The sequence below is a fragment of the Agromyces ramosus genome (genome assembly GCF_030817175.1).
Taxonomy (GTDB): Bacteria; Actinomycetota; Actinomycetes; order Actinomycetales; family Microbacteriaceae; genus Agromyces; species Agromyces ramosus_A.
Map to the genome: position 1 here is coordinate 397241 of NZ_JAUSYY010000001.1, position 56854 is coordinate 454094.

Below are 56854 nucleotides of genomic sequence, written 5' to 3' on the forward strand. Positions count from 1 at the left end.
CAGGCCGCGGGGCACGACGGGTAGGAGCCCGTCAACTCGCCGTCGCCGAGATCTTCGACGATCGTGCGTGCCTCGTCGAGAGTCTTCACGGCGAACACGGAGACGCCGTCGGGCACATGGCCGGTCACCTCGTCGCAATTCACCTCGGGTGCGAGGAACCACTCGGCACCGGCATCCCTCGCCCCCCAGAGCTTCTGACGGATGCCGCCGATCGCGCCGACCGCGCCGACCGAGTCGATCGTGCCGGTGCCCGCGATGATCTCACCGCCGGTCATCGCGCCGGGAGTGAGCTTGTCGACGATGCCGAGTGCGAACATCATGCCCGCACTCGGTCCGCCGACGTTGTCGAGCTGGAGCTCGACCTCGAAGGGGAACTCATAGTGCATGCGGACCCCCACGCCGAGCACGGCGGTGCCGTTGCGTTCGACCGGCGTCACCTCGACGGTCTGCTCGACGCCGTCGCGTTCGATGACGATCGACGCCGGGGCATCCGACCCGTGCTCGCGGACCGCGTGCTGGAGCTCGCCGATCGAGTTCACGTCGGTGCCGTCGAGCGAGAGGATCACGTCGTCCTCTTCGATGACGCCGTCGGCCGGCGAGTCGTCGAGGAGTCCGACGACGGTGACCTCGCGGGTGAAGTCGATGTCGAGCTCGACGAGCGCGGCGGCGATCGCATCCTGCTGGGAGTCGACCATCGCGGCCTGGTTCTGCGCGTCGCGGTCTTCATCGCTGAGGCCGGGCGGGAAGATCGCCTCGACCGGCACCACGGAACGGGTGGGGTCGGCCCACGCGAGGAGCACCTCGAACCAATTCGGCGTCTGCCCCGGACGGCCGACCACCGAGACGGTGAGGAGGTTCAGCTCGCCGTCGGTGGGATAGGTGGTCTCATCGGGGATCTCGATGAGGGGCACTTCCTCGTCATCGCCGTTCTTCGCGACGCCGAGCGTGTCGTAGACGGGGCCCGGCTGCTCGATGACATACGGCGACGGCAGCAGCGCGAACACGACCGCGATCGCCACCGCGAGCGTGATGGCCCCCCAGCCGATGCGCTCGCCGCGTGAACGCCGATCGTGCCTGGCTGGGATCGCCGACGGCTCGTCGGTGAAGAGGGCCATCGTGTTCCTTCCGGGGCGACGGGACGTCGCCGCATGCGAGCGCCGGGTGCCGGCACTGTTCGCGAAGGGCGGACAGCCGGAACGCCCAGCCTAGGCCATTTCCCAGACTCGCGGCCGTGCCCCGGCGTTACGGTTGAGGGGACGCGACTTGGAGGTGGCGACAGTGGCCGATCGGGACGATGAGCCTGGCGACCGGAACCCCGAAGACGAGTTCCGCGAGATGCTCCGTGAGCTCCTCTCGGGCGCTGGAGGCATCGATCCGTCGAGCCTCGCAGGGGCGGCCGGCCTTCCCAACGACCCGGCGAGCCTCGCCGCCCTGTTCGGGCAGTTGCAGCAGGCGATGAACCGCGGCGGCGACGGCATCGACTGGGACGTCGCCCTCCGCCAGGGCGAGGAGCGCGCGGCATCCGGCCAGCAGCAGATCACCGACGAGCAGCGCGCACGCCTCGACCAGGCGTTCCAGGTCGCGGCGCTCTGGCTCGATGAGGCCGTCGACTTCTCCGCACTGCCCACGACCCCCGAGCTCCTCACGCGGCGAGCGTGGGTGGCGGCGACCATGCCGATCTGGTCGCAGTTGGCCGAACCCGTCGCCCTCTCGATCTCCGACGCCCTCACGCGGGTCATGAGCGAGCAGGCTCCAGAAGAGATGCGCGCCATGATCGAGGGCGCGAGCCGAATGATGCGCGGCATCGGCGGCGCCCTGTTCGCCATGCAGCTCGGGCAGGTCGTCGGCCAGCTCGCGACCGAGGTCGTCTCGGGCGGAGACATCGGCATTCCACTGCTCGAAGACGGCCGCGCCGCGATCCTGCCGCAGAACGCGGCGGTGTTCGGCGAGGGACTCGACATCCCGACCGATCAGGTCGAGCTCTACCTCGCGGTGCGGGAGCTCGCGCACGCCCGGCTCTTCCGCCACGCGCGCTGGCTGCGACTCCACCTCATCACGGCGATCACGGCCTTCGCCCGTGGCATCGACATCGACCTCGAGCGCCTCGAGCAGCTGGCCGAGGGATTCGATCCAGCGAACACCGAAGAGCTGCGCAACGCCGTCGTCAACGGCGCGCTCATCCGGCCCAAGAGCGGGGCCCAGGAGGCAGCGCTCGCCCGCCTCGAGACGATGCTCGCGCTCGTCGAGGGCTGGGTCGACGCCGCCACCGCCGACGCCACCGGCCGACTGCCGAAGTCCGACGCGATCGCCGAGTCCATCCGCCGCCGCCGCGCGTCGGGCGGCCCCGCCGAGTCGGCGTTCGCGACGCTCGTCGGTCTCGAGCTCCGGCCGCGCCGGCTGCGCGAGGCGACCGCCATGTGGCGGGCCGTCACCGAGGCGGTCGGCGTCGAGGCTCGCGACGCGCTCTGGTCGCACCCCGACCTCCTGCCGACGAGCGAGGACCTCGACGACCCGAGCCGCCTCATCGCGCGCCTCACGGGCGCCGACACCTCGGAGTCCGAAGCCGACGACGAGTTCGACCAGGCGCTCGAGCAGCTCCTTCGAGGCGAGACGCCGGCGGCGCCCGGCGAAGACGGCGAGGAGCCGAAGGGCTGATCCGGTCCGAACGCCAGGCTGATCGGCTGGACTCTGCGGCCTGATCCGGCGGCCTGTGGACGGATGCACCGGCGAGCTGCGCGATTCGGGCATGCTCTCGGCATGGCACCGCGCATCGACCCGAACCTTCCCCTCGTCTGGCGCACTCCGAACGAGCTGCAGCTCGGCGCCGCCGTCCCCCGCGTCGTGCTGACCGACCCCGGCGAGCTCGAGACCGGCCTCATCGCCGCGCTGCGGCACGGGGCGTCCCTCTCGACGCTGCAGACCATCGGCGGGGGCCTCGGCGGCTCCCCTGAGGCGGTGACCCGGTTGCTCGACACCCTCGCCCCCGCGTTCGAGGCATCAGCAGGGCGAGCGGATGCCGCGACATCCGTTCAGCACGGCCGACGACCGCTCGTGGCGCTCGACGCCGACGACTCGACGTCCGAACGCATCGCCGCCAACCTCGCGGCCCTCGGCTACGCGATCGCGAGCGCGCGCGACGCGTTCATCGACGGGGTGCCCGCACCCGGGGTGGGACTTGTCGTGATCGCGGCGGCATGGGTCATCGCGCCCGCTCGGCACCTGCCGTGGCTCCGCCACGACGTGCCGCACCTCGCGATCGTCTTCGACGACACCGGAGCCCGCGTCGGCCCGCTCGTGGAGCCGGGCGTCGGCCCGTGTCTGCGGTGTCTCGACCTCAGCCGTCGCGACCACGATGCCGCGTGGCCGGTGATCGCCGCGCAGCTGGCGTCACGACCCGCCGCGAGTCGCACGGCACGGGCGGTGCTCGACGCTGCAGGCGTCGCGGCATCCGTCGTCGACGACCGGTTGGCGCACGACGTGACCGCCCTCGCGAGTGCGTCGATCACCCTCGCCGGGCAGGGCGCGCCGCCGCAGCGCCGCGCGCATCGGCCGCATCCCGAGTGCGGGTGCCGAGCTCCAGGAGGAAGCGCGACGGCTCCCGCTCGCCTCGATGCCCACCGCGACGTGCCCAGCTCAGTTCGAGTCGCCGCCGTGCCCGCGTGATGCCGACGTAGAGCAGCCGCCGCTCCTCGTCGATGGCGTCGAAGCCCTTCGCATAGGCGATCGGCAGCATGCCCTCGTTGAGTCCGACGATGAACACCTCGTCCCACTCGAGGCCCTTCGCCGAGTGCAGCGTCGCGAGGGTGACGGCCGACACGGTCGGCTCGTGCTGCGCCTCGGCGCGGGCCCGCAGGTCGTCGGCGAACATGCGGAACGTCGTTCCGGGCGGCGCGTCGTCGACGAGCCGGGCGATCGCGTTCAGCGACTCCCAACGTGCGCGCACCGCGCCCGGTCCCTCTGGCGCCTGGGCCGTCATGCCGAGCCCGCGCAGCACATCGCTCACCGACTTGAAGAGGGGCTCCCCCGCGATGGTGAGCGCGGCCGCCCGCAAGGCGTGCACCGCCTCGCGCACCTCGGGCTGGTCGAAGAATCGAGCCGCGCCGCGCACCCGGGACGCCACGCCGACCTCCTCGAGCGCCCGCTCGAGGATCGCCGACTGCGAGTTCACGCGCATGAGCACCGCGATCGACTCGGGCGGGGCGCCGGTGTCGATGCGAGCCCTGATGCGGGTCGCGACGCCCCGCGCCTCGGAGAGCTCGTCGGCGTATTCGGTGATCGAGGGTTCGGCCGAGGGAGGGTGCTGCCGCTGCTGCTTCGACGGGGCATCCGAATCGATGACGGACTCGAGCCGCAGCGCGCCCGCCCGCCCGCGCATCAGCCGGTTCGCGAGCCCGACGATCGCGGCCGACGAGCGGTAGTTCCGCTCGAGTCGCACCACCGTCGCATCTTCGAAGCGCCGCTCGAAGTCGAGCAGGTACGTCGGGGTCGCCCCCGCGAACGAGTAGATCGTCTGGCTCGCGTCGCCGACGACGCAGAGGTCGCGGCGTCCGCCGAGCCACAGGTCGAGCAGCTGCTGCTGGGCGGGCGACACGTCCTGGTACTCGTCGACGATGAAGTGGCGATAGCTCTCGCGCACCTGCATGGCGACGGATGCCTCGGATTCGATCATGCCGGCCGTCGCGAGCAGCACGTCTTCGAAGTCGAGCATGCGGCGCTCGTCTTTCAGGGCCTCGTAGGCCTCGACCAGCGTCGTGAACTGCTCGACGGTGAGATCGCCGGGTGCGCCGCGAGTGGCGAGCCGGGTGGTCGCGGCCTCGGGGCCGAGCGCGCTCACCTTGCGCCACTCGATCTCTGCGGCGACGTCGCGAAGCGTCGGCGCGTCGACCCGGATTCGCGCGCGTTCGGCGGCCTGGCCGAGGAGCCGGCCCTTGTAGTCGAGGATGCGGGGGGCTGGACCGCCGACGACGATCGGCCAGAAGTGGTTCAGCTGGGCGAGCGCCGCGGCGTGGAACGTGCGCGCGGGCACCGCGCCCGCGCCGAGTGCGCGCAGCCGCCCCCGCAGCTCGGCCGCTGCACGCGCGGTGAACGTCAACGCCATGACGCGCGCCGGGTCGTAGGCACCGGACGTGACCCCGTAGGCGATGCGATGGGTGATCGCGCGGGTCTTGCCGGTGCCCGCGCCCGCGAGCACGCAGACCGGGCCGTTCAGCGCCTCGGCGGCGACCCGCTGCTCGTCGTCGAGGACGTCGAGGAGGGGGTCTGAGGTCTCGGTCACGACGTGGTCCACGGCAGGACCTGATGCTCCGGAGCGCCGATGGGCCCGCCGAACCAGCGCTCGAGGAGCCACCGTGCGATCGAGGTCTCACCCGGGAGGGTGATGTCGGCGAGCGCGCCGACGAGCTCGTCGCGGGTGAACCAGCGCAGCTCGAGGATCTCCTCGCCGTCGGGCGTCGCGGTCGCGGCTTCGATGCCCGACTCGAGCCTCGCGGTGAACCCGAGCATGAGGCTCGCGGGGAACGGCCATGGCTGCGAGCCGACGTACTCGACGTGGTCGACCGGCAGGCCGGTCTCCTCGCCGAGCTCCCTGACGACGGCGGCCTCGAGCGACTCCCCCGGCTCCACGAAGCCCGCGAGCAGTGAGAAGCGATGCTGCTCCCAGAGGGCGTTCGAGCCGAGCAGCACGCGGTCGCGGTCGTCGGTGACGAGCACGATCACCGCGGGATCGGTGCGCGGGAAGAGCAGGTTGCCCTCGCGGGTGCACCGCCGCGCCCAGCCGGCCTGGGTCGGCTCGGTCGTCGCGCCGCACCGCGGACAGTGCCCGTGGCCCTCGTGCCAGTTCGCGATCGCGAGGGCCGCGGTGAAGAGCGCCGCGTCGCGGCCGTCGAGCGCGGCGGCCGCGTGCCGGAGGCCCTCCCAGCGCGCCGCCTCGGGTTCGATGCCGTGTGCCGCCGCCTCGTCGAACAACCACAACTCGTAGCGCGCCTCGGTGTCGCGACCCAGGTAGCAGCGAAGCAGCGGAGCGGGCAGTTCACTCGGATGCCGCAGCTCGAGTCGCGGCGCAGAGCCGTCGACCCGCTCTTCGAGCAGCGCCGTGCCGCGGTGGAGTGCGACGACTCGTGCGGCCGGATCGGCGTCGAACGCCGCCTCGAATCCTGCGTCGCTGCGCGCTTTTGCGTCACGGTCGATGGCCGGTCGGGTGAGCGGCGGGAACGTCGGTTCGGACACGTGCCACCTCTCGCAGATCGGGCGGAGTCGGCGGGAAGGCGTGGCGGTCGCCCACCGCTCGGCGATGCCTGCTTAAGCTGTGTGCCATGGCCAGACCCCCTCTCACTTTAGCCGCGTTGGCCACCGCGGCGGTGCCCGGACTCGAGGTGCAGGCCGCACGGCTGCACACGCGCCGAAGCCATGGTGCGTACGACGCCGTCCTGCTCCGCACCGCCGAGGCACGCCACCTGCTGATCCGCGCTCCGCGGTCGCAGGCCTCCGAGTCGGAGCAGTCCGCCGACCTCATCGCGCTCCGGGCGCTCACGCCCGGCATCCGCTCGCGCCTGCCGTTCGAGGTTCCCGTCTTCGTCGGACAGGCGCCGATCGACGGTACTCGCGCCGTCGTGACCGAGTTCGTGCCGGGCTCGGTGCGCTCCGCTGATGAGCTCACCGAGCCCGAGCGACTCGCCGAATCGGTCGGGCTCGCGATCGCCGCGATCCACGCGCTGCCGAGCGGATTCATCGCCGAAGCCGGCCTCCCGAAGCAGACCGCCGAGGAGGCCCGCGACGCCGTGGTCGCGCTCATCGGACGCGCCGCCGACACCGGCCGGCTCCCCGCGGCGCTGCTCAGGCGTTGGGAGGAGGCCACCGACGACTCCGCGCTCTGGCGCTTCAAGCCCACGGTCGTGAACGGCTCGCTCACGGCCGACTCGATCCTCGTCGACGGTGAGCGGGTCACTGGCGTGATCGGCTGGTCGGCGTTGTCGCAGAGCGACCCGGCGCGCGACCTGCACTGGCTGCTCACCTCGCGCGGCGCATCGGCCGAGCGCGCACTGGAGGCGTACGTCACCGCTCGCGAGGGCGGTGCCGACGCGCACCTGCCGCAGCGCGCGTTGCTCTACGGGGAACTCGAGCTCGCCCGATGGCTGCTCCACGGCGTCGAGGCTCGCGACGACGCGATCATGGCCGACGCGGTCGCGTTGCTCGACGGACTCGTGTCGAGCGTGCACGACCGATCGAGCGAGCCGCTGTCTCCCGAGACCGGGCCGATCCTCACGGTCGACGACGTCGAGCGTCTCCTCGACGGAACCCCGCGCCGCCACGTTCCTCGCGAGGCCGGGGGCAGCATGCTCACCGACACCTACGACTTCTCCGATCTCGAGCGACACGCTGCCGGTGAACGCGATTCGACCCCGCAGGATGCCACGGCACCGATCCCGCTCGACCTCAGCGACTGGGGTGACGCGACGCCGCCGAGCAGTGACGCTCAGACCGGGGCCGACGCGGGCGACACCGACGACGCGACCGACGCCCAGGCCCGCCGCAACGCCGCCTCGTCGTAGAGTTCGTCGGGCCGCACGACCAGGTCGTCTTCGACGAAGTAGAACACGGCGTCGATCGTCTCGGGTTCGACGCCCGCCCAGCTGGCATAGGCGAGGCGGTAGAGCGCGAGCTGGGTCTGCTTCAGCTCGAGGTCGCGTGCACTCGCCGGTGCCTTGCCGGTCTTCCAGTCGACGACCTGGTACCGGATGCCGCGTGCGGCGAGCGCAGTGCCCTCGGGCACCTCGTAGACCGCGTCGAGCTTGCAGACGAAGACGTTCGGCCCGATCGGAAGGTGGAGCTCGAGCTCGACGGCGATGGGCCGGCGACCGCCCCACTCGGATGCTGCGAACGTCGCCTGCAGGGCACGGAGACGCTCGGGCGCGGCATCGGCCACGAACTGGCCCGCGCCGGCGTCTGGGTCGAGGGCGCCGCTGCCGCCGAGTTCGAGCTCGTCGATCGCCGACGCCTCGATCGCACCCGTCGAGCGGTGCTCGACCCACTCGTGGAACAGGGTACCGATGCGCGTCGCCCGGAACGGGCGGAGCGGCATCGGGCGTCGCAGCGCCGCCGCCACCGCGGCCGGATCGTCGACGTAGTCCTTGAACCGCGATGCCGGAACGCGCGCCGGGATCTCTGCCGAGGCCGGGCCTTCGAACCGGCGACGGCGCTCTTCGAGCAGCAGCTTCAGCTGCTCCGCCAGTTGCGGGCCGATGCCGGCACCACTCGGACGACGTGCCGCCTCGCGCACCGCGCACGCTGCCGCCTCGACCGCGTCGCGGCGCGCTCCGAGCGGGTCGAGCGGCCAGCGGACCGGAGCGATCGCTCCATCGCGGGGGTTCTCGTCGGCGACGGGCGCCGACGGGAGCCAGGAGAGGTCGAGCACGCCGGCTTGCGCGAGCTCGCGGAGGAACGGGCTCGGTGGGCGCGGCGCCTTCTGTGTCGACCACCACGAGCCCGAGAGGAACAGCTCGGAGCGGGTTCGGGTCAGCGCGACGTACGCGAGGCGTCGCTCCTCGTCGGCGTGACGGGCACGGTTCTCGTCGGCGAACGCCGCGACCGCTTGGTCGAACTCGGCTTGGCTCTGGACGCCGCGCCACTGGAGTTCGGGCAGCTCATCGCGGTCGCCCTTGAACTCGTTCGGCAACTCGCCGAACGCCAGCCATCCCTTCGTCGATCGGGGCTTCGACGGGAGCTCATCGGCGACGAGGCGCGGGATCGCGACGATGTCCCATTCGAGGCCCTTCGAGCCGTGGATGGACAGCACCTGCACGGCACCCGGTTCGGGTTCGTCGTGCCGGGGAGTGAGGCGATCGCGCTGCTCGGCCTCGGTCAGCCACGAGAGGAAGGCGCCGAGCGTCGGATGCTCGGAGACATCGGCGAAGCCGGCCAGCAGCTCATCGAAGGCTTCGAGGCTCGGGCCACCGAGCGGCTGCGTGGCATTCGAGGCGACCTCGATGTCGAGGAGCAGCTCCTGCTGGACGAGGCTCACGAAGTCGACGAGCCCGAGGCCGGCACGCCTGCGGAGGGATTGCAACTGTGCGCCGGCACGTCGCATGCGGGCGAGCCCGATCTCGGTGAAGGCCTTGAGTGCCGAGTGGGTGTCGGGTGCGGTGAGCACGAAGTCGAGCGCGTCGACGATCGACGGCGACTCGTCGGGTGAGATCGACGCGCGGAGTCCCTTGCGGATGTCGTCGGCGAGTCGCTGGGCCGCGAGGTCCCGGTCGGCGAGCCACTTCGCGAGCCCGTGCAGGGCCGCGAGGTCGGCCGCGCCGATGCGCCACCGCGCGCCGCCGAGCACGCGGATGAGCTCGGACCCGGCCGTCGGGTCGTGCAGCACCCGGAGCACGCAGACGAGGTCGGCGATGACCGGCTGGTCGAGGAGCCCGGCCATGCCGAGCACGTGCACCGGCACACCTCGCGCTCGGAGCGCCGCGGTGAAGATCCCGACATCGGTGAACGTGCGGCAGAGCAATGCCCCGCTCGGCACCGAGCCCTCGGCGCCGAGCGCAAGCCGGCTGGCGAACCAGTCGGCGACCTGCTGCGCCTCCTCTTCGATGGTCTCCGACCACGAGCAGTCGATGCGGCCGTCGCCGGCGAAGGGCGACGCGGTGAGCTCGGCCTTCGGGATGCCGGCGTCGAGCGGGCGGATGAGCACGTTCGCCGCGTCGAGCACGATGCGCGGATTGCGCCAGCTCGTCGACAGGTCGTAGACGGCAGCGTCGCCCCCGGAGGCGAAGTCGCGACCGAACCGGGCGAGGTTCGCGGCACTCGCCCCGCGCCATCCGTAGATCGACTGGTCGGGGTCGCCGACCGCCATGACCGATTGCCCGCCGAAGAGCGTCGCGAGGAGTCGCGTCTGCACGACGCTCGTGTCTTGATACTCGTCGAGCAGCACCGTGCGATACCGCTCGCGGTGGGCCTCGACGACAGCGGGATGCCCCTCGCAGATCGCCAGGGCGAGCGCCACCTGGTCGGAGAACTCGACGAAGCCCCGTGCCTGCTTGGCCGCCGCGTAGGCGTCGGCCAGGTCGAGGAGCGGCGGCAGCGCGTCGACCACGCCGAGCGCGTCGACGAACGACGCGAAGTCGGTGCGCTTGCGCGGGGCCTCGATGGGCAGCCCCTGCATGGCGAGGAAGTCGCGGGCCATGGCGTGCACGTCGCGGCTGTCGACCACGTTCTCGGCGAGCGCACGGCTGAGCGAGAGCACCGCGCCTGTGACCCGGTCGAGTGACGCATCGAGCTCGATGAGGCGTGGGTCGTCGGATGCGGCCACCACCGAGCGGGCGAGCTGCCACGCGGATGCCTCACCGAGCACCGCGGCGTCGGGTTCGCGCCCGATCAGCATGGCGTGCTCGCGGTAGATCGAGCTGGCGAAGGCGTTGTAGGTGCCCACGGAGGCGGATTCGAGCGGGTCGAGCGAGACGTCGGCGATGCCCTCGGCGACGAGCTGGGCGATGCGTTCGCGCACGCGCTCGGCGAGTTCGCCGGCGGCCTTGCGGGTGAAGGTGAGGCCGAGCACCTCGGGGACCGCGACGTGGCCGTTCGCGAGCATCCACACGACCCGGTTCGCCATGGTCTCGGTCTTGCCGCTGCCCGCGCCGGCGACCACGATGCTCTGGCCCCGGGGGTCGGCTTCGATGACGGCACGTTGCTCGGGGGTCGGTGCATGCAGTCCGAGGAGTGCGGCGATCGCTTCGGCGCGCAGGCCGGTACCAGTGGTGCCCTCGGCGTTCGCCGGAGTGGTCGCGTTCATGCCGACACCGCCGGGACGAGGTGCACCCGGTAGGTCCAGCCGCCGAACCGCGAGCGTGGGCCGGCATCGGCCGGGGCGTCGAACTCGGCGGCCGCCATCGTGCGCGCGACCGCCGTGAGGCGCGCACGGAAGGCGGTCTCGGCTTCGTCGTCGAAGGGCTGTTGAGCGCGTTCGGTGAAGGCGACTCCGCGGCTGGGCTTTGCGAGGTACACGAGCTTGGCACCGCCGTGCACGCCGGCATTCGGGACCTCGCCGGCGCGGGTCGCGAGTTGGTAGGCGGCGAGCTGTGGATGCGCAGCGGTCTCGGCGGCGGTCGGCGGCGTGCGCCCCGTCTTGAGGTCGACGATGACGGTGGTGCCGTCGGCCGACGCCTCGACGCGGTCGATGGTTCCGGAAATGCGCACGCGGTCGACGACGAGCGTGAATCGTCCCTCGGCGCCGAGGAGCACCTTGCCGTCATCGGCGAAGTGCTCGAGGTACTCGGCGGCGCCCTCGGCCATGCGGCGTGCGCCCCGGCGCTCGCGCTCGGCCACCCAGCCGGCTTCGAACCTGAGGTCCTTCCAGCGCTCTTCGACTGCGGCCCAGAGCGTCTCGAGGCTCGTGTCGCCGTCGGGACGCGCCGCCGCCTCTTCGACGACGGCATGGACAATGGTGCCGATCGACGCGGCGAGTCCCGAAGGAGGAGCGGCGACGTGGTCGACGAACCAGCCGAGCGGCGACTCCTCGGCGCGATCGATCTGTGACGGCGAGACCGGCACGAGCGCCTCGGGGTCGCCGTCGAGGTCGACCAGCGGCGCGACGGTCGACGGCTCGGCGAGGCCGTACCAGTCGTCGGGGTGCGCTCCGGGAACGCCGGCCTCGGCCAGCAACGCGAGCGCGCCCGCGGCCTCGCCGTCGCCGGCGACCACCGCCTCGTGGCGGAGCGCGCCGACGAGGCCGCGCAGGTGCAGCGGCCTGCGCCTCGTGGCCCGGATTCGGCGCGGTGCGTAGGCCATGAGCATCGACGGCTGCTCGTCGTCGTTGGCGGTGCAGCTCAGCACGAGCTGGCGCCGCGCGCGGGAGGCGGCGAGTGCGAACAGGCGCAGTTCGTCGCCGCGCACGGAGGCGCGTGCCTCGGCGACGGACTCGGGGCCCGGCAGGGGCGCGCCGGACCACGCTGCAGTGGCCACGCGCGGCAGGAGCGCCGAATGCAGGAGCGTGCCGCGCGGACGCAGGTTCGGCCATACGCCGTCTTGGAGCCCGGCGATGACGACGACGTCGAACTCCCGGCCGATCAGTGCCGGCGGCGTGGTCACGAGCACGGTCTCGGCACTGCGTTGCGGGGCCAGGGAGTCTTCTGGCAGCTCGCTCGCGAGCACTTCGTCGATGAACCGGGTGGCAGGCGCGCCGGGCTCGCGCTCGACGAAGCGCTGTGCGGCGGCGAAGAGGGCGACGGCGGCATCGAGAGCACGGTTCGCCTCTTCGGCGAGCACGCCGGTGCCCGTCGCCTGCGAGCCCCATTCGCCGGCGAGGCCGCTGCCGTCCCAGAGCGCCCACAGCACCTCTTCGACCGTGCCGCCCTCGAGCGCGACACTGCGCGCGGCGGCGAGGAGCTTCGCGAGCCTCGCGGCCCGGCGGGCGGGTGCGGCATCGATCGTCTCGAAGCCGCCCGGTGCGCCGAGCGCGTCGACCAGGAGTTCGTCGCCGGTGCGCGTGCCGCCCGATGCGAGCTCGTCGTGGCGCAGCGCGAGACGCAATCGCCGCAGCCCCACGCCGTCGAGTCGGCCGAGCGGCCCGGTGAGCACCGAGACGGCGGACTCCGCGGTGAGGGGCTCACGATCGAGCGCGAGCGAGGCGGCGTTCAGCAGCGCGGCGGCGGCCGGCGCATCACGCAGCGCGGTGCGGGCGGTGCTGCCGGCCGTCGGCACGTCGGCGAGGGCGAGCCCGCGCTCGAACGCCGGGACATCGCCGCCGGAACGCAGCACGACCGCCATCGACGACCACGGAACGCCGTCGAGGAGGTGCCGCTCGCGCAGCACTGCGGCGACCGACTGGCACTCGGCCGCGTGCGACGGCGCCTCGACGCCGAGTACCGGCGCGAGCGGATCGGCATCGTCGTCGGGGCCATCGGCGCCAGCCAGCTGCGCCGACCGATGCGCGCCGCCGAGCGCCGTGCCGATGTGCGCGGTCGCCGATTGCACGATCGTGCGGAGCGCGGCGCGCCCGCGGTGCACCGCGGGGAGGTCGACCCGGCGCACGGCCGCCCCGTCGAGCACGGCGCCGAGCGAGCCGAGCAGTTCGGGCCGGCCGCCGCGGAACCCGTTGCTCGCCACGTCTGGATCGCCGAATGCGACCACGGTGACGCCGCGGGCCGCGAAGGCGCCGAGGAGCGCGGCGGTCGTCTCGGTCGCCTCTTGGGCGTCGTCGACGACGATGAGCCGCAGGCCCGCGAGCGTGCCGAGCGCGGCGGCTGCCTCGGGCTCGATGATGCTGCGCCGCACGATCGCGGCGGCGTAGGCGGCGAGTTCGGCCGAGTCGAACTGGGTGGGTCGCAACTGCGCCTTCACCTCGTCGTACTCCGCGAGGAAGTCGGCTGCGGCGAGCCACTCGGCCCGGCCGGCACGCGCACCCAGCCGCGCTAACCCAGAGGCGCCGACGCCGTGCTCGACGGCCCGCATGAGCAGGTCGCGGAGCTCGGAGCGGAAGCCCCGCAGCATGCGGACCTCGGGCGTGAGGGGGTCGGGCCAGTCGGGCCCGAATCCGTCGCGGATGCCGCCCTCGAGGAGCTCGCCGACGATCTGGTCGTGCTCGGCTCCGGTGAGCAGGGTGACCGGCACCCCGGTGTAGGCACGCACGAGCTGGAATGCGATCGAGTTGGCCGTGCGGGCGAGCGGCCCCCGGGTCGTCACCGCGAGCCGCACCGCGAGCGCGTCGCGCAGCGACGTCGCCGCGGCACGGGTCGCCGACACCACGAGCACCTCGTCGGTGGTGTAGTCGAGCCGCTCGACCCGGTCGGCGAGGAGCTCGACGGCCAGCGTCGTCTTGCCGCTGCCGGGAGCCCCGAAGACCGCTGCGTGCTCGCCCTCGGCGAGGGTCAGCAGCTGCTCGACGGAGGGTGCGGTGGCCTGCATGCCCGCAACGTTATGGGGTTCCGCCGACAGTGAACGCGAACGGGCCGGCTCGGCGCGTGTCATAGTGTGGGAGCACGAGCAGAAAGGCGCACCGTGGACGTTCGAATCGGTATCCAGAACTCCCCCCGTGAACTCTCCTTCGAGACTTCGCAATCGGCGGCGGAGGTCGAGCAGGCCGTCGCGGCCGCGCTCGCCGGCCAGTCGGCGCTCCTCAAGCTCGCCGATGCGAAGGGCACCGTCTACGTGGTCCCCGCGTCGGCGCTCGCGTACGTCGAGATCGGCTCCGAGGAGTCGCGCCGCATCGGCTTCGTCGGCTGACCATGGAGCTGCTGTTCGTCACGCTCGGCGGAGCGATCCTCGGTCTCGCGGCTCGCTATGCGCTGCCCCGCCGTCAGACCCACGGGGTCGCGCTCATCCCCGCGATCGGCGCCGCCGCCGCCGGCGTCGTCTGGGTCGGGCTCACCTGGCTCGGCTGGCCATGGGACGGCGCTTGGATCTGGGTCGTGTCCCTCGTGGCGGCAGGGCTCGTCGCCGCGGCATCCGCGTACCTCATCGGGCCCCGCCGCGAACGGGCCGACGCCGCGCTCTTCGAACGCCTCGCACGCCCTGGAGTCGGCCGGGCATAGCTCGCCGCGGCTCCAGCGCTGCCCCGCGGTCGGCGCCAGTCGCCGCCGCTGCGGTCAGGCCGTCAGGCGGTCAGGCCGAGCGCGTCCATTCGGCGCGTATGCGAAGCGATGAGCTCGGTGAAGACGGGTTCGACCGCGCCGCTCAGGCGGTCGGCGGCATCCGATGCCTTGAGTGCCGAGCGGGCGATCAGCAGCGTGTCGCCGACGAGGCTGCGGCCCCAGAGGGCGAGGCGGTCGGAGAGCCCGGGATGCTCCGCGATCGCCGAGAGCAGCTCCGAGTAGAGCACTGCCGCTGCGCCCTCCTCGGCGAGGATCACGCGCACGCGCGCGCCGAGGTCGGCCGGCAACCCGGCGGCGAGCCGCGAGAAGTAGTCGTCGAGCATTCCCGAGGTGACGTGGATGCCGAGCAGCTGCTCGTACCAGTCGGCGCCGGCGGTGGCCTGGCGGAACCGGTCGGTCGCGGGGGCGAACGGCGCCATGACGCCGTCGGGTTCGACGCCCAGGCGCCGGAGCTCGGCGATGAGCGCGTGGTGCTTGCGCAGCGCAACCCCCGCGGCTGAGCTCAGTCCCTCTTTCGAGGGCAGCGTCGGCGCGGTGGCGACGGCCCGGGCGAGTCCCTCGAAGAACTCGAGCTGGATGTACGCCGCCTGGCCGAGGAACGGCACCGGGTCGGGCACGAGTTCGGTGAAGTCGATCTTCGTGAGGTCGGTCGGCGCCACTCGCGGACGCAGCCGCGAGGACTCCGGGCGCGTCATCCCCCGCTTCGGCCAGTTCACCACGCGACACAGCCTATCCGAGGCTCACAGGGAGACTCGGATAGGGTAGGGGGTGCACGCGGGCAATGGAACCGCGGCCGTGCGCCTGGGGATCGAAGCGGGGCGCACCTACGTTCGCAAGACCGACAGGCAGATTTTTGACTACTTTCAGTGACCTCGGGGTCGCGTCCGACATCGTCGACGCCCTCGCCGGGAAGGGCATCGTCGATGCCTTCCCCATCCAGGAACAGACCATTCCCCTCGCCCTCGCGGGCCAGGACATCATCGGCCAGGCCAAGACCGGCACCGGCAAGACCTTCGGCTTCGGCCTGCCGATCATCCAGCGCATCGGCGGCGACCCCGAGGGCGGCGTCAAGGTGCTCGTCGTCGTGCCGACGCGCGAGCTGTGCGTGCAGGTGACCGAAGACCTCGAGATCGCCACCTCGAACCGCCCCACCAAGATCGTCTCGATCTACGGCGGCAAGGCCTATGAGGGTCAGATCGAACAGCTCAAGGCGGGCGCGCAGATCGTCGTCGGCACCCCTGGGCGCCTCCTCGACCTCGCCTCGCAGCGCCTGCTCTCGCTGAAGAACGTGAGCGAGCTGGTGCTCGACGAGGCCGACAAGATGCTCGACCTCGGCTTCCTCGCCGACATCGAGAAGCTCATCGCGCAGACACCGCCGAGCCGCCACACGATGCTCTTCTCGGCCACGATGCCCGGCCCGATCGTCGCGCTCGCGCGCCGGTTCATGTCCAAGCCCATCCACATCCGCGCGAACGACCCCGACGAGGGCCTCACGCAGGCGAACATCAAGCACCTCGTGTACCGGGCGCACTCGCTCGACAAAGACGAGGTCATCTCGCGCATCCTCCAGGCCGAGGGCCGCGGCAAGACCGTGATCTTCACGCGCACGAAGCGCGCGGCGGCGAAGCTCGTCGAAGAGCTCAACGACCGCGGTTTCAATGCCGCCGCCGTGCACGGCGACCTCAACCAAGACCAGCGCGAGCGTGCCATGGCCGCGTTCAAGGCCGGCAAGAAAGACGTGCTCATCGCCACGGATGTCGCGGCTCGCGGCATCGACGTCGACGACGTGACGCACGTCATCAACCACACCATCCCCGATGACGACAAGGCGTACCTGCATCGCGTGGGCCGCACCGGCCGCGCCGGCAAGACCGGCATCGCGGTGACCTTCGTCGACTGGGACGACCTGCACAAGTGGGCGCTCATCAACCGCGCCCTCGAGTTCGGCCAGCCCGAGCCGACCGAGACGTACTCGTCGAGCCCGCACCTCTTCCACGACCTCGACATCCCCGCCGGCACGAAGGGCCGTCTGCGGGCGTCCACGGCGGTCGCACCGGCGCGGTCGAGCACGGCCGGACGCAGTGAGGCACGCACCGAGACGCGAACCGAGACCCGACCGGATGCCACATCCGACCGGGCACCGCGCACGCGCAACCGCAACCGCACCCGCGGCGGCACGGCGGCCGCACCCGCTTCCGCCCCCGTCACCGGCGGCGCGCCGGCAGCGACCGCCGAGGCCGGCGTCGAGTCGTCGGCGAAGGCACCCGGCACGGGCACGCACGACGGCAAGGGACACGAGCACCACGACGGCAATGCGGCTCCGCAGCGTCGTCGCCGTCGCCGCGGCCCTCGCACCGGCGGCACGACGCCGCAGGCCTGACTCCGGCGAAACGCGCATCGGCGCGGCATCCGTGTTGCTACGGCAGCACGGGTGCCGCGCCGTTCGCTTGGGCGATGAGGCGCTCGACCACCTCGCGTGTCGTACGGTTCTGCCCGAGCCGGTTCGGCTTGCCGGTGCCGTGGTAGTCGCTCGACCCCGTGACCTCGAGGCCGAACCGGGTCGCGAGGGCACGCAGGCGCCGCTTCGCGTCGGTGCGATTCTCGGGGTGGTCGATCTCGAGCCCGAACAGGCCCGCATCGACGAGCCGGGCGAGCCGTTCGGGCGGGATCACGCTTTCGGCGCCACGGGTGCCGGGGTGGGCGAGCACCGGAACGCCGCCCGCCGCCCTGATGAGGCGCACGCCGGTGAGCGGGTCGGGCGCGTAGTGCGGCTGCGCGTACCCCGACCTCGGGTGCAGGATGCCCTCGAACGCCGCCGATCGGGTGGAGGCGTGACCGCGTGCGACGAGGGCGTCGGCGATGTGCGGCCGGCCGATCGTCGTGCCCTCGGCGGTCTGGGCGAGCACGTCCTCCCAGCTCAGGGCGTAGTCGCGGCCGATGCGCCGGACGATCTCCTCGGCGCGCGTGAAGCGCGACTCCCGGATGCGCGCCGTTTCGGCCAGCAGCCCCTCGTCGAGCGGGTCGACGAGGTAGGCGAGCATGTGCACGCTCATGTACCCCTCGCGGGTCGACAGCTCCATGCCGGGGATGAGCGCGACCCCGGTCTCGGGAACGGCCGCAGCGGCCTCGGCCCAGCCGGTCGTCGAATCGTGGTCGGTGAGGGCCACGCCCCAGAGCCCCGCACGAGCCGCTTGCCGCATGACCTCCGCGGGGGGCTCGGTGCCATCGGAGACCGTCGAATGCGTGTGCAGGTCGGCTTCGCCGACGACGACGGGGGCTGCTGGCATCCCACAATGCTAGTCGCGGCGATCGTCGCGGCATCCTCACCGGCGACTCCCAGCCGATCGGCAGCGAGCGCCTCGGCGCAGCCCACGGCGCTCGCCTAGGGTTGGTGGAATGCTCCCCCGCATCCTCGGCTGGGCCGTCGTGCTCGGCACTGCCGCCTTGGCGCTCGTGCTCCTCTGGCCGCAGGCGTTCGGCCTGCAGAACCAGTGGGTCGCCGCGCACGTCGTCGCGCTCCGCGGGGCCGCCGCCGCGTTCGGTGTCGCAGCGGCGGTGCTGTTCCTGCTGCTCGCACTCGCCCGGCAGGTGCGCACGTTCGCGTTCGCCATGGCAGTCGTCTTCGCGCTCTTCGCCGTGGGCAACGTCGCGGTGCTCGCGGTGCGCGGCTTCGGCGGCGAACCGGAGGAGGCGCGGGCCGAGGCATCCGAATCGGTCACCGTGCTGTCGTGGAACACCCTCGGGGAGGTGCCCGACGCGTCCGCCATCGCCGGCCTCGCCCTCGAGGAGGGCGCCGATGTCGTGGTGCTGCCCGAGACGACGGGGCCGCTCGGCGAGGAGGTCGCCGTCGCGATGCGTGAGGGCGGCAGCCCGATGTGGGTGCACACCCTCGCCTACGACCTGATCGCCAAGGCGCGGTCGACCACGATCCTGATCAGTCCCGAGCTCGGCGACTACGAGGTCGTCTCGGCCGAGGCGCCCGGTCCGCCGGGGAACACGAACACCCTGCCGAGTGTGGTGGCCGACCCGGTCAGCGGCGAAGGCCCGCGCATCGTCGCCGTGCACGCCGTGGCGCCCATCCGCTGGGAGCTTCGCAACTGGCGGAGCGATCTCGACTGGCTCGCCGAGCAGTGTGCGCGCGAGAACGTGATCATGGCGGGCGACTTCAACGCCACCGTCGATCACTTCGCCGGACACGGCATCGACGGCGGCGACCTCGGGCGGTGCGTGGATGCCGCGGTGCAGGGCGGCGCGGGCGGTGTCGGCACGTGGCCCACCGACCTGCTGACGCTCCTCGGCAGCCCGATCGACCACGTGCTCGCGACGCCCGACTGGAGCGTCCAGGAGTTCCGCGTGCTCCTCGGCTACGACGACGCAGGGAGCGACCACCGCCCGATCGTGACGACCCTCACGCGCTCGGGCTGACCGACCCCGTCACGGCGACCTCACGGGCGCCGCGGCGTGCTGTGCGGTGCGAGAATGGACGGCATGGCGAACTCGACCGACACCTCCACGACCACTGCTCCCCCGGCCTCCGAGGAGTCGGGCCGCAACGCGAACCGCTCGACGACGCCGGGCTCCGAGGGCTTCAAGGAGTTCATCGGCAGCGGCTGGGCCGAGCGTGACGAGACCCTGCCGTCCGCGCGCGAGCAGGCGTCGTTCGCAGCCGTCCGCCGGGCGAAGGTCTCTGCGGCGTTCACCGGCGTGCGGCTCATCGTGCCCGCCGGCGACATGAAGCAGCGGGCCAACGACACCGACTACCCGTTCCGCGCGCACTCCGCGTTCACGCACCTCACCGGGTGGGGCTCCGACACCGAGCCCGGCGCGGTGCTCGTGTTCGAACCGCACGGCGACGGGCACGAGACGACCGTGTACTTCCGCGAGCGCGCGGGCCGCGACTCCGAGGAGTTCTACGCGAACCCCGCGATCGGCGAGTTCTGGATCGGTGCGCGTCCGTCCCTCGCGCACGTCGCCGCCGACCTGGCGATCGACACCCGCGGGCTCGACGAGTTCGACCGGGTCATCGACGCCGTCGACACGGCGACGCTCGTGCTGCGCGAGGCCGACGCATCCGTCACCGAACGTGTCGACCACGCCCGTATCCGATTCGCCGCCGAGCAGGCGCTGTCGACGAATGCGTCGGATGCCCCGTTCAGCATCGAGGTCGGCGGCGAGCACGAGCCCGACGCCGGGCTCGCGCGCATGCTCTCCGAGCTGCGCCTCGTGAAAGACGAGTTCGAGATCGCCGAGATGCGTGCTGCGATCGACGCGACCGAACGCGGCTTCACCGAGGTGCTCGAAGAGCTTCCCCGCATGACGGCAGAGGTGCGCGGCGAGCGCGTCATCGAGGGCGTGTTCGCCACCCGCGCCCGCCTCGACGGCAACGACGTCGGCTACGGCTCGATCGCCGCCGCCGGCCCGCACGCGACGATCCTGCACTGGACCCGGAACGACGGCCCCGTGGTGCCCGGCGATCTCGTGCTGCTCGACGCGGGTGTCGAGCTCGACTCCTATTACACGGCCGATATCACGCGTACCTTCCCGGTGAACGGCACCTTCTCGCCCGTGCAGCGGCAGGTCTACGAGGCCGTGCTGGAGGCAGCGGATGCCGCATTCGCCGTCGTCAAGCCGGGCGCGATCTTCCGCGAGGTGCACGCGGCGGCCATGCAGGTCATCGCGAGGAAGACCGCCGAGTGGGGCTTCCTCCCGGTCTCGGCCGAGGAGTCGCTCGAGCCCGAGAACCAGTTCCACCGCCGGTACATGGTGCACGGCACGAGTCACCACCTCGGCCTCGACGTGCACGACTGCGCGCAGGCGCGGCGCGAGATGTACCTCGACGGCGTCCTCGAGCCGGGCATGGTCTTCACGATCGAGCCGGGCCTCTACTTCCAGCCCGACGACCTCACCGTGCCCGAGGAGTTCCGCGGCATCGGCGTGCGCATCGAAGACGACATCCTCGTGACGGCGGCCGGCGCGGAGAACCTCTCGGCCCGCATCCCGCGCACCGCCGACGAGGTCGAGGCGTGGGTGCGCGGCGGCGCCGTCACCAAATCGTGATGCTGACCGAGGTCGTGGCGTGCCGACGGCCTGCGGTGGCCCGGTAGATTCCGAGCCATGACCCGACGAACACGGTGGTACGGCCTCATCGCCGCAGCGACGCTCTCCATCCTCCTGAGCGCATGCGCGGCGGGCGCACCGAACGGGCCACTCGCCCAGGCCTCTGAAACCCCGGTCGTTCAGGCCGAGCCTGAGCCGACCCCGGTGCCCGCATTTGATGAGCCCGTCGAGGTCGACCCGGCGCTCTACACCGACGAGTACCGGCGTGAGTTTCGGCGTCGCCGACGGGGCCGTGAACTGCCAGATCACCGCATCATCAGACGACCCGAGCATCGCCGCATGGGGATGCGCCGTCCTCAGCCAGACCTGGCGGTGGGAAGACACCGAGTTCGCCGAGTACTGCGCGCAGTTCGAGGAGTTCGGCTGCCGGAACGGACTGGTCGTGCGCGGCCCTGACAGTGCCACGCCTCGGCGCAATACCGACAGCGATTTCGGTGGCTACCCGGCCACGCACCTCCTCGCCGACGGCGAGCGCATCACCGTCGACACCGTCTCGTGCGAACCGGCGGGTGAGGGCGTTCGCTGCGAAGACGACTCGAGCGGCCACGGGTTCGAACTCTCAGCGGCGGCGATCGAAGCCTGGTAGCCGTCACCCGGAGGTCACGCGGCCGAGTTCGCCGATGCACGGAGGAGTCTGGCGAGGCGGATGAGGTCGGTCTAGATTGGCAGCACTGCCGATCGCACCGCTCCCCGCTGGAGGATCCATGTCTCGTCGCCGCACCGTCCTGCTCACTCTCGGAGCGGCCGGCGTCGCCATCGCCGTCGCCTGCGCTCCGGGCCTCGCCGTGGCGGCGCCGGGCGATCCCGGCTCGCCGCGATACGGCCACGGCGCCGATGGCGCCGGCGACCCCTACTTCCCACTCGCGGGCAACGGCGGCATCGACGTGCTGCACTACGACCTCGACCTCGACTACACCCCCGCACCTCCGGCGCCGGCACCCATGGAGGGCCGCCTCGACGGCGTCGCCACGATCGACCTCGTCGCGACCGCCGACCTCGATCGCTTCAACCTCGACCTCCGCGGGCTCACGGCGTCCGAGGTGACCGTCGGCGGCAAGCCGATGGCGTTCACCCAGACCGACAACGAGCTCGTCATCACGCCACGCCCCAAGCTCAAGACGGGCTCGCAGGCGCAGGTCGTCGTCACGTACGGCGGCACGACGATTCGGCCGACCGACATCGAGGGCGCCCTGTACGGCTGGGTCACCACGCGCGATGGCGCGATGGTCGTGAGCGAGCCCGACGGCTCGGCCACGTGGTTCCCCGTCAACGACCACCCGACCGACAAGTCGACGTATTCGTTCGAGATCACGGTGCCCGAGGGCCTCGTGGCGGTCGCGAACGGCTTGCCCAGCGCCGCGCCGAGCACCGCCGACGGGAGGACGACGTGGTTCTGGGACGCACCCGACCCCATGGCCGCCTACCTCTCGACCGCGAGCGTCGGCGACTACGTGGTGAATGAGTACGTCGCCGCGAACGGCACGCCCATCTTCGATGCCGTCGACCCCTCTCGCCTCGGTGCTGCCACGGCCGACCTCGCGCTCACGAGCGACATGCTCGTCTTCTTCGAGGAGCTGTACGGCCCGTATCCCTTCAACTCCTATGGCGCGATCGTCGACGACGACTCCGTGGGCTACGCGCTCGAGACGCAGACCCGTTCCTTCTTCTCGCGCAACGCGCGTGAGGGCACGATCGCGCACGAGCTCGCGCACCAGTGGATGGGCGACCACGTGAGCCCCGAGCGCTGGGCCGACATCTGGCTCAACGAGGGCTGGGCGACCTACTCGACCTGGATGTGGAACGAGCACCGCGACCGCGCCACCGCCGGCGAGACGTTCGACGAGTTCATGTCGCTGCCGGCCGACGACCCCGAGTGGGACTTCGTCGTGGCCGACCCGCAGCCCCTCGGCCTCTTCGCCGGCCCGGTCTACGATCGCGGCGCCGCGACCCTCCACGCCCTGCGCGTGAAGATCGGCGACGACGCGTTCTTCGAGCTCGCGCAAACCTGGGTCGAGCGCTTCGGCGGCGGCACGGCGAGCACGCAGGACTTCGCCGGCCTCGCTGAGGAGATCTCGGGCCTCGACCTCGAGGAGTTCTTCGACGTCTGGGTCTACACGCCCGAGAAGCCGGTCGCCTGGTAGCCGGCGCTCAACGGCCCGATTCGGGTTCACCGGTCGCGGGGGCGTCAGTGCGGGCGGATGACTCGGCATCGGCCTCCTCGGTGGGCGCCAGTTCGCCGTAACGGGGTCGCGCCGGCTGCGTCTGGGCGACGCGCTGCTCGTCGGCACGGGCCCGCTTCGCGGCATCCGTCGCCTCGCCGTAGCTCAACGGCGCCGCCGTGGGCTCCCCGCCGGGACGCTCGGTCGCACGAGCAGCAGGCCGCGCGGGCGCCGCACCGACGACCGGTGCGTCGACGCCCAGCACGGAGCGCGCCCGGTCGACGTGCGGCGAGTCGGCGATGATCGCGTAGCGGGTCGCGAGCACCTGCATGACCGACGTGAAGTCACGACGACGGCGGTTGACCGAGTACGAGACCACGCCGAAGATCATGCCGAAGCCCGCACCCAGGAGCACCGCGGCCAGGAGGATGCCGAGCGACGCGCCCGTCGGCGAGAAGATGAACAGCAGGAGGCCGAGGAACGTGCCGAACCACGCGCCCGACAACGCTCCTGCGCCCGCCGCGCGGCCCCACGTGAGCTTGCCGGTGATGCGCTCGACGCTCGTGAGGTCGGTGCCGACGATCGCGAGCTCCTTCACCGGGAACTCCGCCTTCGCGAGTGCGTCGACGGCCGACTGCGCCTCGGCGTAGGTCTCGAAGCTCGCAACGGTCTCGCCCTTGGGCAGGCTCGGGAAGGCGCGGCCGACTCGGCCACCGAACGGCGATTGATTCGTCACCCGGGTATTCTCCCACGGCAGGCTGACGAGCGGCCCGGCAGCGGCCTCGGTTGAGGCCTGCGGGGGCTAAGTTGGAACCGTGAGCGCCACGAGAGTCTTCGTCGCCCGACTCGCCGGGTGCGCCGTCTTCGACCCCAACGGCGATCGGGTCGGCAAGGTGCGCGACGTCCTCGTCGTGTACCGCAAGAGCGACCCCCCGCGCGTCGTCGGGCTCATCGTCGAGATTCCCGGCAAGCGCCGCGTGTTCGTCTCGATCGGCCGAGTCACGTCCATCGGCGGTGGGCAGATCATCACGACCGGCCTCATCAACCTGCGCCGCTTCGAGCAGCGCGGCGGCGAGGTGCGCGTGATCGCCGAGATGCTCGGCCGCAAGGTCGCCTTCACCGACGGTTCCGGCGAGGCCACCATCGAAGACGTGGCGATCGAGGAGCAGGAGCCCGGAGAGTGGGAGGTCGACCAGCTCTTCGTACGTCGCCCCAAGGGCGCGTCGCCGTTCTCGAAGGGCCAGTCGGCCTACGTCACGTGGCGCGAGGTGCGTGAGGCGAAGCCGAGCGGCGAGGCGCAGTCGGCCGAGCAGCTCATCGCGACGTACTCCGAGCTGAAGCCGGCCGACCTCGCCAGCACCCTGCTCGACCTGCCGGCACGCCGACGCCAGGAGGTTGCGGAAGAGCTCTCCGACGACCGGCTCGCCGATGTGCTCGAGGAGATGCCCGAGTCCGACCAGGTCGTCATCCTCGCCGGCCTCGGCGACGACCGTGCCGCCGACGTGCTCGACCACATGCAGCCCGACGACGCCGCCGACCTCATCGCGCAGCTCCCCGAAGAGCGCGGAGAGCACCTCCTCGAGCTCATGGAGCCCGAAGAGGCCGAAGACGTGCGCTTCCTCCTCTCCTATGGTCCCGACACCGCCGGCGGGCTCATGACGACCGAGCCGATCATCGTCTCCGCCGACGCGACCGTCGCCGAGGGCCTCGCACTCATCCGCCGTCACGACCTGCCGCCCGCGCTCGGCGCCGCGGTGTGCGTCACGCTGCCGCCGTACGAGCCTCCGACGGGCCGCTTCCTCGGCCTCGTGCACTTCCAGCGCATGCTCCGCTACCCCCCGCACGAGCGCCTCGGCACCCTCATCGACCAGGGTCTCGAGCCGGTTCGCGCCGACACCTCGGCCGCAGAGGTCAGCCGCATCCTCGCGAGCTACGACCTGGTGTCGGTGCCGGTCGTCGATGAGAAGCATCGACTCGTCGGGGTGGTGACGATTGACGACGTGCTCGACTACCTCCTGCCCGATGACTGGCGAAGTCATCCCGAAGAAACCGAGGTGGGGCGCCGCGCAGCAGCGCGAGCCCAGCTGACGACGGGGAGTATCCCCATCCCACACGGAAGGAGGGCAGGAGATGGCACGCGCTGACGCCGAAGACCGGCGATTCGACACCCCGAAGGGCATCCGCCGGTCCCCGTCCTTCCGCGGGTCGGGCGACAGCGACCGCTTCGGTCGCTTCACCGAGTGGGTCGCGCGCGGCATGGGCACGCCCGGCTTCCTCCTCGGCCTGTCGCTGTTCGCGATCGGCTGGATGGTGTGGAACACCTTCGCGCCCGAGCAGTACCGGTTCGACTCCATCGCGATCGGCTTCACGGCGCTCACGCTCGTGCTCTCGCTGCAGGCGTCGTACGCCGCTCCCCTGATCCTGCTCGCGCAGAACCGTCAAGACGACCGTGACCGGGTGCAGATCGAACAAGACCGGCAGCGCGCCGAGCGCAACCTCGCCGACACCGAGTACCTCGCCCGCGAGGTCGTCGCGCTGCGACTGGCCGTGAAGGACCTCGCGTCGAAGGAGTTCATCCGCGCCGAGCTCCGGGCCGTGCTCGAGGAGCTCGACCGCCGTGACGAGGAGGAGGCGGAACATGCCTCCCGCTGACCCGGTGGCACTCGAGGAGGCGGTGCGCGTGGCGCTCACCGGCGTCATCGATCCCGAGATCCGCAAGCCGATCACCGACCTCGACATGGTCGATCACGTGGTCGTCGGCGAGAACGGCCGCGTCGAGGTGGGCATCCGCCTGACGATCGTCGGATGCCCCGCCTCCGACCGCATCGAGCGCGATGTGCGGCAGGCCGCCGAGACCGTGGCGGGCGCCGGAATGGCCGAGGTCGTGCTGTCGGTGATGACACCCGAACAGCGCGCCGCGCTCACCGAGCGGCTCCGCGGCGGGCGGGCTGCACGCAGCAACCCGTTCGGACCCGGCAGCCTCACCCGCGTCATCGCCGTCACGAGCGGCAAGGGCGGCGTGGGCAAGTCCACGATCACCGCGAACCTCGCCGTCGCGCTCGCCGCGCGAGGGCTCTCGGTGGGCCTCGTCGACGCCGACGTGCACGGCTTCTCGATCCCCGGGCTGCTCGGCCTCGTCGACGACTCCGGGCTCGCGGCGCGGCCCACGCGGGTCGACGAGATGATCCTCCCGCCAGTCGCGCACGGCGTGAAGGTGATCTCGATCGGCATGTTCGTCGAGCCCTCCGAGCCCGGCGGGCGCGCGTCATCCGTCGCCGTCGCCTGGCGAGGCCCGATGCTGCACCGCACCCTCAACCAGTTCCTCACCGACGTGTACTTCGGCGACCTCGACGTGCTGCTCGTCGACCTCCCGCCGGGCACCGGCGACGTTGCCATCTCGCTCGGCCAGCTGCTGCCGAACGCCGAGGTCGTGGTCGTCACCACTCCACAACCCGCCGCGGCCGACGTCGCCGAGCGCTCCGGCGTCGTCGCACGCCAGACCGGCCAGCGCATCGTCGGCGTCATCGAGAACATGGCCGGCTTCGCCGAGCCCGGCGGCGGCACCATCGAGCTCTTCGGCGCGGGCGGCGGCGCCGAGGTCGCGAAACGCCTCTCCCAGGGGCAGCCCGAGGCGGTGCCGCTGCTCGCGAGCGTTCCGCTCAGCATCGCGCTTCGCCGCGGCGGTGACGCAGGCACCCCGGTCGTCGCGGCGGAGCCCGACGATCCGGCGGCGCGCGCCATCGAGGCGGCCGCGACCGCGCTCGCCGCTCGCCCGCGCTCGCTGCAGGGCCGTCGGCTCGACGTCTCGGTACGGTAGTCCGATGCCGCGCGCCCGCCAGTCCCGGCAGCGTCGCCGGCTCTCGCTCGTCGGCGCACTCGTCCTCGTGCTCCTGCCCATTTCCCTCGTCGCCTGCTCCGCTGCTGAGCCCACTTCCCCGGCGCTGCCCGACGGACTCGTCACGAGCATCCAGCAGGGGCGCATGGACGTCGAGGCCCGCCAGCTGGTGGTGCGCGTTGAGAACACGACCGCCGCACCCGTCACGGTCGAGCACCTCGCATTCACCGCTCCGGCGCTCGAGGGCGAGCTCGCCTACGACGACCCGTTCGAGCTCTCGGCGGGTGAGGCCATCGCCATTCGCATCGACATCCCCGAGAGCCGGTGCGATGTTCCCTCCGCCCCCGGAACCGTCGAGCTCGCGGTCGTGACGGGCGCCGGCAGCGCCACCGGAACGCTCACTCCCGATGATCCGTTCGACACGCTCGTGCGCTTGAACAACGCCGACTGCCTCGCCGAGTCCGTGGCCGCCGTCGCGGAGATCACGATGCCCGAGCACCTGCGCTCGACCGGAAGCGGCACCGACCGGCGGGCGATCATCGACGTGCAGGTCACACCGGTGACTTCCGGAAGCGCCTCGATGCTGCTCGAGCAGGTGCCGAACACGACGCTGCTGGGCAACGAGGCGGGCGCCGAGTGGCCGCTCGGCATCGAGGTCGCCGCCGGCGGCGAGCCGTTCACGATCGAGCTGCCGGTCGCGCCGGCCCGCTGCGATGCGCACGCGATCGCCGACGACAAGCGCGGCACGATCATGGCGTTCGACATCACGACGAGCGACGGCCGCGCCGGTCGCATCGATCGCCCGTCGGGCGACACCCTGAAGGCTGAGCTCTACGCGTACTACGGGGAGCGCTGCGGGCTCCAGTGAGCGGCCGGGGGCGACTCGCTGCAGGTGGATGCCGGGTCTCCTCAGTCGCGCGGTTCCACCACGCGTGCGAGCAGTTCGATGAGCAGGCGCTCGGTGAACGGCGCGGGCAGGGCGGCCACGAGCGCGAGCACGGGCGCCTGCCGCTCGGGCAGCGCCCCTGCGGCATCGCTTCCGCCGAGCAGCCCGAACGCACCGAGCAGTCCGGCCGCGGTGTCGGAGTCGAGCCCGACGGATGCCCCGGCGAGCGCGTCGGCACCGCCCGGCAGCGTCGCCAGGAGCCCCGTGAGCAGTGCCGCCCCGTCGACCGGCGGCTCGCCGCGGACGGCATCGGCCGCGGCGACGAGCGCGGCCGAGAGGTCGGGCAGCACCGCCTCGGTCACGGGCGTCACCGTCAGGTGCGTCGTGTGCGGCAGCCGCGTGCCGTCGGATTGGGTGAGCGCCGGCTGCAGTTGCAGGTGCCAGCCCGCGACGCGCGCGACATCCGCCCAGTGATGCGGATCGACCCGCCGATCGGCCGGCACCCCGTCGTCGACGGCGACGGCGAAGAGCGGGCCGGTGGGCGAGCCCACGACGTGCAGGCCCTCGATGCCGTCGACGAGCTCACGCAGGGCAGCGGTGGCACGGGCCACCTGCGAGGTGAGCCGGGCGAAGCCGTCGTCGCCGAGCGCCTCGGTGATCGCCCAGGCCGCCGCAAGCGGTCCGGCGGGCTTCGAGCCCGTCAGCGTCGGGTTCACGACGGGGTAGCCGGGCCACGCCGTGGTCGCGAAGTACTGGCGGCGCTGGCGATCGCGGCCGCGGGTGAGCAGCACGGACACGCCCTTCGGCGCGTACCCGTACTTGTGCAGGTCGGCCGAGAGGCTCGTGACGCCCGGCACCCGCAGGTCCCATGCGGGCAGCGGATCGGGCCAGAACGCGAGCGCGAAGCCCCCGATGCAGGCGTCGACGTGCAGCGCGATGCCCCGCGGCGACGTGACGGCCGCGACATCGGCGACCGGGTCGAGTCCGGCGAACGGGTACGAGGGTGCGCTCACCACGACGAGCGCGACGTCGTCGCCGAGTCGCTCCTCGATGTCGGACGCCGCGACCGCACCGGTGATGGGGTCGACGGGCACGAGGTCGAGCGCGAGCCCGAAGTACTCGGCCGCCTTGTGGAACGCCGCGTGCACGGTCACGGGCGCGACGAGCCTCGGCACCCGCGGCGTGCCCGCGCGAGCTGCCCGCCAGGCGTCACGGGCGGACTTCACGGCGAGCAGGCAGCTCTCGGTGCCCCCGGACGTGACCGAGCCGACGACATCGGCGTCGCCGCCGAGCACGCGCCGGGCGAAGCCCACGAGCCCGGCCTCCATCGTCGCGACCGAGGTGAAGGTCGTGGGGTCGAGTCCGTTGACGGGCTGCACGAGCCGCGCGGCCTGTGCGGCGAGCTCGTCGAGCTCGGGCATGCCCGAGTCGTAGACGTACGAGAGTACCCGGCCGCCGTGCGTGGGGGCATCGACGGCCCGCAATTGCTCGAGCTCGGCGAGGATGTCGGATGCCTCGCGGCGGAAGCGGCTCATCGTGCCACCGCCGTCACGGCGGCTGCTGCGGCATCCGCGTCGATGTCGCTGCGCCTGAGCGGATAGCGACGCAGTGCGAAGAGGCTCGCGGCGACGAGCAGCGCGGGGATCACGCTGAAGCTCAGCGCGATGCCCGCCACCGCGGTGGGCGACTGCGTGACGATCTCGGAGCCGCTCGACTGGAGGTATCCGGTGAGGGCAAGCACGATCGTGAGCACGGTGGCGCCGAGCGCCATGCCGGCCGTCTCGCCGGCCGTCCAGACGCCGCCGAAGCTGCCCGCCCGACCGAGTCCGTGGGTACGCGCGTCGTGCGAGATGACGTCGGGCAGCATGGCCATGGGCAGCGACTGCATGCCCGCGTACCCGATCCCCGCGACCGCGACGGGGAGGTAGATCCACGGCCCGGGCGCCCAGACCATGCCGACCAGTGTCAGCGCCGCGACGCCGAACACGACGCTCGCGATGGCGAACCCGCGCTCCTTGCCGACGCGGCGGGCGACCCGCTCCCAGACCGGCGCCGCGAACACGGCCGGCGCGATGAGCGCCACGAACAGGTAGGTGACGGCGCCCTCGTCGCGGAGCACCCAGGTCGCCACGAACTGGGCTCCGGCCAGCATGAGGCCCGTCGCGAGCCCCTGCAGCACGAATGCCGCGAGGAGCGCGCGGAACGGGGCGCTCCGCCGCAGCGCGGCGAGGCCCTCGGCGTAGCCGGCACGGATGCTCCGGCGAGGCGCGGCATCCGTCACCGCCAGGTTCTTCGGGGCGGTCGTCGACGCCACGAGCATGCCCACCCCGATGACGACGCCCGCGACGAGCGCCATGACGAGGTAGCCCGTGTGCTCGTCGGCGAAGGCGCCGCGGAGCTCGGGACCGCCCGCGCCGAACAACAGGATGGCGATCGTGAGCACCACGACCCGCCAGGTCAGCAGCCGCGTGCGGGCGTCGTAGTCGGTGGTCAGCTCTGCCGGGAGGGCGATGTAGGGCACCTGGAAGAGGCTGAAGGCAGTCGCGGTGGTGAGGAAGGACAGGAAGACCCAGACCGTGGCGACGGCCGGGATGCTGCCCGCCGGCACGGCGAAGGTGAGCAGGAAGCCGACCGGCAACGCGATCGCTCCGACGACCATCCAGGTGCGGCGGGTGCCGGTGCGCACGAGACGGCGATCGCTCCGCTCGCCGATCCACGGGTCGATCACGACGTCCCACACCTTCGCGGCGGTGACGACGAGCCCGGCGACGAGCGCCGTGACGCCGAGCGTGTCGGTCAGGTAGTAGACGAGTACGAGGCCGGGAAGGGTGGCGAAGCCGCCCGTGCCGATCGACCCGATCGCATAGCGGGTCACGACACCGCGGGAAATGCTTCGCTCCGTTGCGGTCATGGAGGCAGTGTACCCACCCGGAGGCGAAGTGGGTCAACTGTCCTAGACTGTGCCCATGCGCGCCACCACGGCCTCCCCCGAACTGTTCACGAGCCTCACCGACGACGTCGTCGCGTCCGGCTCCGAGACCATCCCCGTGCCCACCCCGTCGACCGGCGAGACACTGCACGAGCTGCCCCGCTCGAGTGCCGCCGACGTGCGCGACGCCGTGGCGCGGGCGCGCCTCGCGCAGCTCGCCTGGGTGCGAGCCGGCTTCGCCGAGCGTCGTCGCGTGCTGCTGCGCGCGCACGACCTCGTCATCGAACGGCGCGAACTCCTCCTCGACCTCATCCAGCTCGAGAGCGGCAAGACCCGCGGCCAGGCGTTCGAGGAGGTCTTCCAGGCGACGTCCGTCACCCGCTACAACGCGCTCGCGGCGCGACGAGTGCTGCGGGGACGCACGCGACGCTCCAGCATCCCCACCGTGGTGACCACCCGGGTGCGATACCAGCCCAAGGGCGTCGCCGGCGTCATCACGCCCTGGAACTACGCACTGAGCCTCGCCGCGATGGATGTCGTGCCGGCCCTCGCCGCCGGCTGCGGCGTCGTGCAGAAGGCCGACGACCAGGGCGCGCTCTCCATCCTCGCGCTCCGTCGCGCGTACATCGACGCCGGCGTCCCCGAAGCGCTCTGGGCAGTCGTCGCCGGCCCTGCGAGCGAGGTCGGCGAGGCGCTCACGGATGTCGCCGACTTCATCTGCTTCACCGGGTCGACGGCCACCGGCCGCAAGATCGCCGAGAAGGCGGGCCGGCGTCTCGTCGGCGCCTCCCTCGAGCTCGGCGGCAAGAACGCGATCATCGTGCTCGACGACGTCGACCCTGCCGAGGCCGCCGCGAACACGATGCACGGGGCGTTCTCCGCGATGGGCCAGCTGTGCGTCTCGGCCGAGCGCATCTACGTGCACCACGCGGTCGCGGCGCCGTTCCAGCGGGCCCTGGTCGAGCAGCTCCGAGGCGCGAAGCTCGGATCCGCCCTCGGCTTCGACGCCGACTTCGGCTCGCTCGCGAGCGAAAACCAGCTCGCCCGCGTCGAGGCGCACCTCGCCGACGCGGTCGCCAAGGGCGCGACGGTGCTCGTCGGCGGTCGCCCCCGACCCGACCTCGGTCCATGGTTCTTCGAACCGACGGTGCTCACGGGCGTCACGCCCGAGATGACCGTCTACGCCGAGGAGACCTTCGGCGCCATCGCCTCCCTCTACCTCGTCGGCAGCGATGAAGAGGCGGTGCTCGCGGCGAACGCGAGCGACTACGGACTGAATGCCGCCGTGCTGACCGGCTCGAGGCGCCGCGGCCAGGGACTGGCCGACGCCCTCGAGGCGGGCAGCGTGAACATCAACGAGGGCTACCGCGGCGCCTTCTCATCGGTCGCGGCGCCCATGGGCGGCGTGAAGCAGTCGGGCGTCGGCCGCCGCAACGGCCCAGAGGGCCTCCTGCGCTTCGTCGAGCCGATCACGATCTCGGCGACCACGGGCCTCCTGCAGTTGCCGCGCACCGCTCGCGAGTACGAGGCGCAGGCACCGATGCTGCTCGCCCTCGCTCGCGCCCTGAAGGCGCTGCGTCGCCGCTGAGGCTCGGGCTCAGGTGGCCTCGGAGTCGAACGGCGCCTGCTCTTCGGCCCCGAGCGCCTCACGCTGCCGCTTGCGCTGCAGGTAGGCGGAGTTCTCGTTCACGGCGGCTCGCGCGACGACCGGCGCGGCGGGCTCGGCGAACGGGTCGACGTCGGTCAGGGCTTCGCGGATGATGCGGCGCGGGTCGTACTGGCGCGGGTCGAGCTTCTGCCAGTCGACGTCGTCGAAGTCGGGACCCATCTCTTCACGCATGCGGTCTTTCGCCCCGTTGGCCATGTCGCGGAGCGACCGCACGAGCCGGCCCAGCTGCGCCGCGTAGTGCGGCAGCCGCTCGGGACCGAGCAGGAAGACGGCGATGACCCCGATGATGAGGAGCTTCTCGAACGTCAGACCGAACATCACTACAGGATAGTGGGCGGCGAGGCGTACCGAGGCCACGCCGTGTCGCCTCTAGGCTGGGTTCTCGAGAGATTCATCCGGGAGCTGCCACGTGTCCGATCACGACTTGAACTGGAAGTACGTCGACGAGTCGGTCGTCGAGACCGAGTCCATCGCGAAGGCCCGCCAGCAGTCCCTCGAGCTCGGCGTCGAACCGGTCTCGCCCGCGGTCGGTGCCCAGCTCGCGGTCATCGCCGCCGCATCACGAGCCGAGTCGATCATCGAGGTCGGCACCGGGCTCGGAGTATCGGGCCTCTGGATGCTGCAAGCGGCACGGCGCGCGATGCTCACGTCGATCGACACCGAGACCGAGTACCAGCAGCACGCCCGCCAGCACTTCGCCGACGCCGGCATCGCCGCTGCGCGCGTTCGCCTCATCGCGGGGCGCGCGAGCGAGGTGCTGCCGCGCATGAACGAGAGCTCCTACGACGTCGTCTTCGTCGACGCCGACGCGCCGTCGGTCATCGAGTACGCCGAGCACGGCCTGCGGCTGGCCAAGCCCGGTGGCACGGTGCTCGTCGCGCGCGCGCTCTGGAAGGGACGCGTTGCCGATCCGGCACGGCGCGACGAAGCGGCGGGCGCGTTCCGCACGCTCATCAGCGAGCTCGCGCCCTCCACCGCGGTGGCGACGGCGATCTCGCCCGCCGGCGACGGGCTCCTCCAGATCGTCAAGCTCGGCGCCTGAACCGCGCCCGGGCATGACTCGAGCCCCGAGGAAACCCGGGGCTCGAGGCGACGTGACTTCAGGCGGGATTCACGACGCCGCCGAGGACGTCGTAGAGCTCCTTGGCCTCAGCGTCGTTCACCGAGACGACGAGTCGCCCTCCTCCTTCGAGCGGAACCCGCACGATGATGAGTCGACCCTCCTTCACAGCCTCCATAGGCCCGTCTCCGGTGCGTGGCTTCATGGCCGCCATTGAGCTCCCCTTTCGTGGCTGAGATTCCATTATCGGCCATCACGGGCGGTGCTGGGAAATCACCGCGAGTCTGTGGACAACGCTTCCACGCCCGAACGCGTGCGAAGCGGGCGCGGAATACCGCGGATTCCCGCCCCGATCAGGGGGGCGTCCAATCGCGTCCGTCGATCCCCCACGCCAGCAGGAGCCACCCTGCCTGAAGCACGAGGAACAGCGCGACGAGGCTCCACCGATACCATGCCGCGCGCGGCACGGCGAGTGCGCCGACCAGGGGGAACATCGGGCCGACGATCCGGAACGTGCTCGACTGCGGGAAGAACACCGCGAGCAGGTAGGCGCCGTAGCTCGCGAGCCAGAGTCGCACGTCGACGCCGAGCCGGCGCACGGCCGGCGTGAAGAGCAGGGCGGCGAACCCCACGACGAACACGGCGACCGCCGTGATGCCGGTCCACGCTGGAAGCCCCGTCCAATCGGCCCACCACGCACCGCCCTGGAACCACGCGGTGAAGGGCACGAGCTCGACGTATCCGATGTACGCCGAGCGCCACGCGAGCTCCGTCTCGGTGTAGCCGTGCACCTCACCGGTGACCGCCCAGACGATGGCCGGCCAGGCGAACCCCGCCACCACGGCGAAGAGGGTGACGGATGCCGCCGCCACGCGCTCCCGCGCGGAGAACGGGTCACGAGCGCGCGTCCACCACCGCCACGCCCAGTGCAGTCCGAGCGTGAGCGCGAATGCAAGTGCCCCCGGCCGCGTGAACGCCCACACGGCGATCACGGGCACGAGCCATCCGTATCGCCGGTCGACGAGCAGGAGCAGCGCCAGTGCGAGCAGGAGGAACCCGAGCGACTCCGCGTAGCCGAACTGCATGATCGGCGACACCGGGGCGACGCAGAACAGGACCACGGCGAAGAGCGCCCGATCGGGCTCGAGGAACCGCGACATCAGCCGATGCAGCACGAGCGCCGCCCCGAGTCCGGCGAGCACGGCGACGGTGACGGATGCCGCATTCCACGGCAGCCCGAGCCAGGACAGTGCGCCCGACATCGTCGCGAAGACCGGGAGGAACGCCCACGCGTTCTCGGCGACATGCCCGGTGTCGGTGAGCGGCAGCTCGGAGGGGTAGCCCGCGAGCCAGATGATCTGGTACCACCGGGCATCCCACATGTTGGCGTACTCGAAGTAGCCGGGACGCGCCTGCGTCCACGGGTTCGCTCCCTGCACGCTCGCGAGTGCGAGCACGAGGATCGTCGTCACCGCCCGCGCGGCGAAGTACGCGAGGGTCACCTTCGCCCACCACGGCGTGAGGCGCCAGCGCACCCTCGGAGACCAGCGATGCGCCCGGAGCGGGTCGCGCTCCCGCGCGACGGTGGGGGTCGTCACCATCGCCTCTGGCTCACGCCTCGCCCGTGAGCCACGAGCGCAGCGCCCGCTCGCACGAGAGGATCTGCTCGACGGCGACGCGCTCGTCGTCGGCGTGCGCCTTCAGCGGATCGCCCGGACCGAAGTTCACGGCAGGGATGCCGAGTGCACTGAAGCGCGCGACATCCGTCCATCCGTACTTCGGCCGCGCTTCAGCGCCGACGGCGTGCACGAACTGCCGGGCGAGCGGCGCGTCGAGCCCGGGACGAGCGCCCTCGGACGCGTCGACGACGGTGACGTCGTAGTCGTGGAACAACCGGTGCACGATCGCGGATGCCTCGGACACCGAACGGCTCGGCGCGAAGCGGTAGTTCACCGTGAGCACCGCCTCGTCGGGGATCACGTTGCCGGCGACGCCGCCCGTGACGCCCACAGCGTTCAGTCCTTCGCGGTAGTCGAGCCCGTCGACCTCGACGGTCTCGGCCTGGTACGCCGCGAGCCGCTCGAGCGCTGGGGCGAGCTTGTGGATCGCGTTCTCGCCGACCCAGCTGCGCGCCGAGTGCGCTCGCAGCCCGGTGGCTCGCACCTCGGCACGAAGCGTGCCGTTGCAGCCACCCTCGACCTGGCCGTTCGACGGCTCGCCGAGGATCGCGAAGTCACCCACGAAGAGGTCGGGCCGGTTGTGGGCGAGCCGGCCGAGGCCGTTCAGCGACGCGGCCACCTCCTCGTTGTCGTACCACATCCACGTGAGGTCGACGATGGGCTCCGCGAGCTCGACCGCGAGCTTCAACTGCACGGCGACGCCCGCCTTCATGTCGACGGTGCCCCGCCCCCAGAGGAAGCGCTCGTCGTCGATCGTCTCGAAGCGCGTCGGCAGGTTGTCGTTGATCGGCACCGTGTCGAGGTGCCCGGCGATCACCACGCGACGGTCGCGGCCGAGGTGCGTGCGGGCGACCACGGTGTCACCATCACGGACGACCTCGAGGTGCTCGGCCTCCGCGAGCGCCGCGACGATGAGATCGGCGAGCGCCGTCTCGTCGCCCGAGACGCTCGGGATGTCGCAGATCGCCCGGGTGATCGCCACGGGATCGGCGGTGAGGTCGAGCGGGGGCCGGCGCGCTTCGAGGGGCATCCATCGAGTGTACGGCCGGCGCCCCGGGCGCCGCCGTCTCCCTCCGTCACACCGCGCGCCCGGCCGATACGCTGGATGCATGCCCGCGAACGCCGATGCCCTCTCCCCTGCCCCGCGCCTCGCGTGGGGCCATGGACTCGCCACGATCGCCGCCGACGGCACCCAGCTCGACGCGTGGTTCCCCGCGCCGGCGCTCGGCGCGCGGCCCGCAACTGCGGCATCCGAGTCCCTTCCGGCGGAGACCCTCGAGCTCGTTGGCGCCGACTCCCGGCGCGCCGTGACCATCGAGGCGGTGACGGTCGAGGTCGACCTCGACGCTCCCCCGGCCGGCACGGCCGACGCGTACCTGCGCCTGCATGTGCTGTCGCACCTGCTGGCCCGCCCCAACACCGTGAACCTCGAGGGCGTGTTCGCGCACCTGCCCGCCATCGTGTGGACGAACGCCGGCCCGGTGCATCCGGCCGACTTCGACCGGCTGCGACCGAGCCTCCAGCGCGCCGGCATCCACGCGACCGGGCTCGACAAGTTCCCCCGCCTGCTCGACTACGTCACGCCAGAGCGTGTGCGCATCGCGGATGCCTCGCGCGTGCGCCTCGGCGCCCACCTCGCACCCGGCACGACGGTCATGCACGAGGGGTTCGTGAACTTCAACGCCGGCACCCTCGGGGCCTCGATGGTCGAGGGACGCATCTCGCAGGGCGTCGTCGTCGGCGACGGCAGCGACATCGGCGGCGGCGCCTCGATCATGGGCACCCTCTCGGGCGGCGGCACCCAGCGGGTGACGATCGGCGAACGCGCCCTGCTCGGCGCCAATTCGGGCATCGGCATCTCGATCGGCGACGATTCGGTCGTCGAAGCGGGCCTCTACGTCACGTCCGGCACGAAGGTCGTCGTGCTCGGCGGTGCCGGCGAACGGCCGCGCACCGTCAAGGCACTCGAACTCTCGGGAGTGGCGAACATCCTCTTCCGCCGAAACTCCCTGAACGGGCAGGTCGAAGTGCTCTCGCGCAGCGGCGACGGTGTCGCGCTGAACGCCGCGCTGCACGCCTGACGGGGCCCCGCTTCTCGACTACAGTTGGGTGCTCAGGCCGCTTCCCGGGCGGCCGAGCCGTGCACATCACGAAGGAGTGACGTGGGTACCGACGCCCCGAGAACCCGCAGGCACCGCGGACTCAGCCTCCTGATCGGCCTGCTCGTGACCGTGCTGGTGCTCGCCATCGTCGGCGCGGGCGTCGGCTGGTGGACCGTGCAGCGTTCCTTCCCCACCACGAGCGGCCGGGTCGACGCTCCCGGCCTCACCGCCGCGGTCGTCGTGTACCGCGATGACGCCGGCGTGCCGCAGCTCGTCGCCGAGACCGACCACGACCTCTTCTTCGCGCAGGGCTACGTGCACGCGCAAGACCGATTCTGGGAGATGGACTTCCGCCGGCACGTCACGGCCGGCCGGGTCGCCGAGCTCTTCGGTGAGTCGCAGGTCGCCACCGACGCGTTCATCCGCACCCTCGACTGGCGTGGCATCGCCGAGCAGGAATACGCCCTCCTCGACGAGCGGTCCCGGGCAGGCTACGACGCCTACGCCGAGGGGGTGAACGCGTACCTCGGTGAGCGCAGCGGCGCCGACCTCTCACTCGAATACGCCGTCCTCGGGCTGCAGAACCCCGGGTACTCCCCCGAGCCGTGGACGCCTGTCGACTCGATCGCGTGGCTGAAGGCGATGGCGTGGGACCTCCGCTCCAACCTCGGCGACGAGATCGACCGTGCCCTGCTCGCGACGGTCCTGCCGCCCGAGGAGGTGGCGCGGCTGCACCCCGACTATCCCTGGGGCGCGAAGCCCACGATCGCCGGCGGCCCGCTCGGAGCGGCGCCGGCCGCGAGCTCCGCGTCGCCGGTCGAGCTCGTCGAACCGATCGCCGGCACCGGGTCGGTCGCGACGCCCGAATCCGCACCGCACGCCCCAGCGGATGCCGCGACGGGCGACTATGGGGTCGCTCTCGCGTCCCTCCGCGCCGTGCTCGACGGGATCCCGGAACTCCTCGGGCCAGAGGGCGGCGACCTCGGCTCGAACTCGTGGGTCGTGTCCGGCAGCCTCACCGAATCCGGGCTGCCCCTGCTCGCGAACGATCCGCACCTCGGACCCGCGATGCCGTCCATCTGGGCCCAGATGGGCCTGCACTGCGCAGAGCTCCGCGACGATTGCGGCTACAACGTGGCCGGCTACACGTTCTCCGGCCTGCCTGGCGTGGTGATCGGGCACAACGAGCGCATCGCGTGGGGGTTCACGAACCTCGGCCCCGACGTCGCCGACCTCTACCTCGAGCGCGTCGAGGGCGACACCTACGAACTCGACGGCGTCATGACGCCGCTGTCCCTGCGCGAAGAGGTCATCGAGGTCGCGGGCGGCGATCCCGTCACGATCGCGGTTCGCTCGACGACGCGCGGGCCGCTCGTCACCGACATCGGCGAGGACTTCGGCCAGGTCGCTGCGACCGGCGCACCCGAAGGCGCCGACCACGTCTCACTGCAGTGGACGGCCCTCTCTCCCGGAACCACGGCGCAGGCGATCTTCGCCCTGAATCGCGCCGCCGACTGGGACGCCTTCCGCTCGGCCGCGGCGCTCTTCGACGTGCCCTCCCAGAACCTCGTCTACGCCGACGTCGACGGCAACATCGGCTATCAGGCGCCCGGCCGCATCCCGGTGCGCCGTTCCGGCGATGGCACCGTGCCGCTCGCCGGCTGGACGAGCGCGAACGGATGGTCGGGCACCATTCCGTTCGACCAGTTGCCGTCGGTGCTCAACCCGCCCGCCGGCTACATCGTCACGGCGAACAACGCCGCGGCCGGCCCCGACGGCCCGTTGCTCACCGTGGACTGGGATCTCGGCTACCGCGCCGAGGTGATCGACCGATTGCTGCGGGAACGCATCTCGGCCGGCGAGCTCCTCACGGCCGACGCCCTCGCCGAGATCCAGCTCGACACGGGCGACACGAACGCAGCCGCCTTCTTGCCCGTGATCGCCGAGCTCGACCTCACGGGCGACGCGGCGCTCGGGGCAGCCCTCCTCGACGGTTGGGACGCAAGGGCCGAGGTCGACAGCGCCGAGGCAGCGTACTTCGCGGTGTTCTGGCGCACGCTGCTCGACCAGATGTTCGGCGAGCTGCCCGAGCAGACGCGGCCGGTCGGCGGCGACCGCTGGTTCAGCGTGGTCGGCACCCTGCTCGGCGAACCTGACGCCGCGTGGTGGACCAACGAGCAGTCAGGCGTCGCGGGCCGCGACGCGATGCTCGCGCACGCACTCGATGCCGCATGGAACGAAGCCGAGGGGCGAATGGGCGGCAACCCCGACGGTTGGCGTTGGGGGCGGCTCCACACGCTCACGCTCACGAACCAGAGCTTCGGCGAATCGGGCATCGGGCCCATCGAATGGCTGTTCAACCGTGGTCCGTTCGAGCTCGGCGGCGGCTCATCGATCGTGAATGCCATCGGCTGGGACGCCACGGTGGGCTACGGCGTCGACTGGGTGCCCTCGATGCGCATGGTCGTCGACCTTGCCGATGCGGATGCCTCGCGCTGGGTGAACCTCACCGGCGCGTCGGGTCACGCCTTCCACCCGCACTACGCCGACCAGGCGCCGCTCTGGCAGCGGGGTGAGCTGCGGGAATGGCCGTTCACCATCGATGCGATCCAGGCCGCGGCGAGCGAGACGCTCCAGTTGCGCCCGGCCGGTCAGCCGGCCGACGGGTAGTGACGCTCGGCCTCGCCGATGTACAGCTGCTGCGGGCGGCCGATCTTGGTCTGCGGGTCGAGGTTCATCTCGCGCCAGTGCGCCATCCAGCCGGGCAGGCGGCCGATCGCGAAGAGCACCGTGAACATGCGCGTCGGGAAGCCCATCGCCTTGTAGATGACGCCCGTGTAGAAGTCGACGTTCGGGTAGAGACGCCGCTCCTTGAAGTAGTCGTCTTCGAGCGCGATCTGCTCGAGCTCCTTCGCGAGATCGAGCAGCGGGTCGTTCACGCCGAGGCCGGCGAGCACCTCGTCGGCGGACTCCTTGACGAGCCTGGCGCGCGGATCGTAGTTCTTGTAGACGCGGTGCCCGAAGCCCATGAGCTTCACGCCGTCTTCTTTGCGCTTCACACGATCGACGAACTTGCCCACGCCCTCGCCCGAGTCGCGGATGCGGGCGAGCATCTGCAGTACGGCCTCGTTCGCGCCGCCGTGCAGCGGGCCCGAGAGCGCCTGGATGCCCGCGGAGATCGAGGCGTAGAGGTTGGCGCCGGTCGAACCGACGAGCCGCACCGTCGAGGTCGAGGCGTTCTGCTCGTGGTCTTCGTGCAGGATGAGGAGGCGATCGAGCGCCTTCGAGAGCACCGGATCGGTCGTGTACGGCTCGGCCATGTTGCCGAAGTTCAGCTTCAGGAAGTTGTCGACGAAGTTCATCGAGTTGTCGGGGTAGAGGAACGCCTGCCCGATGCTCTTCTTGTGCGCGTAGGCCGCGATGACCGGCAGCTTCGCGAGCAGCCGCACGGTGGTGAGCTCGACGTGGTCGGGGTCGTGCGGGTCTGAGGAGTCCTCGTAGTAGGTCGAGAGCGCCGACACGGCGCTCGAGAGCACCGACATCGGGTGGGCCGTGTGCGGCAGCGACGAGAAGAAGCGCTTCAGGTCTTCGTGCAGGAGCGTGTGGTGACGGATCTTCTCGTCGAATTCGCCCAGCTGGTCGGCCGTGGGCAGTTCACCGTAGATGAGGAGCCAGGCGACCTCGAGGAAGGTCGACTTGCCGGCGAGCTCCTCGATCGGGTAGCCGCGATAGCGCAGGATGCCCTGCTCGCCGTCGATGTACGTGATGGCCGACTGCGTCGAGGCGGTGTTCACGAATCCGTAGTCGAGGCCCGTGAACCCGGTCTGGCGGGTCAGCGTCGAGAAGTCGATGCTCGAATTGCCCTCGACCGACGTGCGGATCGGGAACTCGGCGGCACCGCCGGGGAAGCTCAGAGTGGCGGCTGCGGGCTCCTGCCCTGCCACCTTCTTCACGACGTCGCTCACGGCGCCTCCTGTGATCGTCACTTGCGCGGTCACCTGCTTTCCGGTCCGGGGCCGAGGCCGGCCGCGATCCGAATACAGCCTAGACGTGCTCCGAGCACACTGTTGCATCCGCCAAGAGATCACCCCTTCCATTGGGGGACAGCTCACAGAGGACCGACGGATGTCACGATGCGGCGGTCTCCCGCAGTCGTGTGGCCGCGGCATCCACCCGCTCATCGGTGGCCGTCAGCGAGAGGCGCACGTGTTCGGGGAAATGGACCCCGTAGAAATGGCCGGGTCCGGCGACGGTGCCGAGCTCGGCGAGGCGGCCGATCGACTCCCACGCATCGCGGCCCTCAGTTGCCCACAGGTAGAGACCGGCCTCGCTGTGGTCGATACGGAATCCCGCGGCTTGGAGGGCGGGCTTCAGGAGCGCGCGACGCGCTCGGTAGCGGTCTTTCTGCGCGGACACGTGCGCGTCGTCGCGGAGCGCGGCGATCATCGCAGCCTGGAGGGGCTGGGGCAGCATGAGTCCCGCGTGCTTGCGGACCGTCGTGAGCCGGCCGATGACGGTGCGGCACCCGGCGACGAAGGCCGTGCGGTAGCCGGCCATGTTGGACTGCTTGGAGAGCGAGTAGATGACGAGGGTGTCACGTCGGCTGTCGCCGACGACGCGGGGGTCGAGGAGGCTCGGAGCCGGGGTCTCGGCCCACTCACCCTCCCAGCCGAGCTCGGCGTAGCATTCGTCGCCGACGATGACGGCACCGAGTTCGAGCGCGCGCTCACGCGCCGCCCGCAGCTCGTCGATCGTGAGCACCCGCCCGTCGGGGTTGCCTGGACTGTTCAGCCACACGAGCCGCGTCTCGGCCGGCCACTCGGCCGGATCGTCGGAGGCGAACGCGCGAGCACCGGCGAGCACCGCACCCATCTCGTAGCTCGGGTAGGCCGCGCGCGGGTGCACCACGACGTCGCCCTCGCCGAGCCCGAGCAGGAACGGAAGCAACGCAACGAGTTCTTTCGAGCCGATGGTCGGCAGCACATGGTCGGTCGTGAGCCCCGTCACGCCGCGACGGCGCTCGAACCACCGCACGATCTCGGTGCGGAGCTCATCGGTGCCGGTCGTCTGCGGATATGCGTGGGCGTCGGTCGCCGACGCCAGGGCCTCGCGCACGAGACCGGGCGTCGGATCGACCGGTGAGCCGATGGAGAGGTCGACCACCCCGCCCGGATGCGCCGCGGCGCGCTCGCGATATGGCGCCATGAGGTCCCACGGGTAGTCGGGGAGCTCGCCCCGCGCCATGCTCAGTGCACCTGCGGGGGCAGTGCGGCGATGACGGGGTGGTCCTTCGGGATCACGCCGATCTTCGCGGCGCCGCCGGGCGAGCCGATGTCGTCGAAGAACTCGACGTTGGCCTTGTAGTAGTCGGCCCACATGTCGGGCAGGTCGTCTTCGTAGTAGATCGCCTCGACGGGGCACACCGGTTCGCACGCTCCGCAGTCGACGCACTCGTCGGGGTGGATGTACAGCGAACGCTCACCCTCGTAGATGCAGTCGACGGGGCACTCGTCGATGCAGGCGCGGTCTTTCAGATCGACGCACGGCAGGGCGATCACATAGGTCACGGTGGCTCGCTGTCCTTTCGGAAGGCTGGAACTCCAGTCTATGCGTCGTCGCCACGGGGCGACGGCAGCTTCGGCCATGCGACCACCAGCACGGCGATGAGCGCCGGGGCGACCGACCAGATCGTGCCGATGAGGTCGCCGACGACGATCACCGAGCCGCCGAGCCCCGGCAGCGTCAGCAGCGCGACGACCACGACGACGCCCGCACCGGACGCCGCCGCGGCGCTCCGGCCACCGCCGACGAGGCGGATGCCCACGAGCAGTGCCGCGACGCCGACGAGCGCGGCGAGGAGGCCCCACGGCAACGCCACGGCGCCGATGGGCACCTCCTGGCGGTGGCCCACCGTCGCGACAGCGCCGTAGAGCGCGCCGATGAGGAAGGCGAAGAGCAGCGTGCCGACGCGAGCCCAGGCGGAGGTCGCGATCGGCTGCTCGGTCACGACGGTCACTGGGGCTGCTGCGTGACGGTGTACGAGACGGTCTCACCCTCGCCAGCGAGGAGCACGAGGAGCTCTCCGTTCGTGTACACCTGCGCCGCGGTGCCGCCTCCCGAGAGCTCGGTGTCCTTCGTGAAGCCGGCTCCCTCGAGCGCGGCCGCAGCGTCGGCGACCGGGTCGGCGGCCGTCGAGGTGATCATGACGATCCAGCCCTCGGCTCCGCCGGCTCCCGCACCGAAGGCCACCTCGCCTTCGACGAGCGGCACCGAGGTGGGGAAGTCGGCGGGAAGCTCGCCGCCGAGGCTGACGTCACCGCCGGTGGCATCCTCGACGGCCCCCTCGACCCCCTGGTTGACGAGGTCTTCGATCGGGTTGGCGAAGCAGCCGGTGAGGAGCGTCGCGCTGACGCCGGCCATCGCGATCGCGAGGCCGGCCCGCGTTCGGGTGTCGAGTTTCGTCATGGGTGGCTCCTCGGGTGCGGCGAGACATGGGCGCTTGACGATCGCGCGCGGGCGGCATCCGTGACCCCCCGCCTTGGATTCTACCGGCCACGTCTCCCACGTGGGCCATGGCGTAGCGTGGATGCGAGCGGCCCAGCCGCGCGGAGAGGATCGACGATGACCGACACGACCGGTTCGACCACCGATCTCGACGACGAGGTGCGTCTCGAACGTGATGGCGACCTCGCCATCGTGACCGTCGACCGCCCCGCGGCGCTGAACGCCCTCTCCCCCGGCGTGCTCGCCGCGCTCGCCCGCACCTTCGAGTCCCTCGCGGCCGAGGGCAGCGCGGTGCGGGGCGTCATCCTCACCGGAGCCGGCGGTCGCGCCTTCGTCGCCGGGGCCGACATCGTCGCCATCTCGTCGTTGACGCCCGAAGAGGGCGAGCAGTCGGCCCGCGACGGCCACCGGGTCGCGGCGGCGATCGAGGCGCTGCCGGCGCCGGTCATCGCCTGCATCGACGGCTTCGCCCTGGGCGGCGGCCTCGAACTGGCGCTCGCCTGCGATTTCATCTACGCGACGGATGCCTCGCAGTTCGGCCAGCCCGAGGTCAAGCTCGGGCTCATCCCGGGTTTCGGCGGCACCGTGCGCCTGCCGCGCACGGTCGGGCTCGCTCGGGCGAAGGAGCTGATCTACACGGGCCGCCGCATCGATATCGACGAGGCCGTGCAGATCGGGCTCGTGCTGCGTCGCTTCCCAGACCGCGAAGCGCTCTTCACGGGTGCGCGCGAGACGCTCGCGCTCATCTCGGCGAACGCGGCGCCCGCAGTGGGGCTCACGAAGCGCGTGCTCGTCGCGGCGGCCGGCCGGCGTACCGAGACCGCGACCGAGCTCGAGATCGAGGGCTTCGGTGACGCGTTCCGCACTGACGACATGCACGAGGGCGTCGCCGCCTTCATCGAGAAGCGGGAACCGCGCTTCAGCGGATCCTGATCAGCCGAGGCGGGCGGCGAGCCAGGCGAAGCCGTCGAACCGCACGCCGTCCGTTCCGAACATCTCGAGGTGCAGGTGCGGGCCCGTCGACTGGCCGGTGGACCCGACGAGGCCGAGCTGCTGGCCCGCGGTGACCTGCTGGCCGACCGAGACCGCGATCGAGCCGTACTGCATGTGGGCGTACGAGCTCGTGATGAGCTCGCCGTCGATGTTGTGCTGCACCTCGACGTTCACGCCGAGCCCTCCACCGCTCTCGGTCGCGAGCACGACCACCCCGTCGGCGATCGACATCACGGGAGTGCCGGCACCGGGGTTGAAGTCGACGCCGTCGTGGTTCGTGGAACAGCCTGCACACGGCGCCGAGCGCGGGCCGAAGCCCGAGCTGCGCCGGTCCGGGGTCAGCACCGGCCACACGACCGCGTCCGATTCGATGAGCGAGACGTTGCCGACGCTGGCGACCTGCGAGAGGATCGGCGGTGGCGCCGCCTCGACGGCGTAGCCTTCGGTGGCCAGCGTCGCGACCTCCGCTTCGCTGCCGACCTCGACGGTCTGCGGCGCGAGGTCGATCGTGTCGACGACGGGTGCGTACACGGAGGCTCGCGGTTCGATGTCGGTCGCGGTCACCGCAAGTGCGGGAACGCTCGTCGCGATCATCATGCCGCCGACGAACGTCATCGCGATCAACGAGAAGGCGGGGCGGACGGACCGACTGCGGCGGGGTGAGCCGACTCGGGGAGCACGAGCGCCGTCGTGTGCCCGATCGGCGGCCGCAGGGGCGGCCCGACGGGGCGCAGTGGAGCTCGGGGTGGTGCGAGTGCGGAGGCGTGCAGGACGAGGGGCGGCCGCGCGGCGGCCATGCTTAGGGGGATTCATTCAGCGTTACGTATCTCAGCTCGGGGGTAGCGCTGCCTCGCGGGGGTCGAGACAACTCGCCTACCGTACGCATGGAGTCTGAGAGGAACCTCCGTTATTCATCCGTTACCTTGGAGAATGGTGAGAGCGCGTACATGCGGGTACGACGAAGCGGATGCCGCGAGCCTGCGCTCGCGACATCCGCTCACTGTTCTCGACCGGTCGTCAGGCCTGCTTCTTGAGCCGCGAGGTCAGGCGTGCGCGGGCGGTCTGATCGAGTTCGACCTTGCGGATGCGCACAGCCGCCGGTGTGACCTCGACGCACTCGTCTTCGCGGGCGAACTCGAGGCACTCCTCGAGGGAGAGCTGCCGCGAGGGAGTCATCGACTCGAAGGTGTCGGAGGTCGACTGACGCATGTTGGTCAGCTTCTTCTCCTTCGTGATGTTCACGTCCATGTCGTCGTTGCGCGAGTTCTCGCCGATGACCATGCCCTCGTAGACCTCTTCGGTCGGGTTCACGAAGAAGGTCATGCGCTCTTGGAGCGCGATGATCGCGAAGGGCGTCACGACACCCGCGCGGTCGGCGACGATCGAGCCGTTGTTGCGGGTGACGATCTGGCCGGCCCAGGCGTCGTAGCCGTGCGAGATCGCGTTGGCGATGCCGGTGCCGCGCGTCGTGGTCATGAACTCGGTGCGGAAGCCGATGAGCCCGCGGCTCGGCACGATGAACTCCATGCGAACCCAGCCGGTGCCGTGGTTCGCCATGTTGTCCATGCGGCCCTTGCGGGCGGCGAGCAGCTGGGTGATCGCTCCGAGGTACTCTTCGGGCGCGTCGATTGTGAGGTGCTCGTAGGGCTCGTGGGTCTTGCCGTCGACCTGCTTCGTGACCACCTGCGGCTTGCCGACGGTGAGCTCGAAGCCCTCACGGCGCATCTGCTCGACAAGGATGGCGAGCGCGAGCTCACCGCGGCCCTGCACCTCCCACGCGTCGGGCCGGCCGATGTCCAGCACCTTGAGCGACACGTTGCCGACGAGTTCGCGGTCGAGACGGTCCTTCACCATGCGGGCGGTGAGCTTGTGGCCCTTGACCTTGCCGACGAGCGGCGAGGTGTTCGTGCCGATCGTCATGGAGATCGCGGGCTCGTCGACCGCGATGATCGGCAGCGGGCGCACGTCTTCGGGATCGGCGAGCGTGTCGCCGATCATGATGTCCTCGAAGCCGGCGACCACGGCGATGTCGCCCGGACCGGCACTCTCGGCCGGGTACCGGTCGAGGGCCTTCGTCAGGAACAGCTCGGTCACGCGCACGTTCTGCACGGAGCCGTCGTGCTTGACCCAGGCGACCGTCTGGCCCTTCTTGATGGTGCCGTGGAAGACGCGGAGCAGCGCGAGACGACCGAGGAACGGCGACGCGTCGAGGTTCGTGACGTGGGCCTGCAGCGGGTGCTCGTCATCGTAGACGGGAGCGGGGATGTGCTGCAGGATCGCCTCGAACAGCGGCTCGAGGTCGGCGTTGTCGGGCAGCTCGCCGTTGCCGGGCTTGTTGTGGCTCGCGGCGCCGTTGCGGCCGGAGGCGTAGACGACCGGCACGTCGAGGATCGCGTCGAGGTCGAGGTCGGGCACGTCGTCGGACAGGTCGGAGGCGAGGCCGAGCAGGAGGTCCTGGCTCTCGGCGACGACCTCGTCGATGCGCGCGTCGGGGCGGTCGGTCTTGTTGACGAGGAGGATCACCGGCATGCGCGCCTCGAGCGCCTTGCGGAGCACGAAGCGGGTCTGCGGCAGCGGGCCCTCACTCGAATCGACGAGCAGCACCACGCCGTCGACCATCGACAGGCCGCGCTCGACCTCGCCGCCGAAGTCGGCGTGACCCGGGGTGTCGATGACGTTGATCGTGATCGGGCCGTCGGTGGCGTGCACGCCCTTGTACGAGATCGCCGTGTTCTTGGCGAGGATCGTGATGCCCTTCTCGCGCTCGAGCTCGTTCGAGTCCATCGCACGCTCTTCGACGTGGGCGTGCTCGGCGAACGAGTGCGTCTGATTGAGCATCGCGTCGACGAGCGTGGTCTTGCCGTGGTCGACGTGTGCGACGATCGCGACGTTACGCAGGTCGCTGCGGGTGGCGTTCGCCATGGTTCGGTCCTCTGGGCTGGTGGGCTTCACTCGGCGCCCCGGTGCCTGCGGAGGCGGCACGGCGGGAGCGCGGGAAGCGCTTCGGTGAAGGTCTGTGGGAATCGCGCGGCCGAGATCCACGGCACACACCAGAGAAGCTTACCGTGCCGCGCGGGTGTTCGCCTGTGAACGACGAACGCCCGGCCTCCGAGTGGGAGGCCGGGCGTTCGCTTGCTCGTTCGGCTAGGCGCCGAGCTCGATGTTCGCCCCGGGGATCGCCGCGAGCAGATCGCGGGTGTACTGCTCCTGGGGGTCGTCGAACACCTCGTCGGTGGTCGCCTTCTCGACGATCTTGCCTCGCTGCATCACGCAGACGTGGTCGGCGATGACGCGCACCACCGCGAGGTCGTGGGTGATGAAGAGGTACGTCAGCCCGAGCTCGGCCTGGAGGTCGGCGAGCAGGCGCAGGATCTGCGCCTGGACGAGCACGTCGAGGGCGGAGACCGCCTCGTCGAGCACGACGATCTCGGGCTTCAGCGCGAGTGCACGCGCGATCGCGATGCGCTGCCGCTGTCCGCCCGAGAGCTCGTTCGGGTAACGGCCGATGAGCGTGCGCGGCAGCGAGACCTGGTCGAGCAGCTCGAACACCCGCTCGCGGCGCGATGCGCGTGTGCCCACGTTGTGGGTGGACAGCGGCTCGGAGATCGTGTTGCCGATGTTGCGCAACGGGTTCAGCGAGCCATACGGGTCTTGGAAGACGGGCTGCATGCGGCTGCGGAGGTTGAAGAGCTCCTTGCCGGTGACGCTCGCGAGGTCCTTGCCACCGACGACGATCTTGCCGCTGGTCGCTTCCTCGAGCTTCAGCAGCATCTTCGCGACCGTCGACTTGCCGGAACCCGACTCGCCGACGAGCGCCATCGTGGTGCCCTTCGGAATCGAGAACGACACGTCGTCGACCGCGGTGAACTCACCCGAGCCACGGATCTTGAACACCTTCGTCAGGTTCTCGACGACGATCGCGGGCGGGGCGGTGCCCGCGGCGGCAAGCGCCTCGACCCGGGCCTCAGCCGTGGCGATCAGGTCGATCGTGTCTCCTGCGGCGTCGGCGGCGTCGACCGCCATGGACGACTCGGCGGCCGAGATGCTGCCCGACGCCTGGATGCGGCGTGAGGCGAGGCTCGGCGCCGCGGCGACGAGACGCTGCGTGTAGGGGTGCTGCGGGTTCTGCAGGATCTCGGCTGACGGGCCGGACTCGACGATCTTGCCCTTGTACATGACCACGAGCTGCTCGGCACGCTCGGCCGCGAGGCCCAGGTCGTGCGTGATGAAGAGCAGGGTCGTGCCGAGTTCGCGGGTGAGGGACTCGAGGTGATCGAGGATGACGCGCTGCACCGTGACGTCGAGCGCCGAGGTCGGCTCGTCGGCGATGAGGAGCTGCGGGTCGGCCGCGAGTCCCATGCCGATGAGCACGCGCTGGCGCATGCCGCCCGAGAACTGGTGGGGGAACTGCTTCAGCCGCCGGTCGGCGTCTTGGAGGCCGGCCTGCTTCAGCACCTCGATCGCGCGCCGCTTGACCTCCTTGCGACCGGAGGCGATGCCGTTGGCCTTGATGGCCTCCTCGACCTGGAAGCCGATCGACCACACCGGGTTGAGGTTCGACATCGGGTCTTGGGGGACGAAGCCGATCTTGCGACCGCGGATGGCCTCCATGTCGTGCGGCGTGGCCTTGGTGAGGTCTTGGCCGTCGAGGAGGATCTGGCCGCCCGTGATCTTGCCGGTTCCGGGCAGCAGGTTGATGATCGCGTGTGCGGTCGTCGACTTGCCGGAGCCCGACTCTCCCACGATCGCGAGGCTCTGCCCGCGGTAGAGGGTGATGTTGATGCCGTCGACTGCGGTGACGGTCCCCTCTTGGGTGGTGAAGCCGACCTTGAGATCTTTGATCTCGAGGAGCGGGCGCTCCCCTTCGGCTGTCGTGGTTGTCTGCACGTTCGGTCCGTTCGAAATCTCGGTCATCGCTGTGCCCTCGCCTTGGGGTCGAGCGCGTCACGGACGACCTCGCCGAGCATGATGAAGCTCAGCACGGTGACCGACAGTGCGATCGACGGGAGGATGAGCACCTGGGGGGCGGTACGCAGGTCGTTCTGGGCCTGGCTGATGTCGTTGCCCCACGACATGATGTTCGACGGGAGCCCGACGCCGAGGAACGACAGCGTCGCCTCCGCGACGATCGCCGACGCGAGCGAGATCGTCGTGATCACGATCACCGGCGCGATCGAGTTCGGCAGCACGTGCCGGAGCAGGATCCGGAACTGCGAGACGCCGAGCGCGGTCGACGCCATCACGAAGTCCGCGTTCTTGACTCGCAGGATCTCGGCTCTCAGCACGCGCGCTGTGGCTGGCCACGCGAAGATGCCGATTGCAAGGGCGATCACCCACACGCTCGCGTACTGCGAGAACACCGACATGATGACCACGGCGGCGAGGATGTAGGGGATCGAGAAGAAGATGTCGCCGACACGGGAGAGCACCGAGTCGAGCCATCCGCCGTAGAAGCCCGCGAACGCGCCGAACACGATGCCGAGCGTCGCGACGAGCACCGTCACGATGATGCCCACCGACAACGAGGTCGACGTGCCGTGGATGATGCGCGAGTAGATGTCGCAGCCCTGCCTCGTGAAGCCGAGCGGGTGACCCTCGGTGGGCCCGCCATTGCTGTTCGAGAGCTGGCAGTCGTTGTTCGGCAGCACCTGCGTGAAGAGCCCCGGGAAGAGCGCGACGATGACGACGAGCAGGATCATCGCGGAGGAGATCCAGAACATCGGCCGCTTGCGGACGTCTTTCCAGGCGTCGCGCCAGAGATTCGATGGCTTGCCGTCGGCCTTCACCGAGTCGATCGCCACGAGCGGCGTCTCCTCGATGGGGGCGACGTAGTGCTGCTGGTCAGGTCTGACGTTACTTTGCATAGCGGATCCTCGGGTCGAGAACGGCGTACAGGAGATCCACCAGCAGGTTCACCACGAGGTAGATCAGCACCATGACGGTCACGAAGGAGACGACGGTCGGTCCCTCTCCGCGGATGATCGCCTGGTAGAGCGTGCGACCGACACCCGGCACGTTGAAGATGCCCTCGGTGACGGTGGCGCCGACCATCAGGGTGCCGAAGTCGACGGCGAGGTAGGTGACCACGGGGATCAGCGAGTTGCGCAGGATGTGCACGGGGACGATGCGCTTGCGGGAGAGGCCCTTGCTCGCGGCAGTGCGAACGAAGTCCTGGCCTCCGGTATCGATGACTGACGCCCTCGTCAGTCGCATGATCTGGGCGAAGCTGATCGTCGCCAGCACGATCGCCGGCAATATCAGGTCTTGTATCGGTGCCCCGACTCCCACCGTCGTTCTGAACCAGCCGAGCTGGATGCCGAACACCAGCTGGGCGACGAAGGCGATGACGAAGATCGGCAGCGAGATCAGGATGAGGCTCACCACGAGGGCGCTGGCGTCGAAGATGCCGCCCTTGCGGAGTCCGGAGATGAGGCCGATCGTGATGCCGGCGACCATCTCGAAGAAGATCGCGAGCAGCGCGAGCCGCAACGTCACGGGGAACGTCGCTGCGAGGATCTCGGACACCGGCTGACCGGAGAACGACGTTCCGAGGTCACCGCGGAAGATTCCGCCGAGGAAGAGGAAGTACTGCACGATGAAGGGCTTGTCGAGGTTGTACCGCTCCCGCAGTGCCTCGAGCACCCGGTCGGGTGGTGTCTTGTCGCCGAAGAGGGCGAGGATCGGGTCGCCCGGCATGGCGAACACCATGAAGTAGATCAGGAAGGTTGTGCCGAGCAGCACAGGGATCGCCTGCAGCAGTCGGCGCACGATGTAGCCGGACATGGATCAGGCCCCGCGTTTCGTGGTTGATGACATTTTGAAAGAAACCTCACGGTTGGGCGAGTTCTCCACACGATGCTACGCCGATCGGGTTCGCACCGGGGGGATACGTGGGAGTGGGGCGGCAGCCATTCGGCTGCCGCCCCACGGGCGTCTCAGAGTCTAACCCCGAGTCGTCCTCGATCGAGAATTACTCGCTCTTGGTGATGGAGTAGTAGAGCGGCACGCCGTCCCACCCGAACTCGACGTCTTCGACGAGCTCGCTCCATGCGCCGTTCGCGGTGGCGTACCACAGCGGGATGGCGGGGAGGTCCTGGAAGAGGATCTCCTGTGCCTGCTGGAACTTCTCGTTCGCCGTCGCGAGGTCGGTCTCGCCGAGACCCTCTTCGATGAGCGCGTCGAACTCGGGGTTCGAGTAGTCACCGTCGTTCGATCCAGCGTTGGTCACGTAGATCGGGCCGAGGAAGTTGGCGAGTGCCGGGTAGTCGCCCTGCCAGCCGGTGCGGAACGCCGTCTGGATGGTGCGGTCGTCGACCGCGGTGCGGAGTTCGGCGAACGTCGGGTACGGAGCACCCGATGCGTCGATGCCGAGCGCGTTCTTCAGGTTGTTCGCCACAGCGTCGACCCAGGCCTGGTGGCCGCCGTCGGCGTTGTACGCGATCTGGAACGTGCCGCTCCACGGTGAGATGGCGTCGGCCTCGGCCCACAGCTCCTGCGCCTCGGAGTCGTCGAACTCGAGCACGTCGGAACCCGGGATCTCTTCCGAGTAGCCGTCGATGACCGGGGACGTGAAGTCGTGCGCCGGGGTGCGGGTGCCCGAGAAGATCACGTCGGTGATCTCTTCGCGGTTGATCGCCTTGGAGATGGCGGCGCGACGGAGCTGGCCCTCTTCGCCGCTGAAGTGCGGCAGTCGGCCCGGGATCGTGAACGACTGGAAGACGGCAGCACCCTGGTTGACCGAACGGTCGGGGAACTCGTCTTCGTACGTCGCGAGCGCCGAGTCGGGGATCGCGTCGAGCACGTCGAGGTTGCCGCCCTGGAGGTCGGCGTAGGCCGCTTCCTGCGTGGCGTAGAAGACGATGTCGAGCCCGCCGTTGACTGCCTTGCGGGGGCCGTCGTAGTCGGGGTTCACGACGAGGTCGATCTTCTCGTTGTGCTTCCAGGCGCCTTCGCCATCGAGCATGTACGGGCCGTTGCCGATCGGGTTCTCACCGTAGGCGTCGATGTCCTCGTATGCGACCGAGGGCATCGGGTAGAACGCCGAGTAGCCGAGACGCAGCGGGAAGTCGGACTCGGGCTGCGAGAGCTCGACCGTGAAGGTCGTGTCGTCGACGACCTTGAGGCCCGAGAGCTCGGGTGCCGTGGGGTCTTCGTAGCCGGCGATCGACGAGAAGAAGTAGCTGCCGTTCAGGGCCTGCTCTTCGGTCTGCGAGGTGTAGTTCCACGCGTCGACGAAGGACTGGGCCGTGATCTCTTCACCGTTCGTGAAGGTCTCGCCCGACTTGATCTTGATCGTGTAGTTCTGGGCGTCATCGCTGTCGATGGACTCGGCGAGCTCGTTGACCGCAGAGCCGTCGGCCTCGTAGTGGACCAGGCCGGCGAAGATGGCGTTGAGGATCTTGCCGCCACCGGTCTCGTTCGTGATGGCCGGGACCAGCGGGTTCTGGGGCTCAGAGCCGTTCGTGGTGATGACCGCAGTCGAGGCGCCGGCATCGGCCGACGGCGAGGCGCCACCGCTGGTGCAACCGGAGAGCGTGAGGGCTCCCGCAGCTGCAAGAGCAATGGCTGCAACGCCAATTCTCTTGATCTTCAATGTTCCTCCTGGTGAGATGTGCGTCGACAGCGCGACTTCTGGCCGCACTGGAGCGCTGGTAGATCGAGACTATGAATCAGGTCGCCCCGACGCAAACCCCTGAGGAAACCGTTACCGACGCGCAACCTAGCGCGGAAGTCCCCAGCGGATTCCAGCCCGAATACGCAGGATTCTTGCGTCTGAGCGCGCCATGCGAGGATTGCCGCATGCCGTCTGCACGACGCCTGCGAGTCGAGGTCGTGATCGTCCTCGGACTCTCGCTCGGGGCATCCGCCGTCTATTCCATCGTGTCCCTCGTCGCCAAGCTCACCGAGGAACGCGCCCTCGGCGACCAGACGGTGGCGCTGAACCCATCGCGCTCGAGTCGCGAATGGCTCGACTTCACCTACCAGTTCCTCGACGTGTTCTTCGGGCTGTTCGCCGTGGCGCTCGTGCTCTACCTCTTGTGCCAGCCGGGCCGGAGTCCGTTCCGGCGCATCGGCTTCGACCTCACCCGACCGGGCCGTGATGCGGCATCCGGTCTCCTGCTCGTCGCCGCCATCGGCGTACCGGGTCTCGCGCTCTACGCCCTCGGCCGGGCGCTCGGCGTGACCGTCGCGGTGCAGACCTCACCGGACGCCTGGTTCTGGTGGACGGTGCCCGTCCTCGTGTTCAGGGCGCTCGAGGCCGCGCTGACCGAGGAGATCATCGTCGTGGGCTACCTCTTCACCCGCTTCAGGGAACTCGGCGTGGGCCCGTGGGCGACCATCGCGTCGAGTGCCGTGCTGCGCGGCAGCTACCACCTGTACCAGGGCTTCGGCCCATTCGTCGGCAACGTCGCGATGGGTGTCGTGTTCGGGTGGTGCTACCAGCGCTGGGGCCGCACGATGCCGCTCGTCATCGCGCACTGGATCCTCGACATCGTGTCGTTCGTGGGCTACCCGCTCGCCGTGGGCTGGTGGCCCGAGCTCTTCGCGCCGCCCGCGGGTTGAGGCTGCCTCGACGGATGCCGCGGGCGCGGCGTCTGCGGCACGTGCTCGCCGCGCCCGAGCGCGACCACGGTCGCCGGCATCGGGGGCAGCGTCTCCTCGGCGACCTCGACCCGGAGGTCGGAGTCGGTGCCGCGTACCCTGGCCATGTCGAGCCCGCTGCGCCGGCTCGGCGTGCAGATCGGGGAGAACGCCTCGTCACCGAACACGCCACCGCTCGGGAAGTCGCTCAGGAACTGGGCACGCCGGAGCGCCGCAGCGGTGCCGGGGTCGCGCCGCTCGAGCAGGTTGGCACGTTTCTCGAGGCCGAAGCCGCTGCCGGCGAGCATCGACGACCCGACGAAGAGGCCGGCGAACGCGACGGTTCCGAGCACTGCGATGAGATCGACGGAGATCATGCGCACCCCCAAAGACGAGTGAACCTCAGTGTACTCCCGCGGGGCCCGATCGGAATCGGTCCGGCCCCGCGGAAATCCAGGTCACCTCCTCGATCAGCCGCCGACCTTCTCCCCGGCCGGTGTCAGCACCCACCACACGTCGTTGACGCCCTGGCCGTTGGTGTCGCCGGCCCCGCTGTCTCCCGCGAAGTAGTAGAGCGGCCAGCCGTTCAGGGTCACCTGCGTCTCACCGTCGACGCCGGTGATGGTTCCGACCTCGCCGGTCACGCCCTCGACTGCGGGATCCTCCGAATCCGTCGTCACCGCGGGCCAGTTCGTGGCGCACTCCCCCTCACAGGTGCTCGAGTCGCCGCCCTGCGTGTCGTTGTCGAACATGTAGACGGTCATGCCCTCGCCGTCGACGACGATCTCGCCGAGGTCGGAGTCGGCGGTGGTGAGCAGCGCGTCCGACTCCATCGACTCATCGGGCGCGGCAGTCTCCGTGGAGGCGCCACCGTCATCGGCGGGCTCTTCGGCGTTGGGGCTCGAGCATCCGGCCAGTGCGACGACGACCGCCGCTGCGGCCACTGCCGTGATGATGCGAAGCTTCATGGTGCTCCCTCTTCTCCTCTTTCGACCGCACACCGCGGTCGAAGGGAACACGAGGCCGACGCCCGTGCGGTTCACCGCGAGCGGCTAATCGGGGTCGCCGAGCAGGAGCACGTCGCCGCTGCCGAGTGAGCGCACCTCGAGCGTCGCGATGTCCTCGAGTCCCACTGCCGTCGCGGCTGCGAGCCGTGCCGTCTTGCCCGGGCTCGCCCGCCAGCTCGAGACCTCGCTGCGGTTGCCATCCTCGTCGACCACGTACAGGGCGTACGGCCAGCCGCCGTAGGGCACGTCGGATGCCCCGGCCTCGCCGTAGCGGCAGTCGAGCTCGATGCGCGTACCCCAGCCCACGGAGGTGAGCGTCGCCGTCGCCGAGACCGGGACATCCGTCACCGCCTCGAACGCGACCGTCTGTGCGTCTGCTGCCGGGCGGACGAACGCGAGCGGGGCGAAGACCGCCGCGAGCACGACGGCGACGGCGACGGCGGCCATCCCGAGCCGCAGCCGGGTACGGCGGATCCGGCGCCGGCTCGCCTCGTGGCGCATCGCCTGGAGCAGCTCGGGCCGCGGTCCGTGCGGTGCGGCGGCGGACTCGTCGAGGAGCGCCGAGGCCCGCTCGGGCGTCAAGCGCGCGAGCAGCCCGGGAATCGGCGCGAGCTCGGCGATGGAGCGCCGGCACTCGTCGCAGCCCGCGAGGTGTGCTTCGTAGTGGCGCCGCTCGGAGGGTGAGAGCGCACCGAGCACGTAGGCGGAGTCCCATTCGGCGAAGCGCGCGTGATCGGGATTCATCGCGTCACTCCTTTCTCCTGGAATGCCAGGCGGAGGGCGCGAAGCCCGTAGTGGAGGCGGGACTTGACCGTGCCCTCGGGGATGCCGAGCCGACGGGCGACCTCGGCGATACTGCAACCGCCGTAGTAGGCGTGCACGATGACCGATCGGTGCTCCAGGTCGAGCGTCGCGAGCGCCTCCTCGATGAGCAGGCTCTCGAACAGGGCGTCGGTCCCGTCGTCGCGCACGCGCTCGGGCGTCTCGGCCATGCCGATCTCATGGCGCCGCCGTGCGCTGCGGACCTCGTCGATCACGAGGTTCCGCGCGACGGTGAACATCCACGAGCGGGTCGACTCCGGCTCCTGCGCGAGGATGCGCGGCGAGCGCCACGCGCGCAGGAGCGTCTCCTGCACGATGTCGTCGGCGCCGGCCGCGTCACCCGTGAGGTGCACGACATAGCGCCACACCGAGGGCCCGTGAGCATCGTAGAGCGCGACCAATCGGCTGTCGTCGTCTGGCGGCATCCGTCACCTCCTGTCATCACAACGAGATGGTGGGGCATCGGGTTCATTCCGCCGCGACGGTGAACCGGTCGGGCGGCTGCATCGTGTCCTCACCATGGATGCTTCGGACATCGCCGGAGTCGCTGCCGAGGACGTGCTCCAGGTGGCGGGTCTCCCGCTCCACCCGCTCATCGTGCACGCGGTGGTCGTGCTCACACCGCTCACGGTACTCGCGCTGCTCCTCGGCGCATTCTGGCCGGCCGCGCGGCGTCGCCTCGGGATCGTGACGGCGCTCGGGGCACTGATCGTGCTCGTGCTCGTGCCCGTCACGATCGCCGCGGGCGAGTCGCTCGCCGAGCGGATCGGCCCGGTGCCGGCGGTCGAGCGCCACGAGGAGCTCGGCGAGATGCTCCTGCCGTGGGCGATCGCCCTCTTCGTCGGTCGCCGCGGCGCAGTGGGCGTGGTTCCGGTTCGGCGAGACCCGCGTGCGACGGGACTCGCCCGGCGGAGCGCTCGCCGTGGGCATCGGG

48 protein-coding genes and 1 pseudogene (1 of these 49 only partly in view) are annotated in these 56854 nt (G+C 70.8%); 20 read left to right on the forward strand and 29 right to left on the reverse strand.

Features of this window, described 5'->3' with window-relative positions; all coding sequences use genetic code 11:
* Window positions 1-1115: the 5' portion of a YlbL family protein gene (locus QFZ26_RS01885; RefSeq protein WP_307038785.1), read on the reverse strand. Its footprint begins 1 nt before the window's first position; 1115 of the gene's 1116 nt are visible here — the first part of the coding sequence; it begins with the start codon at window positions 1113-1115; its stop codon straddles the left edge of the window (only 2 of its three bases are visible, at window positions 1-2).
* Between the two features lie 220 nt (window positions 1116-1335).
* Here QFZ26_RS01885 and QFZ26_RS01890 point away from each other — a divergent pair, with 220 nt between their 5' ends.
* Window positions 1336-2655 carry a zinc-dependent metalloprotease gene (locus QFZ26_RS01890; RefSeq protein WP_307044883.1) on the forward strand — a complete coding sequence of 440 codons (1320 nt, stop codon included), beginning with the start codon at window positions 1336-1338 and terminating at the stop codon, window positions 2653-2655.
* An 847-nt stretch (window positions 2656-3502) separates the two neighbouring features.
* Here QFZ26_RS01890 and QFZ26_RS01895 read toward each other — a convergent pair.
* Both QFZ26_RS01895 and nudC read right to left on the reverse strand, forming a co-directional pair.
* Entirely contained in the window at window positions 3503-5275 is a 1773-nt protein-coding gene (locus tag QFZ26_RS01895) for an ATP-dependent helicase (RefSeq protein ID WP_307038786.1), read from the reverse strand.
* A complete protein-coding gene (nudC, locus tag QFZ26_RS01900; protein WP_307038787.1) occupies window positions 5272-6225 on the reverse strand; it encodes an NAD(+) diphosphatase in 954 nt (317 codons plus the stop codon). The genes QFZ26_RS01895 and nudC overlap by 4 nt, the downstream gene beginning before the upstream one ends.
* 86 nt (window positions 6226-6311) lie before the next feature.
* Here nudC and QFZ26_RS01905 point away from each other — a divergent pair, with 86 nt between their 5' ends.
* The gene (locus tag QFZ26_RS01905) at window positions 6312-7547 is read left to right on the forward strand and encodes a phosphotransferase (RefSeq protein WP_307038788.1); all 1236 of its coding nucleotides are present in this window, start codon (window positions 6312-6314) and stop codon (window positions 7545-7547) included.
* Here the strand turns inward: QFZ26_RS01905 and QFZ26_RS01910 are convergent.
* The gene (locus QFZ26_RS01910; protein WP_307038789.1) at window positions 7472-10780 is read right to left on the reverse strand and encodes an ATP-dependent DNA helicase; all 3309 of its coding nucleotides are present in this window, start codon (window positions 10778-10780) and stop codon (window positions 7472-7474) included. The genes QFZ26_RS01905 and QFZ26_RS01910 overlap by 76 nt on opposite strands.
* A complete protein-coding gene (locus QFZ26_RS01915; protein WP_307038790.1) occupies window positions 10777-13890 on the reverse strand; it encodes a UrvD/REP family ATP-dependent DNA helicase in 3114 nt (1037 codons plus the stop codon). The genes QFZ26_RS01910 and QFZ26_RS01915 overlap by 4 nt, the downstream gene beginning before the upstream one ends.
* A gap of 93 nt (window positions 13891-13983) precedes the next feature.
* Here QFZ26_RS01915 and QFZ26_RS01920 point away from each other — a divergent pair, with 93 nt between their 5' ends.
* Window positions 13984-14208 (forward strand): DUF3107 domain-containing protein, encoded by a 225-nt coding sequence (locus QFZ26_RS01920; protein WP_307038791.1) that lies wholly within the window; start codon window positions 13984-13986, stop codon window positions 14206-14208.
* A gap of 2 nt (window positions 14209-14210) precedes the next feature.
* Window positions 14211-14516 (forward strand): hypothetical protein, encoded by a 306-nt coding sequence (locus QFZ26_RS01925; protein WP_307038792.1) that lies wholly within the window; start codon window positions 14211-14213, stop codon window positions 14514-14516.
* 62 nt (window positions 14517-14578) lie between these two features.
* Here the strand turns inward: QFZ26_RS01925 and QFZ26_RS01930 are convergent, their stop codons facing one another.
* On the reverse strand, window positions 14579-15295 hold the full coding sequence (locus tag QFZ26_RS01930) for a ferritin-like fold-containing protein (protein WP_307038793.1): 717 nt from the start codon (window positions 15293-15295) through the stop codon (window positions 14579-14581).
* A 134-nt stretch (window positions 15296-15429) separates the two neighbouring features.
* Here QFZ26_RS01930 and QFZ26_RS01935 point away from each other — a divergent pair, with 134 nt between their 5' ends.
* Window positions 15430-16956, forward strand: coding sequence for a DEAD/DEAH box helicase (locus QFZ26_RS01935; protein ID WP_307038794.1), 1527 nt, complete (start codon window positions 15430-15432; stop codon window positions 16954-16956).
* Between the two features lie 37 nt (window positions 16957-16993).
* Here the strand turns inward: QFZ26_RS01935 and QFZ26_RS01940 are convergent, their stop codons facing one another.
* Window positions 16994-17863 (reverse strand): PHP domain-containing protein, encoded by an 870-nt coding sequence (locus QFZ26_RS01940; protein ID WP_307038795.1) that lies wholly within the window; start codon window positions 17861-17863, stop codon window positions 16994-16996.
* A 109-nt stretch (window positions 17864-17972) separates the two neighbouring features.
* On the opposite strand from QFZ26_RS01940, the gene QFZ26_RS01945 reads away from it, so the two are divergent.
* The 4 genes from QFZ26_RS01945 (at window position 17973) to QFZ26_RS01960 (ending at window position 22834) form a co-directional block, all read left to right on the forward strand.
* A complete protein-coding gene (locus QFZ26_RS01945) occupies window positions 17973-19001 on the forward strand; it encodes an endonuclease/exonuclease/phosphatase family protein (protein ID WP_307038796.1) in 1029 nt (342 codons plus the stop codon).
* Between the two features lie 63 nt (window positions 19002-19064).
* On the forward strand, window positions 19065-20633 hold the full coding sequence (locus tag QFZ26_RS01950) for an aminopeptidase P family protein (RefSeq protein WP_307038797.1): 1569 nt from the start codon (window positions 19065-19067) through the stop codon (window positions 20631-20633).
* Window positions 20634-20898: 265 nt separating this feature from the next.
* Window positions 20899-21279, forward strand: coding sequence for a hypothetical protein (locus QFZ26_RS01955; protein ID WP_307038798.1), 381 nt, complete (start codon window positions 20899-20901; stop codon window positions 21277-21279).
* A 118-nt stretch (window positions 21280-21397) separates the two neighbouring features.
* A complete protein-coding gene (locus QFZ26_RS01960) occupies window positions 21398-22834 on the forward strand; it encodes a M1 family metallopeptidase (protein WP_307038799.1) in 1437 nt (478 codons plus the stop codon).
* Between the two features lie 7 nt (window positions 22835-22841).
* On the opposite strand, the gene QFZ26_RS01965 is transcribed toward QFZ26_RS01960, so the two are convergent.
* Entirely contained in the window at window positions 22842-23588 is a 747-nt protein-coding gene (locus QFZ26_RS01965) for a general stress protein (protein ID WP_307038800.1), read from the reverse strand.
* Between the two features lie 79 nt (window positions 23589-23667).
* Between QFZ26_RS01965 and QFZ26_RS01970 the strand changes: the two genes are divergently transcribed.
* From QFZ26_RS01970 to QFZ26_RS01985, 4 genes are read left to right on the forward strand one after another with little or no spacing between them, the layout of a single operon-like run.
* Complete coding sequence (locus QFZ26_RS01970) at window positions 23668-24996, forward strand: magnesium transporter MgtE N-terminal domain-containing protein (RefSeq protein ID WP_307038801.1); 1329 nt, start codon at window positions 23668-23670, stop codon at window positions 24994-24996.
* The gene (locus QFZ26_RS01975) at window positions 24983-25504 is read left to right on the forward strand and encodes a DUF1003 domain-containing protein (protein ID WP_307038802.1); all 522 of its coding nucleotides are present in this window, start codon (window positions 24983-24985) and stop codon (window positions 25502-25504) included. Before QFZ26_RS01970 ends, QFZ26_RS01975 begins: the two co-directional genes overlap by 14 nt.
* Complete coding sequence (locus QFZ26_RS01980) at window positions 25491-26669, forward strand: Mrp/NBP35 family ATP-binding protein (protein WP_307038803.1); 1179 nt, start codon at window positions 25491-25493, stop codon at window positions 26667-26669. Before QFZ26_RS01975 ends, QFZ26_RS01980 begins: the two co-directional genes overlap by 14 nt.
* A gap of 4 nt (window positions 26670-26673) precedes the next feature.
* Window positions 26674-27555 carry a hypothetical protein gene (locus QFZ26_RS01985; protein WP_307038804.1) on the forward strand — a complete coding sequence of 294 codons (882 nt, stop codon included), beginning with the start codon at window positions 26674-26676 and terminating at the stop codon, window positions 27553-27555.
* Window positions 27556-27596: 41 nt separating this feature from the next.
* Here QFZ26_RS01985 and QFZ26_RS01990 read toward each other — a convergent pair whose 3' ends face one another.
* Together QFZ26_RS01990 and QFZ26_RS01995 are read right to left on the reverse strand one after the other, a co-directional pair.
* Window positions 27597-29108, reverse strand: a complete 1512-nt coding sequence (locus QFZ26_RS01990) for a pyridoxal phosphate-dependent decarboxylase family protein (protein ID WP_307038805.1) — start codon at window positions 29106-29108, stop codon at window positions 27597-27599.
* Window positions 29105-30484 carry an MFS transporter gene (locus QFZ26_RS01995; RefSeq protein ID WP_307038806.1) on the reverse strand — a complete coding sequence of 460 codons (1380 nt, stop codon included), beginning with the start codon at window positions 30482-30484 and terminating at the stop codon, window positions 29105-29107. The genes QFZ26_RS01990 and QFZ26_RS01995 overlap by 4 nt, the downstream gene beginning before the upstream one ends.
* A gap of 55 nt (window positions 30485-30539) precedes the next feature.
* Between QFZ26_RS01995 and QFZ26_RS02000 the strand changes: the two genes are divergently transcribed.
* The gene (locus QFZ26_RS02000) at window positions 30540-32090 is read left to right on the forward strand and encodes a succinic semialdehyde dehydrogenase (RefSeq protein WP_307038807.1); all 1551 of its coding nucleotides are present in this window, start codon (window positions 30540-30542) and stop codon (window positions 32088-32090) included.
* Window positions 32091-32099: 9 nt separating this feature from the next.
* On the opposite strand, the gene QFZ26_RS02005 is transcribed toward QFZ26_RS02000, so the two are convergent.
* Window positions 32100-32489 (reverse strand): sec-independent translocase, encoded by a 390-nt coding sequence (locus QFZ26_RS02005; RefSeq protein WP_307038808.1) that lies wholly within the window; start codon window positions 32487-32489, stop codon window positions 32100-32102.
* 91 nt (window positions 32490-32580) lie between these two features.
* Here QFZ26_RS02005 and QFZ26_RS02010 point away from each other — a divergent pair, with 91 nt between their 5' ends.
* Complete coding sequence (locus QFZ26_RS02010) at window positions 32581-33213, forward strand: O-methyltransferase (protein WP_307038809.1); 633 nt, start codon at window positions 32581-32583, stop codon at window positions 33211-33213.
* A 58-nt stretch (window positions 33214-33271) separates the two neighbouring features.
* Here QFZ26_RS02010 and QFZ26_RS02015 read toward each other — a convergent pair whose 3' ends face one another.
* The 3 genes from QFZ26_RS02015 to dapE form a co-directional block, all read right to left on the reverse strand.
* On the reverse strand, window positions 33272-33445 hold the full coding sequence (locus tag QFZ26_RS02015; RefSeq protein WP_067875042.1) for a DUF3117 domain-containing protein: 174 nt from the start codon (window positions 33443-33445) through the stop codon (window positions 33272-33274).
* 139 nt (window positions 33446-33584) lie between these two features.
* On the reverse strand, window positions 33585-34832 hold the full coding sequence (locus QFZ26_RS02020; protein ID WP_307038810.1) for a hypothetical protein: 1248 nt from the start codon (window positions 34830-34832) through the stop codon (window positions 33585-33587).
* 10 nt (window positions 34833-34842) lie between these two features.
* Window positions 34843-35940, reverse strand: a complete 1098-nt coding sequence (dapE, locus tag QFZ26_RS02025) for a succinyl-diaminopimelate desuccinylase (protein ID WP_307038811.1) — start codon at window positions 35938-35940, stop codon at window positions 34843-34845.
* Between the two features lie 79 nt (window positions 35941-36019).
* Between dapE and dapD the strand changes: the two genes are divergently transcribed.
* Both dapD and QFZ26_RS02035 read left to right on the forward strand, forming a co-directional pair.
* Window positions 36020-36991, forward strand: coding sequence for a 2,3,4,5-tetrahydropyridine-2,6-dicarboxylate N-succinyltransferase (gene dapD / locus QFZ26_RS02030; RefSeq protein WP_307038812.1), 972 nt, complete (start codon window positions 36020-36022; stop codon window positions 36989-36991).
* An 81-nt stretch (window positions 36992-37072) separates the two neighbouring features.
* Window positions 37073-39682: a penicillin acylase family protein gene (locus QFZ26_RS02035; RefSeq protein ID WP_307038813.1), complete on the forward strand. Its 2610-nt coding sequence runs from the start codon at window positions 37073-37075 to the stop codon at window positions 39680-39682.
* Here the strand turns inward: QFZ26_RS02035 and QFZ26_RS02040 are convergent.
* The 5 genes from QFZ26_RS02040 to QFZ26_RS02060 form a co-directional block, all read right to left on the reverse strand.
* Window positions 39664-40977 (reverse strand): citrate synthase, encoded by a 1314-nt coding sequence (locus QFZ26_RS02040; RefSeq protein ID WP_373460667.1) that lies wholly within the window; start codon window positions 40975-40977, stop codon window positions 39664-39666. The genes QFZ26_RS02035 and QFZ26_RS02040 overlap by 19 nt on opposite strands.
* A 163-nt stretch (window positions 40978-41140) precedes the next feature.
* Entirely contained in the window at window positions 41141-42256 is a 1116-nt protein-coding gene (gene dapC, locus QFZ26_RS02045; RefSeq protein ID WP_307038814.1) for a succinyldiaminopimelate transaminase, read from the reverse strand.
* A 2-nt stretch (window positions 42257-42258) separates the two neighbouring features.
* Entirely contained in the window at window positions 42259-42579 is a 321-nt protein-coding gene (gene fdxA / locus QFZ26_RS02050; RefSeq protein ID WP_307038815.1) for a ferredoxin, read from the reverse strand.
* A 38-nt stretch (window positions 42580-42617) separates the two neighbouring features.
* Window positions 42618-43028 (reverse strand): hypothetical protein, encoded by a 411-nt coding sequence (locus QFZ26_RS02055; RefSeq protein ID WP_307038816.1) that lies wholly within the window; start codon window positions 43026-43028, stop codon window positions 42618-42620.
* Entirely contained in the window at window positions 43025-43477 is a 453-nt protein-coding gene (locus QFZ26_RS02060; RefSeq protein WP_307038817.1) for a hypothetical protein, read from the reverse strand. Before QFZ26_RS02060 ends, QFZ26_RS02055 begins: the two co-directional genes overlap by 4 nt.
* 156 nt (window positions 43478-43633) lie before the next feature.
* Here QFZ26_RS02060 and QFZ26_RS02065 point away from each other — a divergent pair, with 156 nt between their 5' ends.
* Complete coding sequence (locus QFZ26_RS02065; protein WP_307038818.1) at window positions 43634-44449, forward strand: enoyl-CoA hydratase/isomerase family protein; 816 nt, start codon at window positions 43634-43636, stop codon at window positions 44447-44449.
* Here QFZ26_RS02065 and QFZ26_RS02070 read toward each other — a convergent pair whose 3' ends face one another.
* From QFZ26_RS02070 to QFZ26_RS02095, 6 genes are all read right to left on the reverse strand, one after another.
* On the reverse strand, window positions 44450-45124 hold the full coding sequence (locus QFZ26_RS02070) for a M23 family metallopeptidase (RefSeq protein WP_307038819.1): 675 nt from the start codon (window positions 45122-45124) through the stop codon (window positions 44450-44452).
* 402 nt (window positions 45125-45526) lie between these two features.
* Window positions 45527-47431 carry a translational GTPase TypA gene (gene typA, locus QFZ26_RS02075; RefSeq protein WP_307038820.1) on the reverse strand — a complete coding sequence of 635 codons (1905 nt, stop codon included), beginning with the start codon at window positions 47429-47431 and terminating at the stop codon, window positions 45527-45529.
* Window positions 47432-47653: 222 nt separating this feature from the next.
* Complete coding sequence (locus QFZ26_RS02080; RefSeq protein WP_307038821.1) at window positions 47654-49423, reverse strand: dipeptide ABC transporter ATP-binding protein; 1770 nt, start codon at window positions 49421-49423, stop codon at window positions 47654-47656.
* Window positions 49420-50373 (reverse strand): ABC transporter permease, encoded by a 954-nt coding sequence (locus tag QFZ26_RS02085; protein ID WP_307038822.1) that lies wholly within the window; start codon window positions 50371-50373, stop codon window positions 49420-49422. The genes QFZ26_RS02080 and QFZ26_RS02085 overlap by 4 nt, the downstream gene beginning before the upstream one ends.
* Window positions 50363-51292, reverse strand: a complete 930-nt coding sequence (locus QFZ26_RS02090) for an ABC transporter permease (protein ID WP_307038823.1) — start codon at window positions 51290-51292, stop codon at window positions 50363-50365. The genes QFZ26_RS02085 and QFZ26_RS02090 overlap by 11 nt, the downstream gene beginning before the upstream one ends.
* 187 nt (window positions 51293-51479) lie before the next feature.
* Window positions 51480-53102: a peptide ABC transporter substrate-binding protein gene (locus tag QFZ26_RS02095; RefSeq protein ID WP_307038824.1), complete on the reverse strand. Its 1623-nt coding sequence runs from the start codon at window positions 53100-53102 to the stop codon at window positions 51480-51482.
* Between the two features lie 206 nt (window positions 53103-53308).
* On the opposite strand from QFZ26_RS02095, the gene QFZ26_RS02100 reads away from it, so the two are divergent.
* Complete coding sequence (locus QFZ26_RS02100) at window positions 53309-54073, forward strand: CPBP family intramembrane glutamic endopeptidase (RefSeq protein ID WP_307038825.1); 765 nt, start codon at window positions 53309-53311, stop codon at window positions 54071-54073.
* On the opposite strand, the gene QFZ26_RS02105 is transcribed toward QFZ26_RS02100, so the two are convergent.
* From QFZ26_RS02105 to QFZ26_RS02120, 4 genes are all read right to left on the reverse strand, one after another.
* Complete coding sequence (locus QFZ26_RS02105) at window positions 54019-54468, reverse strand: hypothetical protein (protein ID WP_307038826.1); 450 nt, start codon at window positions 54466-54468, stop codon at window positions 54019-54021. The two genes, QFZ26_RS02100 and QFZ26_RS02105, sit on opposite strands and share 55 nt — an antisense overlap.
* A 93-nt stretch (window positions 54469-54561) precedes the next feature.
* Complete coding sequence (locus tag QFZ26_RS02110) at window positions 54562-55059, reverse strand: COG4315 family predicted lipoprotein (protein WP_307038827.1); 498 nt, start codon at window positions 55057-55059, stop codon at window positions 54562-54564.
* A gap of 84 nt (window positions 55060-55143) precedes the next feature.
* A complete protein-coding gene (locus QFZ26_RS02115; protein WP_307038828.1) occupies window positions 55144-55842 on the reverse strand; it encodes an anti-sigma factor family protein in 699 nt (232 codons plus the stop codon).
* The gene (locus QFZ26_RS02120) at window positions 55839-56345 is read right to left on the reverse strand and encodes a sigma-70 family RNA polymerase sigma factor (RefSeq protein WP_307038829.1); all 507 of its coding nucleotides are present in this window, start codon (window positions 56343-56345) and stop codon (window positions 55839-55841) included. The genes QFZ26_RS02115 and QFZ26_RS02120 overlap by 4 nt, the downstream gene beginning before the upstream one ends.
* 94 nt (window positions 56346-56439) lie before the next feature.
* On the opposite strand from QFZ26_RS02120, the pseudogene QFZ26_RS02125 reads away from it, so the two are divergent.
* Window positions 56440-56715 (forward strand): annotated as a pseudogene (locus QFZ26_RS02125) (DUF2231 domain-containing protein); the annotation flags it as partial.
* Window positions 56716-56854 lie beyond the last annotated feature (139 nt).

What these genes read in the sequence shown, in the direction of transcription:
- QFZ26_RS01890 (WP_307044883.1), top strand. Translation starts at nt 1,336, where the DNA reads ATGCTCCGTGAGCTCCTCTCGGGCGCTGGAGGCATCGATCCGTCGAGC.
- QFZ26_RS01905 (WP_307038788.1), top strand. Translation starts at nt 6,312, where the DNA reads ATGGCCAGACCCCCTCTCACTTTAGCCGCGTTGGCCACCGCGGCGGTG.
- QFZ26_RS01910 (WP_307038789.1), bottom strand. Translation starts at nt 10,780, where the DNA reads ATGAACGCGACCACTCCGGCGAACGCCGAGGGCACCACTGGTACCGGC.
- QFZ26_RS01915 (WP_307038790.1), bottom strand. Translation starts at nt 13,890, where the DNA reads ATGCAGGCCACCGCACCCTCCGTCGAGCAGCTGCTGACCCTCGCCGAG.
- QFZ26_RS01925 (WP_307038792.1), top strand. Translation starts at nt 14,211, where the DNA reads ATGGAGCTGCTGTTCGTCACGCTCGGCGGAGCGATCCTCGGTCTCGCG.
- QFZ26_RS01940 (WP_307038795.1), bottom strand. Translation starts at nt 17,863, where the DNA reads ATGCCAGCAGCCCCCGTCGTCGTCGGCGAAGCCGACCTGCACACGCAT.
- QFZ26_RS01945 (WP_307038796.1), top strand. Translation starts at nt 17,973, where the DNA reads ATGCTCCCCCGCATCCTCGGCTGGGCCGTCGTGCTCGGCACTGCCGCC.
- QFZ26_RS01950 (WP_307038797.1), top strand. Translation starts at nt 19,065, where the DNA reads ATGGCGAACTCGACCGACACCTCCACGACCACTGCTCCCCCGGCCTCC.
- QFZ26_RS01960 (WP_307038799.1), top strand. Translation starts at nt 21,398, where the DNA reads ATGTCTCGTCGCCGCACCGTCCTGCTCACTCTCGGAGCGGCCGGCGTC.
- QFZ26_RS01975 (WP_307038802.1), top strand. Translation starts at nt 24,983, where the DNA reads ATGGCACGCGCTGACGCCGAAGACCGGCGATTCGACACCCCGAAGGGC.
- QFZ26_RS01980 (WP_307038803.1), top strand. Translation starts at nt 25,491, where the DNA reads ATGCCTCCCGCTGACCCGGTGGCACTCGAGGAGGCGGTGCGCGTGGCG.
- QFZ26_RS01985 (WP_307038804.1), top strand. Translation starts at nt 26,674, where the DNA reads ATGCCGCGCGCCCGCCAGTCCCGGCAGCGTCGCCGGCTCTCGCTCGTC.
- QFZ26_RS01990 (WP_307038805.1), bottom strand. Translation starts at nt 29,108, where the DNA reads ATGAGCCGCTTCCGCCGCGAGGCATCCGACATCCTCGCCGAGCTCGAG.
- QFZ26_RS01995 (WP_307038806.1), bottom strand. Translation starts at nt 30,484, where the DNA reads ATGACCGCAACGGAGCGAAGCATTTCCCGCGGTGTCGTGACCCGCTAT.
- QFZ26_RS02000 (WP_307038807.1), top strand. Translation starts at nt 30,540, where the DNA reads ATGCGCGCCACCACGGCCTCCCCCGAACTGTTCACGAGCCTCACCGAC.
- QFZ26_RS02005 (WP_307038808.1), bottom strand. Translation starts at nt 32,489, where the DNA reads ATGTTCGGTCTGACGTTCGAGAAGCTCCTCATCATCGGGGTCATCGCC.
- QFZ26_RS02015 (WP_067875042.1), bottom strand. Translation starts at nt 33,445, where the DNA reads ATGGCGGCCATGAAGCCACGCACCGGAGACGGGCCTATGGAGGCTGTG.
- QFZ26_RS02020 (WP_307038810.1), bottom strand. Translation starts at nt 34,832, where the DNA reads ATGGTGACGACCCCCACCGTCGCGCGGGAGCGCGACCCGCTCCGGGCG.
- dapE (WP_307038811.1), bottom strand. Translation starts at nt 35,940, where the DNA reads ATGCCCCTCGAAGCGCGCCGGCCCCCGCTCGACCTCACCGCCGATCCC.
- dapD (WP_307038812.1), top strand. Translation starts at nt 36,020, where the DNA reads ATGCCCGCGAACGCCGATGCCCTCTCCCCTGCCCCGCGCCTCGCGTGG.
- dapC (WP_307038814.1), bottom strand. Translation starts at nt 42,256, where the DNA reads ATGGCGCGGGGCGAGCTCCCCGACTACCCGTGGGACCTCATGGCGCCA.
- QFZ26_RS02060 (WP_307038817.1), bottom strand. Translation starts at nt 43,477, where the DNA reads ATGACGAAACTCGACACCCGAACGCGGGCCGGCCTCGCGATCGCGATG.
- QFZ26_RS02065 (WP_307038818.1), top strand. Translation starts at nt 43,634, where the DNA reads ATGACCGACACGACCGGTTCGACCACCGATCTCGACGACGAGGTGCGT.
- QFZ26_RS02070 (WP_307038819.1), bottom strand. Translation starts at nt 45,124, where the DNA reads ATGACGTTCGTCGGCGGCATGATGATCGCGACGAGCGTTCCCGCACTT.
- typA (WP_307038820.1), bottom strand. Translation starts at nt 47,431, where the DNA reads ATGGCGAACGCCACCCGCAGCGACCTGCGTAACGTCGCGATCGTCGCA.
- QFZ26_RS02080 (WP_307038821.1), bottom strand. Translation starts at nt 49,423, where the DNA reads ATGACCGAGATTTCGAACGGACCGAACGTGCAGACAACCACGACAGCC.
- QFZ26_RS02085 (WP_307038822.1), bottom strand. Translation starts at nt 50,373, where the DNA reads ATGCAAAGTAACGTCAGACCTGACCAGCAGCACTACGTCGCCCCCATC.
- QFZ26_RS02090 (WP_307038823.1), bottom strand. Translation starts at nt 51,292, where the DNA reads ATGTCCGGCTACATCGTGCGCCGACTGCTGCAGGCGATCCCTGTGCTG.
- QFZ26_RS02100 (WP_307038825.1), top strand. Translation starts at nt 53,309, where the DNA reads ATGCCGTCTGCACGACGCCTGCGAGTCGAGGTCGTGATCGTCCTCGGA.
- QFZ26_RS02105 (WP_307038826.1), bottom strand. Translation starts at nt 54,468, where the DNA reads ATGATCTCCGTCGATCTCATCGCAGTGCTCGGAACCGTCGCGTTCGCC.
- QFZ26_RS02110 (WP_307038827.1), bottom strand. Translation starts at nt 55,059, where the DNA reads ATGAAGCTTCGCATCATCACGGCAGTGGCCGCAGCGGCGGTCGTCGTC.
- QFZ26_RS02115 (WP_307038828.1), bottom strand. Translation starts at nt 55,842, where the DNA reads ATGAATCCCGATCACGCGCGCTTCGCCGAATGGGACTCCGCCTACGTG.
- QFZ26_RS02120 (WP_307038829.1), bottom strand. Translation starts at nt 56,345, where the DNA reads ATGCCGCCAGACGACGACAGCCGATTGGTCGCGCTCTACGATGCTCAC.